The sequence below is a fragment of the Acidobacteriota bacterium genome (assembly GCA_026393755.1).
GTDB lineage: Bacteria > Acidobacteriota > Vicinamibacteria > Vicinamibacterales > JAKQTR01 > JBAXOX01.
Map to the genome: position 1 here is coordinate 1 of JAPKZO010000010.1, position 52,493 is coordinate 52,493.

Below are 52,493 nucleotides of genomic sequence, written 5' to 3' on the forward strand. Positions count from 1 at the left end.
ACAGACTCCCATAAAGTCAAGCCCTTTCTTCCGAATGCGACAATAGCGCCGCCCGGGCCAGCTGCCCCGTCAGCGCACCGGCGTCGACCCCGCCTGCTGTTTCTCAGGGATCACTTACTATGGGTTCCGAAACGGCTGCCCCCGGGGAGGGGATCTTGACGGATTGTGCTATGATTATCTGGTCAGGTGGAAGCCCGCACTCTGCAGTGACACGCGATAGAGACGAATCGAGTCGCCTTCGACTCGCTCCTGCGCGACGTTCTCGCCGAAGTCACGAGCTGCCATCGAAGGACGATCCGTGGTGGATCGCCGGTATTAGTCAGGTGACCTTCCTGCGGGCGGGTCACATCGGTCTCGTGGATGAGACGAGGAGCAGATGCAATGGGTAGAAAACTGTATGTCGGCAACCTTCCGTACACGACGGGCGAACAGGACCTTCAGGAACTGTTCGGCAAGGCCGGCCAGGTCGATTCCGTCAGCGTAATGCGCGACATGGCCACGGGCCGGGCTCGCGGGTTCGCTTTCGTGGAAATGGCCACTGACGCCGATGCGCAGAAGGCCATCGCGGAGTTGCACGACCATCCATTCGGCGGTCGCAATCTGACCGTCAACGAGGCGCGTCCCCGCACCGAGCGGTCCGGCGGCTTCGGCAGCGGCGGCGGCAACAACCGCGGCGGCGGCGGTGGCGGCGGGCGTCGCGAGTCGCGCTGGTAGTCTCGCGCTTCAATTGACCATGTTTCCGGGGTCGGTGCTTCCTGCACCGGCCCCGTTTTTATGCTCGCCTGATGGCGCCCTCACCTTCTCCGGCCGATCGTGGTCAGGAAGCAGGAAGAGGTTCGCTATTTCAGTCCCCTCTTCTTCAGCAGCGGCTCCACGCTCGGCTCGCGGCCGCGGAAGGCGATGTACAGCGCCATCGGCTCCTCGGTCCCGCCCTTCTCGAGGATGGTCCGGAATCCCTTCGCCGTGGCCTGGTCGAACAGGCCCTTCTCCCTGAACGCCTGGAACGCGTCCTGGTCGAGCACCTCGCTCCAGATGTAGGCGTAGTACCCCGAAGCATAGCCGCCGCCCGGCCCGAAGATGTGGTTGAAGTACGGGCTGCGATAGCGCGACACGATGTCGGGCGGCAGCTGAATCCTCGCGAGCGACGCATTCTCGAACGCCGTCGCGTCTTTCGGTGGCCCCGGCGGCAGCGTGTGCCAGTCCATGTCAAGGAACGAGGCCGCGAGATACTCCACGGTGATGAACCCCTGGTCGAACTGCGCCGACTTCTTGATCTTCTCAACCAGCGCCGCCGGGATCACCTCGCCCGTCTTGAAGTGCTTCGCATACACCTGCAGCACCTCGGGCTCGAGCGACCAGTTTTCCATGATCTGTGACGGCACTTCGACGAAGTCGCGCGGGAAGCCGCCGAGTCCGCGATACGGCACCTTCGACAGCAGCGAGTTGAGGCCGTGACCGAACTCGTGGAACAGCGTCTCGACCTCCTCGAGGCTCAGCAGCGCCGGTTGGTCGCCCGTCGGTTTCGAGAAGTTGCAGACGTTGACGACGACCGGTGTCACACGCTTGCCGTCCTTGAGGCGCGTGCCGCGGAACGAGCTGCTCCAGGCACCGACGCGCTTGCCCGCGCGCGGATGGTAATCGGAGTAGTAGATGCCAAGGTGCGAGCCGTCCCTGTCCTTGACCTCGAACGCCTTCACGTCGGGATGGTAGACGGGCAGATCGGGCCGCGGCGTGAACGTCAGGCCGTAGAGCTTGTTGGCCACGTAGAAGGCGCCCTGCTGCACATTGTCAATCTTGAAGTAGGGCCGCAGCGCCTGCTCGTCGAGGTCGTACCGGGCCTTCTTGACCTTCTCCTGGTAGTAACGCCAATCCCAGGGTTCGAGTGTGAAGTTCGCGCCGAGCGACTTGATCAAGGTCTGCTGGTCGGCGGCCTCCCTCAGCGCCATCTCGCGGGCGGGTTTCCATAACTGATTGAGCAGGGCGTAGACCTTGTCTGGCGTCTTCGCCATGTTCTCTTCGAGCACGAAGTCGGCGTGGCTCTTGTAGCCGAGCAGTTGCGCCCGTTCCGCGCGCAGGGCGGCGGTCTGCGCAACGTTCACCTTGGTGTCGTACTGGTCGTTGTGATCGCAGCGCGTGATGTACGCCGTGAGGATCTGCCTGCGAAGCTCGCGATTGTCGGCGTACTGCAGGAACGGCCAGATGCTGGGCGCTGCCAGCGTGTAGACCCACTTGCCGGGCTTCCCCGCTTCCCTGGCCGTCTCGGCCCCGGCCGCGACCACGCTTGGCGGCAGCCCGGCGAGATCTTCCACCTTGTCGATCACCAGTTGGTAGCTGTTGGTCTCCTTGAGCAGGTTGTCGCCGAACTTGATGCCGAGCGTCGATAGTTCGGCATTGATCGCGCGGAACCGCTCCTTCTGCGCGGAAGTGAGATTCGCGCCACCGCGCACGAAGCTCTTGTAGTTCTCCTCGAGCAACTTGGCCTGCACGGGCGGCAGCTTCAACGCGGCCCGCGCGTCCCACACGGTCTTGATCCGGGCCCACACATTCGGGTTCAGCCGGATGTCGTCGCGAAGAGCCGACAGCAGCGGCGCAATCTCGCGATTGACCGCCTGCAGTTCGGCAGTCGTGTTAGACGACTGGAGGTTTGAGAACACGGGAGTCACCTTGCCAAGCAGATCGCCGGCGTTCTCGAGTGCCTCAATCGTGTTGGCGAAGGTGGGCCGCTGCGGGTTGTTCGCGATCGCGTCAATTTCCTTACGCTGCTGCGCAATCGCTTCCTTGATCGCCGGCACGAAGTGCTCAGCCTTGATCTCCGAGAACGGCGGCACGCCGAACGGGGTCGTCCAATCCTTGAGCAGCGGGTTGTCGGCCAGCGGGGCCGCGGCCGGTTTCGCCGGCTGCTGCGCCACCACGGGCACGAACGGGACGGCGAGCAGGAGCATAAGCAGGATGATGCGTTTCGACATTGGAATCAGGCCTTCCGGGGGACTCGTACAAGAGAGGGACATCAGGGGGCCGGGCCGAAACAGGCGGCGGCTTCGCCGCCGGGACGAGCCGTCAATGTACTCGCCCCGGACACCAGACTGCAAGAGGCCGCTCTGGTAACACTTACTTATGGCTCGACAGGCGGGCATGGCTGGAACGTCCAGTTCGTGGCACGCGGTGATGACGTCGGGCCGGAAGATTGGCCCGGCCACGAATCGCGGACCGGCCTCGATCTCCCGCACAATCTGTTCACGCCCGATGGATGTCATCTCGCGTTCCTTTCGCTGGCAGGCCATGGTAACCCGTCCCGGATTCAATCGGACCCAGCAGATGGATTCGAGGCGACATTTCTGGCACAATCGCGCCGTTATGACTCAGACGGATCCATCGCGCCGCCGTTTTCTGAAACTGGTGGGAGCCGCAGGCCTCGTCGCCGCGTCTCCACTCTCGGCGTTCGGCTTCACCGACGCCGCATGGTCGACCATCTTCCCCTCCATCGGCGCCGACGACGCGTGGAAGGAAGCGGCGGCGATTGTGGCCCGTGTCGTCGCGCCGAAGTTCCCCAATCGGGATTTCGATATCACGAGGTACGGCGCGATCGGCGACGCCACGACGGACTGCACGGAGCCCATCGCGCAAGCCATCGCGGCGTGCGGGCGGGCGGGCGGCGGACGCGTCGTCGTGCCGAAGGGTGAGTTCCTCACCGGCGCGGTTCACTTGAAGAGCCGTGTCAACCTTCACGTGGCGGCGGGCGCGGTGCTGCGATTCCAGCGCGATCCACGGCACTACCTGCCGCTCGTGTTCACGCGCTTCGAGGGCGTCGAGTGCATGAACTACTCGCCGCTCATCTACGCCTTCGAGCAGCAAGACGTTGCCGTCACGGGGACCGGGACGCTCGACGGCAACGCCGGCGACGCGCACTGGTGGCCGTGGAAGGGACGGGACCCCAAGGAGAAGGCCAGCATGGCCAATCAACTGGCGGCCCGAGCGAAGCTGATCGACATGGCGGTCAAAGGGGTGCCGGTCGCTGAGCGCGTGTTCGGCGACGGCTCATATCTCAGGCCGAATTTCGTCCAGCCGTACCGCTGCAAGAACGTGCTCATCGAGGGCGTGACGATCATCAACTCGCCGATGTGGGAACTGCACCCGGTGCTCTGCACGAACGTGACCGTGCGACAGGTCAACATCAAGAGCCACGGACCCAACAATGACGGCTGCGATCCGGAGTCGTGTCGCGACGTGCTCATCGAAGGCTGCACGTTCGACACGGGCGACGACTGCATCGCGCTCAAGTCGGGCCGCAACGATGATGGGCGAAGGGTCAACGTCCCGATCGAGAACGTCGTCATCCGCGATTGCGTGATGAAGGCCGGACACGGCGGCGTCGTGGTGGGCAGCGAGATTTCCGGTGGCGCCCGCAACATCTTCGCCGAGCGGTGCCGGATGGACAGCCCGAACCTGGACCGCGGGCTCCGGATCAAGACCAACTCGGTGCGCGGAGGCACGACCGAACACATCTACATGCGCGACTGCACAATCGGGTCGGTCACCGAGGCGGTCGTGACGGTGAATCTGTTCTACGAAGAAGGCGACACGGGCAAGTTCCCGCCGACGGTCCGCGATATTGAAGTGCGAAACGTCACCAGCAGGAAAGGCCAGTACGCGTTGCTGCTCCGGGGCTACACACGCACCCCCATCAGCGACATCAGGATCATTGACTGCACGTTTGACGGAACGGAGAAACCGGATCTGATCGAGGGCGTCAAGGGCCTGGTGCTCACCAACACACGGATTAACCGCCGGTTGAGGAACGAGACGATCAACAAGTAGAGCGCACGCGTCAGTGACGGGCGGGCGGGACGTCTTCCTGCGCGGCCCAGCCCCTCAGCGATTCTGTCTCGCTCTCCAGGCCGGGCATTCGCGGTCGAGCAACTCGGTCGCCCAAGGTCCGAGCCAGCTGTACCCGGCACGGCGTTCGACTTCGATCTCGCTCAAGCTGAACTTGATAATCCCGTCGCGTCCGGAGTAGATGGGGCGGTTCGTCCCAATCTGGTAGAACCGCGCCCAGAGCGGCGGCGCCGCCGGGTCGGCCGCGGCGACGACGTCCCGACCGTGCGGACGCGCACCCGCGTCGCGTCGTCTACGAAGCCGAACGGGGCGCGCGACTCCCCGATCTCACGCAGCAGCCGCATGACGCCGATCATCGCATTGTCGTTGAACGTGATGCAGCGGGAGTAGTTGGTCCGAAGCGGATAGTACTGCGGCCAGCCGCCGTTCTTGTACTGCGCCGCGACGAGGTACGCGAGCCCCGAGTCGAATGCATCGCGGAAGCGCGCCTGCTTCGTCTGGTCGAACACTCGAGCGAGGTACCGCAGTTGAGTGTGGGTGGACCCGTTGTCGATCGTCGAATCGTTCAGCTCGCGCTCGTCGCGGCGTGTTACCTGGCCTGCGGACCCAGCCTCGCGCACGACGAACCCGGCCTGCCGATCTATGGTTGCGGTCCCTCTTCCGGCGGCCGTTTACCGCCGACGAGCTATTTCAAGTACGGCGCGAGCGCCGGCACCAGACGCATAAGTTCGTCGGCGACGATGGCGCCGAAGGCCGTGCTCGCTGACGTCGAGAGATGCGTGGTGTCCGGCGTGCCGTCCGCCTTCTCGATATTGAACGCCTCGGCTGCTGCCTCACCCATCCGGTCGAGCAGTTCGACGCTCCTGGCGTGCAAGTCGATCACGGCAACACCCTTCTCAGCCGCGACCGCCCTGGCGGCGGCGGCGTAGTCGCCAAGATCCGAGTGGATCTTTCCGTCCGGGCCGAACAGCCGTCGAGTGAGCGGGGTCACGATGATCGGAGTGACACCGGCGGCTATGGCCTCATCGACGTACTGCCCGAGATACGCCCGGTACGTCGTCGTCGGATCGGTCTCGCGGTCCGGCCCCTTACCTGGCATGTCGTTGTGTCCAAACTGGATCAGCGCGTAGTCGGCACGAGCCTTGAGCGCCTCGGTCCAATGCCCCTCAGCGATAAAGCTCTTCGAACTGCGGCCGTTGCGCGCCAGGTTGATGCAGTCGGCGCGATCCCCGAGCCGCTTCTTGAAGCCGGATCCCCATCCGGCTTTGTCTGTCACGGTCGAGTCGCCGACCAGGACGATGCGGACGCGCCAGGTGGGCGACTTCGCCGCGGATGGCGGCACAGGGCGCTCGGGTCGCGCAGGAGACGTCGTTTGAGACGCGCCGGCAACGGCGAGTGGCGTACGCCCGGTGCGAAACGACCAGTCGGGCCCCACGATGATCCCGGACGCCGCGACCGAGTCCACGCGCCAGAAGTAGATCGTGCCTGGTGTGAGGGGACCCACCGGAAACCGGGTGGCACTGACGTCTCCGCGGACGGGCGGCGGGTTCGCCGTCCCGAACGACACCCTGTACCGCTCCGCGTCTCGCGAACCGACCCATCGCAACGCGGCAAGATTCACGGGCACGTCGCGGTCGCCGTCCTCGGGCCGCGGCGTCGAGGTGAACGGCAGCACCGAAGGCATGGTCTCCTCCGGATCCCACCGCCCCTGAAACGTCCAGACCGGCGTAATGTCGCCCGCGCGAGGCGCGCCGTCGGCGCTCTCCAGGTTGTCAGCGAACCACGCGAAGTTCCCGCTCTCGCGCTGGTTGTTCCAGAAGTAGCTGCGGGTCGGCCACTGATACGCGCTCTCTGCTGACGGCCGGTAGATCGGCCGGTTTGCCATGTTGGCCGAAAATCGATTGTCGAGGAGAAAGAACTGTCCATCGCGGTTGTTGCGGCCGAGCGGGAAGCCCGGCACGCCATCGAACGACGATCGGCGGATGACGAACCTCTGGTCCTTGTCCCTGCTGCCGTCGTGCCAGATGCTCGCCGTCAGGTTTCGCCCGAAGAACCGGCTGTTCGTGATGTAGCACCAGCCGCGCGGGCACACGTAGTCGACCCATCCTTCGAAATCGCAGTCGGCGTGGTAGTACATCCCGTTGCCGGTGTTCCAGAGGCTCAACGTGTCACCGCCGTCGGCGATGATCTTCGCGTGCACGATGACGATCCGCGTCGCGATGCCGCCGCTTCGAACGGCAAACTGGTGGTCGTGGTCGCCGTGGAGGCGGCCGTAGTTGTTGTGGACGGTCAGGTTGCCCAAGAAGATGTCGCTCGATGTGTCGCCAATATTGACCACCGCGGCGCCCCAGTCGTCGGGATGATCGACGCGCCAGTTCTTCCGGAGTTCGGCATACTGGACGACCGTCTTGTCGCGATCCTCACCGACGACCGCGACATGGCTCGACTTGATGAAGATCTTCTCGCGATAGGTGCCGTTCCTGATCAGGATCGTCTTCGGCGTCCGGTTGTCCTGCGAGATCGCATCGAGCGCCGACTGGATCGTGCGGAACTGGCCGCTGCCATCCTGCGCGACCACCAATATCTGGCTCCGCGCCGCCGTCTCCTCCTGGCGTCCGGCCCGGGGAATCGGGCCTGACCCGATTTCAGGAAGGGACGACACCTGCACAGTCAACGCCGCGGCCGCAACGACGCCCGCACACACACTCGCCGCGGCGGCGAGCGGCCGGCATCGCCGGACAGGCCTGTCATCCGTCGACATGGCCGCAAGACTACACGCTGGTCATACCACTTTGCAACACTCCGAAGTTCGGCTATCATCCTGCCGGTCTTGCTTCGGCGGGCGCCGGTGCCTGATAACTGGCTCAATATCTGAGTATTTCGAGAAGTCGTGATGGGTGAGCCCCCGCTCATTCCGTGCCGGCGAGGCACAAATGTCGAAGAAAGAAACCATGAGAGGAACGGCTGAGCTCGGCGAATTGGACAGCCCAATTGCCGTTCGACGTGTGCCGTAGTCGGAAGACGCGGTGGCGTCGCAGCCGTGGGTCAGGCAGTCCGGGTTTCGTCGGTGCTCGCAACCCACGTCAGTTCAGGGCTCAGTCGACGCCAGCGGCCGACGGTGCATGTGGCCAGGGAGAAACCGACCATGACTCATGAACGCGTGAGACAGGTGATTGCAGCCGGGATCGGCGCGCTGATTGTGGCTGGCGTGGTCGCGGGGCCAGCGGCCCGGCAGCAATCGCCCAAGCCCGCCGCACCGGCCGTCTCGATTGAAATGACCGGACGGTCGGACCCGTCGTTTGCGCAGCCATCGCTGGCCCCTGGCGTGGATTACACGGTGCCGGCCGAAGCCGACATCAAGCAGGTGCTCGATCGCGTGCGCGACTACTTCGTGACGAACACCCCGTACCGGATCATCGACGCGGTCACCAACCAGCCCATCACCGATTTTTCCAAACCTGTGAAGACGGCGGGTATCGACTCCCGCATCAACGAATTCAACGACTGGACCTACTCGATGGGCGTGGTCCTGGCCGCGATGAACCACATCACCGACGTCACGGGCGATCAGCGCTATCAGAATTTCAGCATCAGAAACTTCGACTTCATCTTCGACCACATCGACTACTTCAAACGTCAGGCGGCGGCGTTCGGCTCGCAACGGCTCGGCTATCGCCGCCTGATCGAGATGCGGGAGCTCGACGACGGCGGCGCGATGGGGGCGGCGCTCATCGAGACGTACGCGAAGAAGCCGGACCCGCGCTATCGGGCGGCCATCGACGCGGTGGATGCCCACATCTCGACCAGGCAGCTTCGCCTCGCGGACGGAACACTTGCCAGGCCTCGTCCCCAGAAGGTGGCCCTGTGGATTGATGACGCCTACATGAGCATCCCGTTCCTCGCCCAGATGGGCAAGCTCACCGGCCAGCGCAAGTACTTCGACGACGGCGCCCGGCAGGTGATCGGAATGGCCGAGCGGTTACTGGACCGGACCACGGGCCTGTATGACCACTCCTGGTTCGAGAACAACGCGGCGGATCCGCGCTTCTACTGGGGCCGGGGCGCAGGATGGAGCCTGATGACCACGGCGGAACTCCTGAGCGTGATGCCGGACGACCACCCGGACCGTGCGAAGGTGCTGGCGATCTTCCAGCGCGCGGTGCAGGGCGTGACGCAGGTGCAAGGCAGCACGGGCCTCTGGCACCAGCTGCTCGACAGGACCGACAGTTACCTCGAGACGTCGGCCTCCGCGATGTTCACGTTCGCGATTGCCCGTGGCGTCAACCGCGGCTGGCTGGCGCCTACCTACGCGCCGGTCGCCCAGACGGGATGGCAGGCTGTCGCGCGGCGCGTCCGTCAGGACGGCCAGATCGAAGGCATCTGCGTATCGACCACCGCCGCCTACGATGCGGTCTATTACTACAATCGGCCAACCGATCTGAAGGCCATGCAGGGATATGGCCCGGTGCTGATGGCGGGCGCGGAAGTCATCGCGATGCTTCGCGCGTTCGACATCGAGAAGTCCGTGAATACGTTCCACTATCGAGCGCGGGCCACCAAGTAGCCCGCTTCGTGCTGAGCGGACGTTCTGACCGGGCTGTCCAATGAAATCACGTCGCCGTAATCATCAGTCGAAGCACGAAGGAGCCAGCATATGACGCGTCTGACCACTGCCCTGATCATCGCTGTCGGCGTGCTGCTCGCGGCGGCCGCGTTACCCGCAGCAGCGCCGGACGGCCTGGTCACGGTGCGCAATCCGATTGATCTGGCCCGCGCGAACGAGACCGTCGTGCTGCCGGCGACGGAACTGATGACGCTCCTCGCCGTCGACGATGTTCGGAAGGTGCATGTGCTCGACGGGGAGATGGAGGTGCTCGCTCAGGCGGTCGATCTGAATGACGACGGGAAGTTCGAGCAGCTGATTTTTCAGACCGACATCGGCCCGAACGCCACGAGGACCTTCAAGCTGGCGGCTGGCGCGCAACTGACGCCGAAGGTGTCGGACTTTAAGGCGTACGGCCGGTTTGTCCGCGAGCGCCGCGACGATTTCGCATGGGAGAACGACCGCATCGCGCATCGGATGTACGGAGCCGCACTCGAAACGTGGGCCCAGGAGCCGCTGACCAGCAGCGCGGTCGACGTCTGGACCAAACGCGTCCGGCGGCTGATCATCAATGACTGGTACATGGTTGACGACTATCACCACGACAACGGCACGGGGGGCGACTTCTACTCGGCCGGAAAGAGTCGGGGCGGCGGCGGAAGCGGACTCTGGATCGACGGCACGCTCTACCCGTCCGCGAACTTTCGTGCCTCGCGTGTGCTGGCCAACGGCCCCATTCGCGTCCTGTTCGAGCTGACCTACCAGAACTGGGACGCCGCAGGCGCGAAGGTGTCGGAAGTGAAGCGCATCACGCTCGATGCCGGGCAGAATCTGGACCGCTTCGAGAGCGCGTACCTTGTCGAAGGCGCGTCACGCGACCTGGCCGTCGCTGCCGGCATCAAGAAGCAGCCGGGTTCGGAGATTGCGACGTCGAAGGAAACGGGAATCATGAGGGTGTGGGAACCGGTCCAGGTGAAGGGCAACGGCAATCTCGGCCTCGGGGTCATCTTTGATCCGTCACAGACGTTGACGTTCACCGAGGGCGACGGCAACTACCTCGTAATCGCACCCCTGCGTCCCGGCCGGACCGTCTCGTACTACGCCGGGTTCGCCTGGGACCGGAGCGGTGATGTGGCGAACGCCGCCGAGTGGGATGCGTACCTGAGCCAGTTCGCGCGGCGCCTGAAGTCCCCGCTGGAGGTGACGCTGGGTGCGCGGCCGCGGTGAGACGGATTGAGATAATTGGACTTACCTCAGCTACATCGATACCAACACCACGGGCGACATCCAGCTCGGGGTTAAACTGACGTTCTAGAGAGACGAACCCATCGGGAGCGGCCCCCCCTTCCTGGAGGGTGGGCCCGGCTGCCAATCTCGGAGCACATCGATGAATTCCGCAGGTACGATCCTCACCGTGCCGAATCTCCATGTCCGGCCACAGTCGGTGGTGGCGGGCGACGACGGCGAGTGGGCACTCGCTCTGACGAATGACGATGTCCGGCTGTTGGTCTGTCCGGCGGCTGGTCACGAGGATGTCTTGCGGAGCTATGAGGGCGAATCCGGCGAGCATGACGGACACCGTCTCCTGATCGGACCGACCAGCGCCAGAAACGCCGCGGGGCTCCGCGCACACCTGTCCTGGCTGGCGCCACAGCCACTCGGCCTTTGCACGTCGTTTGGCTTCGGCGATCGTCTCGGTCTGGCGACTCCCGGGCACGTGAGGGCGCTGAAAGCGGCCGGCGGTCCCATCATCCCTGTGTTTGCGCAGCAGTCTGCCCGCGAGTTGACGCGAACCGGCCGCACGGCGCAAGACGTGCTGGACGCCGCGACGTGGGGAGCGTTCGCCGAGGGCTGGAAAGGCCGGCAGGGCGCCGACGCGGATCACCTGAAGACCACAGCCGACATTGACGACTACCTTGCCGCTGGCTTCACGATGTTCACGATCGATCCCGGCGAACATGTCGGACAGATCGAACCGGATGCGACGTCAAGTGATCTCCGGCTGGGATTTGACGCCCTCCCCTGGTCACTGATCGAGGAGACTCCCGCGGCGCTGCTGGCCCGATACGCAGGCCGGGTATTCGACATCGAAGGTCACCCGATCCGTCTCGGCGAGGAGACGCTGGTTCGCGCAGCCATCAAGTACGCGCGCGCCGTCGTCCACGTAGCGGTGATGTACAGGCACCTGCTCGCGGTTGCCGGGGCCCGATCGGTCGAACTCGAAGTCTCGGTCGACGAAACCGACTCGCCGACATCTCCGGCTGAGCACGTGTTCGTCGCGAGCGAACTGCGGAGGCTGGGCGTCACCTGGACGAGTCTTGCGCCGCGGCTGGTCGGACGGTTCGAAAAAGGCGTGGACTACATCGGCGACGCCGCCGCATTCGAGGTCGATTGGAAGATCCACTCGGCCATCGCGCGCGTCCTGGGCCCGTACAAGTTGAGCCTTCACTCTGGGTCCGACAAGTTCAGCATCTATGCGGCCGTCGCCACCCACACGCGCGGCATCGTACACGTCAAGACAGCGGGCACCAGCTGGCTCGAAGCGCTTCGGACACTCGCCGCCACCGACCCACCCCTCTTCCGTGAGCTTTACCGGTTCGCCAGAGGGCGCTACGACGACGATCGCGCCAGTTATCACGTCTCGGCCCGGCTGGACGCGATGCCGGATCCCGACAAGGGGACCCTCTCAGATGAGCAACTGCCTGCCCTGCTCGACCATTTCCACGCACGCCAGGTGCTCCACGTTACGTTCGGGTCGATCCTGACCGCGACCGCTCCAGCGGGAACTGGCCGATTCTCTGACCGCATCATGGCAGGCCTGCGTGCCCACTCCGAAGCATACGCCGGCAATCTAGAGAGGCATTTCCTCCGTCATCTGGCGCCGTTCGCCGCATCGCACGATCGCCGGCTACTTCCCGAACGATAGCGCCGCGCCGCGTCGGTCGTTCGCGGCCTACATCGACGCGTCCTGCACGAGGCGCCACCCAGCGGGCGTGCGGTGCCACACGATGAGGGTCAGCCCCGAGACTGGGGGTTTGATGGCGTACGTGAGGTGCCACCGTGCCGCCACAGTGACGGCAGACCCGCCGGGAGCCACGCGCGCTTCCAGCACGTCGAACGACAGGGTACCCATGGCAGTCGTTCCGGGGTAGCGTTGCTTGTACCTCTCCAGAACAGCCTGACGCCCTCGCGTGATCCCACTCGGCGAGATGAACAGCGCGTCGACGGCGTAGACGGCACAGAACGCGTCGATGTCGCCGCGCGACCAGTCGCGGGCGCTCTGCTCAAAGAGAGCGAGCACCTCGGCGCGCGGGTTGGAGGCGGGAGGCGCCTGCGCGGTCACAGAAATCCCAGGCGCCATCACGGCGATCGTCACGACCGCCACGACCGTCATGACGCAGGATCGAATTGGCAGCGTGATTATGCTCATACCGCGGAGTATACCCGCGGGAACGGGCGGCGCCACCAGTCCGGCTGGTCCTGCCGTCGGTTCTTCCGCCCGTCTTCCCGCCCGTCTTCCCGTCCGTCTTCCCGCCGGTCTTCGGGCCGGTCCTTGACGCCCGCCCGGCCCAGTCCGATACTGGCCAGAACCGGTTTCACTATTCGTTCTGACGGTTGAGAGAGGTGCCGCCTCCGCAGGTAGTGAAGCCGTCTCCAGAAAGACCCTTGAACCCGCGAGGACACCGATGGCGCAGATCTATCGCGACTCCGAGGTACCCGGACCCGACGTGTCGTACCGGGTTGCCCGAACTGACGCGACGCCGAAGGCGCTGCTCCCCGGCCATCATCAAGACTGGGCCAGGGCTCAAGCGGTGTCGTGGGGACCGCATCAGTACCGAACGACCTTCAGGGCGGTGTGGAACGATGCGGGGATGGCCGTCCGCTTCGATGCCATTGACGATCGTCCGTGGCACACGATGCTCCGACGCGACGACGCGCTCTGGGAGGAAGAAGTCGTCGAGATCTTCCTCGACCCGACGCGCTCAGGGGCCCATTACGCCGAGGTGGAGATCAGTCCCATCAACATCGTCACCGACCTGCACGTCGTTACGCCGTGGCCCCATCTGGAGAACGTGCGAGGGTGGGACTGGGCCGGCTTCGAATCAACGGTCATTCCGGGGGCGGCGTTCGGGCTGCCGGGAGGCAGCTGGACGGCGCTGGCCTGGCTGCCGTGGAGCGGGCTCGCGTCGATGACGCCGGCCGTGTCTCCACTCGTGCCGCCGACACGCCGGGACACGTGGCGCTTCAACGTGTTCCGGATCAAGCGTCCGCACGGTCCGGCCGAGCCGGAGCGTGATGCAATCTATGCAGCGTGGTCCCCGCCTGATGGCCCGAGCTTCCACGCGCCGGCGTTCTTCCGAGATCTCGTCTTCGAGTAGCCGCTCCGCCCCCGCGCGGCAAGCCGCTTCGACGCACCGTCGTCCTCGACATGGCCGCGTTGCTTGACAGCGTTGGCCGTCAACGAGATGATCCCGCCACGCGCTGACGGCCCCGTCTGCGCACGTGCCCCGGTCGACCAGAATGAGAGGGTGAGTCATGATCGTACGCAACGTGACGCTGCGGATGCTGGCAAGGTTTATGGCGGCTGGTGTCCTGGCGTCGCTGGCCATCGTCCCCGCCGTTGCTCAACAGGCCATCACCAGCCCGAAAGACCAGCTGGGCTTCGCGATCGGCGACGACTATCAACTCGCCAATTACACACGGCTTGCGGCGTATTGGCACACCCTGGACGAACAATCCGATCGGGTCTCGGTGGTCGAGTACGGGAAGACGTCCGAAGGCCGTCCGATGTTGATGGCCGTGGTCACGTCGCCGGCCAATCACGCCAGGCTGGAGCATTTCAAGTCCATGGCGCGGCGCCTTGCGCTCGCTGACGGTCTGACCGACGCAGACGCAAAGCAGCTGGCGGCCGAAGGCAAGGCCGTCGTGTGGATCGACGCCGGCCTGCACGCGACCGAAGTCGCCAACGTGCCGGCCCTCACCGAGCTGGTGTACGAACTGGCCAGCCGCAATGATCCCGAAACGCTGAAGATTCTGGACAACGTCATCCTCCTTGCGGCGTTCTCCAACCCCGATGGCCTCGAGCTGGTGGCCGATTGGTACATGCGCGAGGCGGACCCGCTCAAGCGATCGATGGCGAACCTGCCCGTCCTTTATCAGAAGTTCATCGGCCACGACAACAATCGCGAGTTCCTGCTGATGAACATGCCGGAATCGGAGGCCGTTGGCCGCGTGCTCTACCGTGAATGGTTCCCGCAGATCATGTACAACCAGCACCAGACCGGCCCCGCCGGCGCGGTGCTGTACGTCGGCCAGATGCGCGACCCATCCAATCCGTACCTCGATCCGCTGATGGCGCCGAGCATGGAGCTGGTGAGCGCGGCGATTCACACGCGCTTTATCGCGGAAGGCAAGCCGGGCGCCACCAACCGATCGATGGCGAGCTACCAGAACTGGTGGAACGGGGGCATCCGCAGCACGGCCTGCTTCCACAACCAGATAGCGATCCTCTCCGAGATTTCGGGCAGCCCGACGCCGATCACAATCGACTTCGTGCCGAAGAACCTGGTCGCGACCAATGACAACCCGTTTCCGGTCCAGCCCCAGACGTGGCACTTCCGCCAGACCATTGACTACCTGCTGACCGCCGATCGCGCCGTGCTCAGTGTCGCCGCCGAGCACCGTGAGGCGTTCCTCTTCAACATCTACCGGATGGGGAAGAACGCGATCGACAAGGGCACCCGGGATACCTGGACCGTGTCCGCAAAGACTGTGGCGACCGTCGAAGCCGCCGCTGTCAAGGACGGGGTGAGGAGTCAGGGCCGGGGCGGCACGCCCCTGAAGTACTACGAGGCGATGCGCAGTCCCGCGGCACGGGATCCTCGGGGCTACATCATCCCCGCCGATCAGGCCGACTTCCTGACGGCGACAAAGTTCGTCAACGCGCTCATCAAGAATGGCGTCGCGGTCGATCGCGCAACGCGGGCATTTGAGATTGGCGGCCGAACGTATCCCGCCGGCTCCTTCGTCGTCAAGACGGCGCAGGCATTCCGGCCGCACATCCTCGACAATTTCGAGCCGCAGGACTACCCCGACGATTTCGCCTACCCCGGCGGACCGCCGATCAGGCCGTACGATGTCACCGGTTATACGCTCGCGTACCAGATGGGCGTCCAGTTCGACCGCATGCTCGAGGCGTTCGACGGCCCGTTCGAGCGGATCGAGGGCTGGGCCATCCCGCCTGCCGGCAAGGTGACCGGACAGAAGGCTTCGGGATTCTTGCTCAGCCACCAGGTCAACGACAGCGTGGCCGCGGTGAACCGACTGCTCGCCGGCGGCGAGTCCGTGTATTGGCTCAAGCAGCCGTTCACGGTGGGTGGCAAGACCTATCCTGTGGGGACGATCTACGTGCCGGCCGCCAAGTCCACCGCCGCGCTCGTCGACAAGCTGGCCAGGGACATCAGCCTGACCATCGAGGGCATCAACGTGCGGCCCTCGGGAGACGCGCTTCGGCTGAAGCCCGTGCGCGTCGGCGTCGTTGACGTGTACGGCGGCTCGATGCCATCGGGCTGGACGCAGTGGCTGCTGGGCCGCTTCCAATTCTCGTACGAGGTGATCTACCCGCCCGCTCTGGATGCGGGCGGCCTCGGGGCCAGATTCGATGTGCTCGTCGTCGACGCGGGGCTCGTGTCAGAACCGGGCCGCGGCGAGGGACGACAACCGCGTCTCGATCCGGCCGCGGCGCTGCCCGAGTATCGCGACCGCATCGGTGCCATCACCGAAGCGCGGACGATTCCCCAGCTCAAGCGATTCGTCGAGGAGGGCGGCACGATTATCGCCGTCGGCAGTTCAACGTCACTCGCTACGGCGTTCGGCCTGCCGCTCGCCAACGCGCTCGTCGACCCGAACCAGTCGCGGCCGCTGCCGCCAGAGAAGTTCTACATCCCCGGGTCAATCCTGCGGGCTCACGTGAACACGATCGATCCCCTGGCCTACGGACTGCCGGAGATTCTGGACGTCTTCTACAGCAACAACCCGCTGTTCCGCGTGCCGGCCGGCGGCCCGGTCCGTTCGGTCGCCTGGTTCGGCCCCGACACCGTCGTCCGGAGCGGATGGGCGTGGGGGCTCGATGCCGTCAAGGGTGCGACCACTGTGGCCGAAGCCGATCTGGGCAAAGGCAGGTTGTTGCTGTTCGGACCGCCCGTGGCGTTCCGTGCTCACCCGCACGCCACGTTCAAGTTCCTGTTCAACGGATTGCACTATGCCAAGGCGGAGCCGGTGACGCTCCGTCACTGATCGAGCGTGTCGAGCACGGTGCGCCAGGAGAACTTCTTGCCGCTGCCGCGCACGTAGTAATCCATCCACGCCATTTCGCTCATCGACTTGGCGAACTGATTGCGTGCGTCTGGGATGCCGTGTGTCTCGCCCGGGTACACGAACAACTCGGTCGGCACACCGAGCCGCTTGAGTGCCATGTGCAGTTCGATCGACTGCGGGCTCGGCACCCGCGGGTCGCCCAGGACCACATGGATCATGGTCGGTGTCTTCGCGTTCTTGATGTACTTCAGCGGAGACTGGCTCCAGTACGCCTCGAAATCGTCGTACGGGAGCTTGTTGCCCAGGTAGAACTGCCGGCTGCGCTGCGTGTCGCTCTCCGCGTACATCGAGATCCAGTTCGATGTCCCCGCGCCCGAACTGATGGCCTTGAAACGGTCGGTATGCGTGAGAATCCAGTTCGACCAGTGACCTCCCGCGCTCCAGCCGAGCGCGCCCATGCGCGATCCGTCCACAATCCCCTGCGCGATCAGGAAGTCCACGCCCGTCATGATGTCGTCGAAGCCTGGCGGGAAGTAGTTGTTGACGATGCCGTTCCTGTGCTGTTCGCCGTAATTGGTGGATCCGCGGTAGTTGGGCCTCAAGACCACGTACCCGGCTCCGGCGTACACCTGCGATCCGTACCCGCCGTTGAAGCTGAGCACGTCGGCCGACGCGGGCCCGCCGTGGATGGCGACAATCAGCGGATACCGCTGGCCGGGCTGGTACCCGACCGGCTTGACCAAGACGCCGCCGACCATGCGCCCGTCCTTTGACTTCCAGGAGATCTCCTCCTGCTCGCCGAGGGCGAACTGGCGCACCTGGGGGTTCGCGTCGGTCAATGCCTTCCACGCGGACCGGGTCGCCACCTGATCGATGGCCGGCACCGTGAAGAGCGTTGAAGACGTGGTCCCGTCCGCATACGTGATGAGGAGCACGCCGCTCTCTTCGTCAAGCCGAACCGTTAGCGACGCCTTCTCGTCGGTCAACTGGCGAACGGCGTCCTTCGTCACGTCAAGCGCCAGCAGTTGATCGGTCGCGCGGACGCCCTCGTTGAAGTAGATCGTGTTGCCGTCCTTCGACCAGAACCCCACGGTGATGTCGCCGTCGAACGAGGCGCCGATCTTGCGCCACTTTCCACCGCGATCGGTCACGGCGCGGATGTACACGCGCCGGTTCTTCATGCTGAACTTCTCGAGATCGGCAGGCGCCGAGAACGCGATCCATCGCCCGTCGGGAGAGAAGCTCAAGGCGCTCTCACCCACTTCGGCATTGGTCACCAGCCGTTCGACCTGACCAGTGGCCGCCTCGAGCAGGTACGGATCGCTGTTGATGTTCTGTTCGTTGATGTTGCGGTCGTACCGGCCGGCAGAGATCCCGCGGAATCCAACCCACTTGCCGTCATCGGAGATCGAGACGTCCGATACGGTGATCGACGGGTCCTTGGTCAACTGCGTCGTCTTCAGGGGATCGATGTCGACGGCCCAGAGGCTGGCCAACGGCGTTTCCGGGTTGCGGATGTCGACCGTGAACTTCTTCTCCCTGCGCTGTTTCTCGTCCGGGTCCGGTGTGTCCGGGCCGACAAAGTAGATGCGACGGCTGTCGGGCGCCCACTCCCACGCGCTGACGCCCGCAGCCTGTTTGGTCAACTGCTCTGGTTTGGCGGTGTCAATGCCAGCGACCGGCAAGCGGTACAGCTGTTCCTCGGCCGACTTGCCGCTCCGATACGCCAGCCAGCGGCCGTCGCGGCTGAACGCAAACGTGGAAACGCCATCCTTGGCGTCCGTAATCCGCCTGGCTTCGCCACCGTCTGGCCGCATCAGATACAGCTGGTTCTGAGTCGCCGCCGTGGTGGGCGCTTCGCGGTTCGAGGCGAACACAAAGAAACTGCCGTCGCGCGCCCAACGCGGCTCGGTTTCGTTCTTGTCCTTGGTAAACGTCATCTGCCTGGTTGACGACACTCCCTGCTGCAGCGAGACGAGGTAAATGTCCGACTGCCGCTTGGCTTCCTTCCAATCTGGCGTCGTGATCGTGTAGAGCATCCATCGGCCGTCGGGGCTCGGGGCCACCGCTCCGACCTGCCTCATCTTCTGCATGTCGAGAAAGGTCATGGGCCGCTTCGCGGCCACGGTCTGGGATGACCCCGCCTGGGCCGCCGGTGCCTGCGACAAGAACAACGGCGCCGAGCCAATGGCGAGCAGCGCGATAATCAAGGTGAGGACGGTGCGCGCGGCGGTCGAACGAGAAGTGATCATGGCTGCCTCGTCTGTCGTGTGATGGACCGTTGTCCTATGCCGGCGGCCTGGCCGGTGTCGATTGCCTATCATCGTCAATGCGGGAGGACTGTCAAGTGGGGCGACGGACTCCACCCCGGCCACGCTGGAGCGTGGCGATCCCAGGCTCGCGACGGATAGGACAGGTGAGCGGCCTGACACCCGGCAGTTGGTCAGCGTAACACCCCTGGGATCACCGTAAGGGCACGGCATGCCGTGCCCCTACCTTCGACGGGGCAGCACGAGCCAGGAAAACGACGGGGTGGTGCCGGCACGCCTGCGGCACCACCCCTTTGGAGGCAGCTCACGAGAACACTCGAAGCTGACGACCGGGCGCGGCCCCTGGCGAGGGTCGCGCAAGGTCCCTTCCTCTCCTTACAGTCCTTTCACGTGTACGCCGATTGTGAAGCTCCGGCCGCGAGCCGGCGCAAACTGGAACTGCTCCCGATAGAAGCGGTCCGCCAGGTTCTCGACGGCGAACACGAGCGACACCCGCCCGGTCTTCGGACTCAGGTTGACCCCGGCCGACAGGCGGTGCACCGTGAAGCCGCCCAGCCCTAACAGATCCTGGGCAATGAGGTACGGCGAGTCCAGCAGCGTCGGCGCGACGCGTGTGACCTTCGCCTGCACGCGGCCGTCGTACCCGATCCACCACCGATCGTGTGCGTCATTGAACCGCGCGCCGAACGTCACCTTGGCCGGCGAGATATTGTCTTGCGGCGTTCCCGCCAGTGAGACGCCAGTCAGCGGATTGGCGCCGGCGAGGACGGTCCCGCGCGTGAACGCGCCCGTGCCGAACAGCGTCACGACGCCGGCCCTCAGGACGATGGGCACATTCACGTCTCCTTCGACGCCCTGAATGCGGACATCGGAGAAGTTGATGGCCTGCGACAAAGGTCCCGAAGGTGTCTGAGACACGATCTCGGTCGAGATGAACCCGTGGTAGGTGTTGGTGAAGTATCCCGCTGACGCCGCGTACCGGCCGCGGCGAATCTTCAGACCGACATCGACGTTGTCGCCGGTCTCGGGCCGGACGGTGACGTTCGGGGCGATGGCACCGACGGTGGCGGGGCCCGCAAACAGCAGTTCCTCGAGATTTGGATGACGGTAGCTCCGCCCGTAGCGAGCCAGCATCGTCACGCCCTCAGCCAGCTTGACAACGACGCCCAGGTCGCCGGTCAGCGCGCGGCGTGAGATGCGATCGCCGCCTGGGCTCGGCAGCGTCGCCGGGTCTATCGCCGGAACGGCGCCGGCGACGAGCGAGTCGACCGTGTACCCCGACGTGGCCTTCGTCGCCACACTGTACTGGTCCGCGCGAATGCCGGCGACGACACGGACGAATCGCGACAAATCCCATTCATCCTGCGCGTACGCACCGAGGTCGCGGAACGACGCGTTGGGCACGCGAACCGGATGAGTGATCGACGGCGCGCCCACCAGCGTCGGAGTGTCGAACACGTTCGCCTGTGGTCCGCGCGCGCCGAGCGCGACGTTCCCGATGATGGTGGATTGCGTCGAACTGGTGCGGCTGTCCTCGCTCCGGTCGTCGTAGGCCATGACGCCAGCCGTCACAACGTGGTGGCGGGCCGGCACGAACGTGGCCTGCACATCGACACCCGGGGTTCGCACGTGCTGCTGCGTATCGCTCACGATCTGGAGTTGATAGACGTTGATCGGGAAGAACGCGGGCGACGGCACGGGATATTGCACGGGGAACTGGTTGCGGAGTAGACGATTCTGATCCTGAAAATAACCCGACACCTTGAGGTTGGTGAACCAGGGCGTAATCGCACGAACCTCGTACTTCATCGACAGGCGGTCGAGGTTGTTGAACGGCAACGACACCTGCTGGAAGAACGTCGGCTGCTGGAAATCCGGGAATCCGGCATTCTCAATCCGCCGGCGGATGTACTTGACCTGCAACGTCTGCTTGGCGCTGATGGCCAGCAGCCCGCCGATGTTCATGTTGTCGCTCGTCGCACCCGAAGTCGGGATGACGGCGGTCGTACGGGTATACGCCTGATTGAACGGGTCCGGAAACGCCTTGAACGCGAACCCGAAATACGTGTCGATGGTGTCGACGTTCTTGATCTGACCGGAGGCGAAATACGCGTTTGTGTTTTCGTTCTTCCCGGCGGCGCCTGCCGTGTAGTTGTCGAACGTGTCTTTCGAACCCGAGATCTGGAAGGCGAATCGAGGTCCGCTGGCGCCGAACGATACCGTGCCCCGGCGGCCGTTCTCGTTCGAGCTGTACAATCCGTCGAAGCCGTACGTCAGCCTGAGCGCGTCGCTGAACCGCGGCTGGTTGGTGATGATGTTGACGGTCCCGGCCAGCGCATCGGTTCCGTACAGCACCGAGCCCGACCCCCCAACCACTTCGATGTTGTCCACCGAGTTCACGTCGACCAGGCCGACCTCGGTGCCCGATCGATCCGTCGCCGTGCGGGCGTTGTTGAGGCGTTCGCCATCAACCAGCACCAGCAGCCTCGTCGAATCGAGACCTCGCACTCGGGGCCGCACCTCGACCGGACCGCTCCCGACCGGCGTCACGCCGGCGGCCAGCATCAGCGCGTCACCGGTGGAGGCCGGCGCGCGCGACTCGAGGACATCCCGTGACAGGCTGTCGGTCCGGAGCGGCACCTGATTGCCATCGCGCTCGTTGCGCATGGCCGTCACGGTGACCCCGACCTGCACCGAGCCTGGCACCAGCGTGGCCGCCACCTTCTGCACCGACGAACTGTCGCCGACGTCGACGGTTCGCGCATCGGGCGAAAAGCCCTCGCGCTCCACGATGACGAGGTACGAGCCCGCCACCAGATTGCTCACGCGGAAGGCGCCGGTCGCATCCGTCCTGGTCACCGACTCCTCGTTGGTCGCGAGGTTCCGAACAACCACCCGCGCCGCCTGGAGCACGCCACCCGAGGCGTCTTTCGCCGTCCCGACAATATCGCCGGCCCATGCACAGGGGGCCAACGCCAGCATCACCACCACACTCCACCACACCGTCTGTCGTCTCAACATGATTGCATCCACTGATTAGCGATCGGCACACGCAGCGCCGATCAGAAGTTGTCCATGAAGCCGTGCGGCTTCGACTGACGTTCGGCGGTCCTGCCTCGTGCGCAGACGCGCACGCGGCGCCAGACAGCCACACGCGAATTGAATTGGAAATCCGAGGAACGGCGAAGCCGTTAGACGAGCGGAGGCGGGCGCGGAGAGAAGCTGAAGACGTAGCCTGATGCGGGCAATCCCGCCATGCGAACAGGCTGTTCGCACGGCTGAGAGGCAGCGGTCCAGCACGCGAGGAGCGTCGCGAAGAGCCCGAGAAAAAAGAGACCGAGCACCGATGCAGCCGGCGCCGTCACCTGCGCGAGCATCGTGATGGTCTCGGGAACGCCGAGTTCGACCGTAATCGGCTCACCGCTCCACACGGCATGACAGTGGATGACGACGACAAGCAGCCACAGCACGACCGCCCGCTTGCCCCAGAACAGCGACAGCCCGTGCCGCTGGAGCGCCCGGAACCCCACAAGGACCACGGCGGCCACGATCCAGCGCACGGCGATCTGCGGTTCGAGCGCCCGGCCACCGACGACATGCGTCCACAGCAACCAGGCGTGGAACGCCACCAGAACGGTGAACGCCAATTGGGCAGCCGCCCGCATCGACATCCGGGCCAGGTCTCCCGACCTGGTGACGGTTCGACGGTGGTGGGTGGCGTGAGAGGTCATCTATCTATCATTCGACATTACGCTATGAAGGCTCTCGAGGGCAACCCGCAGCCGGCGGATTCCCGGCAGTTGGGACGGGCGCGTCTAAGAATAAAGCAATCTTCGTACCACTGCGCGTGGTTACAATTTTGTAATATTCGGAACGCCCTATAAATAATTCGTCCCGACCCCTTATTCTTACACGATGGACGTGAATGTCCCGGTCGATTCCAGACTGCCCGATGTCGGCGTCAGCATCTTTGCGGTGATGACGCGCCTGGCCAACGAGCACGGGGCCATCAATCTGTCACAGGGCTTCCCCGACTTCGATTGCGACCCCGAGCTGATTGCGACGGTGCACCGGTACATGCTGGCCGGCCACAACCAGTATGCCCCGATGCCCGGGGTGCTGGCGCTGCGCGAGGCGCTCGCCGCCAAGATCGAGCGCGCCTGCGGGGCACGCTACGACCCGGTTTCCGAAATCACGATCACGTCCGGCGCCACCGAAGCGCTGTTTGACGTCGTGTCCGCGTGTGTGAGGCCCGGCGACGAGGTGGTACTGTTCGAACCGTGCTACGACGCGTACGTGCCCGTGGTCCGCTTGAACGGCGGCACACCCCGCTTCGTCACGCTTCGCCCGCCGGACTATCGGATCGACTGGTCGGAGGTGCGCCGCGCCGTGTCGCCACGCACCCGTCTGCTCATCATCAACTCGCCTCACAACCCGACCGGCGCAGTCATCGACGCCGACGATCTTCGCCAGTTGGCTGAGGTCGTGGACGGGACACCCGTCATCGTGCTGAGCGACGAGGTGTACGAGCACATCATCTTCGACGGCCGCGTCCACGAGAGCATCGCCAGCCATCCGGCTCTCCGAGGGCGGAGCTGCGTCGTGAGCTCGTTCGGCAAGAGTTACCACACGACCGGCTGGAAGGTGGGGTACGTGGCGGCACCCCAGGCGCTCGCCGCCGAGATCCAGCGCGTCCATCAGTTCGTCACGTTCGCCACCAACACGCCTATCCAGCTGGCCTACGCCGACTTTACGCGCAGGCGCACGACGTACGACGATCTGGCGACGTTCTATCAGGCCAAGCGGGACCGGTTCCTTCATCTGCTCGAAGGCTCGCGATTCCTGCCCGTGCCGTGCCATGGCACGTACTTCCAGATTCTCGACTACTCGGCGATCAGTGACGAGCCGGACCACGCGTTCGCCACGAGGCTGCTGAAGGAACACGGCGTCGCCTCGATTCCGACGTCCGCATTTCTGTACACGAGTGACGCGCCGCGCGTACTCAGATTCTGTTTTGCCAAAAAGGACGAGACGCTGGCCGGCGCGGCGGAACGCCTGTTGAAGGTCTGACCTGGTTTCCCGGGAGCGCACCATGTCCACACGATCGGTCGTCATCGGCGTCGCGGGCGGATCGGGCTCAGGCAAGACGACGGTGGTACGCCGCATTGTCGAGAGCCTGGGCAACGATCAGGTCACCCTGCTCGAACATGATCGGTACTACCGCGATCGAAGCGAACTTCGCCTCGAGGAACGGGCGGCGCTCAACTACGATCATCCGGACTCGCTCGAAACCGATCTGATGGTGCGCCACCTTCACGAACTGCGTGAGGGCCGCAGCGTTGAGGTGCCGACGTACGACTTCGCGCGCTACGCCCGGATGGCGACCACCGAGACGGCGCAGCCGCGGCGGGTCATTATCGTGGAGGGCATCCTGATCTTTGCCGACCCGGCCCTGCGCGCCCTGCTGGACGTCAAGGTCTTCGTGGACGCCGACGACGACATCCGTTTTATCCGGCGCCTCACCAGGGACGTCGCTGAACGCGGGCGGACGATGGAGTCGGTGGTCGAGCAGTATCAGTCAACGGTCAAGCCGATGCATCTGGAATTTGTCGAGCCGAGCAAGCGGTACGCCGACGTGATCGTGCCGCAGGGCGGGCACAACACCGTGGCGATCAACATGCTGCTCACGCTCATCCGAAGCCTGGCGGGACGCTAGCCGAAGGTCACCACCAGCCCGTCGTGGGCTGTTTCGTCGTCGAGCCCATCGGCGCGGCGCAACATGTCCTCGCCCATGTGCGTGAGCAACAGTCGGCGACACGTGAGTTCGGCCCGGTGCGCCTGGAGCGTCTGGTAGGTCAGATGGCCCGGCGGCGCCCAGTCGTAGCCGAAGCACTCGCACAGGAACAGATCGGCGTCGCGGGAGACACCCGGGAGTGTGTCGGCCCACTCTGTGTCGCCTGAGAACGCCAGTACGCGGCCGGCGAACTCGATCCGCAGCCCGAAGCACTGCATGCTGGGCGAGTGGCGCACCAGAGAGGGCGTGACCTGGCACACGCCGAGGTCGTGGCGGCTTCCGGCCTCCCATTCGACGAAGCGCAGGCCGAACCGGAACGACATCGGCCCGGTGCCGGGAAACAGCACGTCGTACGCGAGTTTGATCTGCCCTTCCAGGCCAGGCGGTCCCGCGATGCAGAGATCGCGCGTCCGCCCCGACGCGAAGTGCGCATCCATAAGGAAGTACGGCACGCCGCCGAAGTGATCGCCGTGCAGATGGGTCAACACGATGGTGTCCACGAGTCCGGGATCGAGTTGCTGGCCGCGCAACAGAGCGAGTGCCGACGGGCCGCAATCGACGAGGACGCTCTGATCAGCCGTCCTCAACAGTGTCGACGTGTGAAGGCGACCGCCGCTGCCGAACGCGTCACCGGTGCCGAGAAATCGTGCTTCAAGCGTACTCATGACCGCTCACCCGCCTGCGCCACGAGGCGCTCGATGGCGCCAACCGCCACCCTGACGGCGTTGGCTTCGCCCGCCTTGAGACCGTCCATCGATACCACCTCACTGTGTGCGCGATTGACCACCACCCCGGAGACGCAACCGCCACGCAGACCCATCGCGGCGCAGAGCGTCAACACCGTAGACGACTCCATCTCGTAGTTGAGGACGTGCAGCCTGCGCCATTCCTCCGTAATGCCCTGAAACCGCCTCGGAACGTATCCCGAGTAGGAGTCGTACCGCTCCTGCCCCGGGTAGAACGTATCGCACGAGGCACTGATGCCGGTCCGATGGGGCACGCCGAGGGCGCGCGCCGCGGCAATCGCCGCCTCCACAACCTCGTGGTCGGCCACCGCCGGGTACTCAATCGGCGCGTAGTGCGTGGACGCGCCGTCGAGCCGAACGGCTCCCGTGGTAACGATGACCGTGCCGACGTCGACATCGGGCTGGATGGCCCCGGTGGTGCCGACCCGCAGAAACGTCCGAATACCGAGTTGCGCCAGCTCGTCGATGGCGATCGAGGCCGACGGCCCGCCAATCCCTGTCGAGGTCACCAGCACTGGTGTGACACCCAGATAGGCGATCCAGGTCCGGTACTCACGCTTGAAGGCGAGTTCGCGGCTGCGCGCGAAGGGCGCCGTCCTGGCAAGTGCCTCGACGCGTCCCGGGGCACCCGGCAGCAGCGCGACCGTCGCCCGCTCGATGTCGTCCGAGTTGATATTCAGGTGGTAGACGGTACGCGGCGGCATCTGTTCCTCCTCACGTTCGCTCGTCGAACCGGCAATCGAGCTGCATGGAGGCCTGGAGCTCGGTCAGGTAGAGGTCACGCGGAATCTCCACCGCGCCCATTGTGGCCAGAAACGGCGTCAGCCACTGGACGTCGAGCAGACGATAGCCGCACGCCCTCAGGATACCGCACAGGCGCCACAGCGCCACCTTCGATCCGTCGGTCACGCGGTGAAACATCGACTCGCCAAAGAACGCGCCGCGCAAGCTGACTCCGTAGAGGCCGCCAGCGAGCGCGCCCTCGTGCCAGGCTTCGATCGAGTGCGCGAGGCCGCGTGCGTGCAGCGCGCAGTAGCTGTCGACAATCTCGCCGTTGATCCAGGTGCCGTCATCGCGGTCGGCGGCGCAGGCCAGCATGACGTCCCGGAAGGCGTGGTCCACCGTCACGTCGAACCGACCGGACCGGACCACTCTCAGCAGCCGCCGCGACGGATGAAATGCCTCGATCGGGAGGATGCCGCGGGGGTCGGGCGAGTACCAGTGGATCTCGCCGCTATCCTGCGCCATCGGGAAGTAGCCGGCCTCGTAGGCGGCGACCAGCAACGACGCCTGCAGCATATCGATTCTGACTCTGGGGCCACGGGGCTGCCGGTGTCAAGCCGCCCGCTGGAAGCTGCCGGTTGGAAGCCGGATCCCGAATGCCGGGTCTTCAGAGCCGGCGCCACAACAATACTGACCCGGTTGCGGTGGTTGGCGGTAGACTGACAGGATCGGTTGTCTTTGCAGTAAAGGACCAGCATTTATGGTAACCGCTACGCTCCGTACTCACGTCACGACGACTGCCCTGCTGACATTCGCGCTGGTCACCGGACTGCCCGGATGCGGTGGAGCCGCCGGGGAGAGCGGCCGTCCCGCCGCGCCTCCCGTCACCCAGGAACCGGCGCCGAAACCGACCGTGGCCTATGATCACGGCCTGACCGATCAGGCTCGGGTCATTGCCGGGATGGATCCCGAGGATGTGCAGCGGTTCGCACCTGTCATCGCCCGTGCAAGCTGGAAGGCACACAAGAAGGAATTCGACGCGAACTGGGCACAGGTCGAGCAGCAGAGATTCGGGCTGATGCGCGAGTGGCGCAACAAGGAATTCAAGGCGATCGCCGACGGATGCGACACGCTCTTCTACCCGTTCGGGGGCCCCGACTTCCTCAACGCGTATCTGATCTATCCGTCGTGCAAGACCTACCTGCTATTCGGCCTTGAGTCGGTTGGATCGATTCCGGCCATCGAGAAGATGAAGGACGACAAGATTGATGCCGAGCTGGCGCAGTTGTTCGAGGCGCTCTCCGACATCTTCAAGCGCGATTACTTCATTACCAAGACGATGCAGTCGGAATTGCGCACGGCGGAAGTGGACGGCACCCTGCCCGTGATTCTCACGTTCCTCGCGCGGCTCGACGCGAAGATCGTGCGCATCGAGACCGATGGCCCGTGGAACCGGCCGGCCGCAGCCGCGCCGGCCGCAGCAGCGGGGACCGACCCGGCGGGGACAATCCGGCCGCGCAGCGGGAGGCTGCCATCGGTGACGGTGTCGTTTGTCGGGCCGAACTCGGATCGGATCCAGCAGGTCACGTACATCCGCGTCGACATGATGAATCCGGCGTACTCGACACGCACCCAGTTGCTGAACTATCTGAAGGGCCTGGGGCCCCTCACGACGTTCGTGAAGTCGGCCTCGTACCTGATGCACGACGACCGGTTCTCCCTGGTCCGGAGCACGGTGCTGGAGCAGTCATCATCGCTGCTGCAGGACGACACCGGCGTGCCGTACAGATTCTTCGATGCCGCCAAGTGGAACTTGACCTTCTACGGGAAGTACTCGGCCCCAATCAAGGATTTCAACTACGGATTCCAGAAGGACCTGGACGCGGTCTATCAACGGCCGGGAGTCGCACGCGAACTGCCCTTCTCCTTCGGTTACCACTGGCACGAGGGCACGTCGAGCGTGATGCTGGCTGTCAGGAAGACGGGATCTCTGTAGCGATCGCTGCCAGGGCGCTCCACGTTTCCGGGTCCTGGCCGGCCAGCGTTCGAAGGTAGAGCCGCACCGCGCCGGCGGGGAATTCCGTGGCCAGCGCCGTCGCGGCGTCTCGTAACGCGGCCGGATCGGGTGGGGTCACGTGAGTGTCCGTGATCATGCCGTTTTCGTGATTGATGCCGAGGCGGGTCAGAAACGCTTCGAGCATGGGCCGTTGGCTGGTGAGATGGTAGACCACGAGCGCCCGGTCGGCCACGCTCTCTGACACGGTGTGCAGACTCGCCAGCTGGCGGGTGCGCTTCTCAACGGGCTCCGCGAGCACGCTCTGAGGCCGGAATCTCAGCTGACGGGCAATCAACTGCACAGCGTCCATCTGCTGAGGCACGGACTCCTGATCCGCCCAGAGCGCCGCCGAGAGCGCCAGCCGTTGATCGATCGTCAGGTCGCGCCAGAGTCGGGCGGGGCCGAGCGGAGCGGCCTCGTTGGTCACGGATGCCTCCTGGATTGCGTCGCACGCCTCTCGCGCCGACACCCTATTCTATCCCGGCGTGGGACGGCTGCCACGTTGCTTACGGGAGCACGGACGCATAAGATGCGCAAGCAGTCCGTGATGCCCGTCGGCCGTGGCGCCGCGAGCCGTGAGCCGTGCGGAGATCGGTGGACAAGGCGCAGGCGCCCGAAACCTCCGACCAGAGGTGGATCATGAGTCTGTCCCGTTGGTGGCGCGAGCGTCGGTTCGAACGCTCCTATCGCATGGGCATCCGACGCGATCTTGAACGCATCGGCGCGACCTTCAAGCCGACGTTCAAGACCGCGTCAACCGGCAACGACTTCGACGCCGCGATGACCTCGTATCTTGCGCAGTGCCGTCTTCCCGATCTGCGTCTCGAGACCATCGTGAGCCGCCGGCTCCGCCGCAGGGCCGAGCGATTCGGCATCGACCCGCCGCGCGACTGGTGGATTCACGACGAGGAATTCGACCTCTGGTACCTCACGCCCGATGGCAAGCGCCAGCTGAAGCGGCGCGTGACGCAGGAGCGGATCTGGACGTTCAAGCAGTGGGTCCACGCGCTCACGCCGGTCGTGGCTCTTCTGGCCGGGCTGATTGGCGTCATCATCGGCCTGATCGGCATCTGGCGCTGGAGATAGCCTGGAGGGATTGTGATGAAGGGCATCGCGGCAGGGGTTGTCGCTGTGATTCTTGCGGTGGCGGCCATGGACCTCGCCGCGCAACCAGCCCGGCCACGGGCCCGGGACCTCGGCATCGCGCCTGGCGTGCTGGCGCCGGGACCGCTCAATGCCATCACCGATGTTGCGGGCGTCCGCGTCGGTCATACGACGCTCCTGCAGGGCGACTCGGTTCGGACGGGTGTGACGGCCGTTCTGCCGCACGCCGGAAATCTGTTCCAGGACAAGGTGGCCGGCGCGGTATTCGTCGGCAACGCGTTTGGCAAGCTCGCCGGATCGACGCAGGTCGATGAACTGGGCACGATCGAAACACCCATCGTGCTGACCAACACCCTCGCGGTCGGTGTGGCGGTCGACGCGGTGGTCGCGTGGACCCTTGCTCAGCCTGGCAATGCCGATGTGGGCTCGGTGAATGCGCTGGTCGGCGAAACCAATGACGGCGGCCTGAACGACATCCGCGGCCGTCACGTCACGCGGGAGCACGTCACGGCGGCGATTGCATCGGCCCGCGGGGGCGCTGTCGACGAGGGATCCGTGGGCGCCGGTACCGGGACTCAGTGTTTCGGGTGGAAAGGCGGCATTGGCTCGTCGTCTCGGCTCGTGCCCGCGCCAGCCGGCCCTGGCGCGCAGCCCGCCAGCGCCTACACGGTGGGCGTGCTCGTACAGACGAATTTCGGCGGCGTGCTGATGATGGATGGGCTGCCTGTCGGCAAGGCCCTCGGCCGCCATGCCTTCGCGCCAGCCCGGCCCGGCGCGGCCGCGTCCGATCCGGCCGACGGTTCCTGCATGATCGTGGTCGCCACCGACGCGCCGCTCGACGCGCGCGATCTCAAGCGGCTCGCCGCCCGCGCCGCTTTCGGCCTCGCGCGCACAGGCTCGTCCTACAGCAACGGCAGCGGTGATTTTGCGATTGCGTTCACGACCGCGCCGGCCTTACGGAGCCGATTCGGCGCCCGTCTGCCGGTGGCCCGGACCATTCTGCCGACCGACGGCGTCTCCGGATTGTTCGAGGCCGCCCTCGAGGCCACCGAAGAGGCGGTGTATAACTCGCTGCTGCGCGCGACGACGGTAACGGCGGGCACGCGGACGGTCGAAGCCCTTCCAATCGACCGGGTCCGCGAGCTGCTGGCGACCTACCGGCATTCGCCGAAATAGTGATCCTGTCGGAAACCCGACTCCGCCTTCTCGCTACAGTTCCGGCACCAATGGGGTGGGGATGAGCGGTTCGGTGTCGGCGGTCTGCGGGCCGGCTTCCGTGCACACGGCGTACTTCGAGGGGTACATGGAGACGCCCGCGAATTCGCCTTTCGCATTCAGAATGTAGAAGTTGATCGCGAAGTTCGGGTTGCCGCTCCTGGTCAGCAATCGCTTCTCTATCGTGTTCGCCTTGATGCGCTTGAGCGCGACCATCCCCGCGTCCTTGGGCGCGAGACCCCGGCGCATTTCCTCGACGATCAGGAACGAGCACAGGTTATAGAGGTTGGCCTCGCCGCGTCCGGTTGATCCGGCCGCCCCGACCTCGCCATCGACGTACAACCCCGCGCCGAGGATCGGCGAGTCGCCCACGCGGCCGGGGATCTTCCACGCCAGTCCGCTCGTGGTCGTCACGCCGCAGATCTCACCCTTCGGGCTCAAGCCGTCGCAGTTGATGGTGCCCCAGAAATGGTCCAGTTCGATCAGCCCGTCCTTCACCATCTGGAGCCCGCTCCGGTAGTACGCCTCCGACCGCTTGATCGGGTCGAGATAGTGGTCCGGATCAGTCCGTCGTTTCCATTCCAGCCACAGGCCGCGTGACTTCTCGGTGTTCAGGTCGTCCTCGATGGTGAACCCCAGCGACCGCGCAAAATCCTGTGCGCCCTTGCCGGCGATCAAGTGATGGTCGGTCATTTCGGCGACAGCCTTGGCCACCAGCGATGGCGTTCGCACGCCCTCGATGCAGGCGACCGCGCCGGCGCGCTCTTTCGGGCCGTGCATCACCGACGAGTCCAGCTGGACGATGCCATTCGCGTTCGGCAGGCCGCCGTATCCCACGCTGGTGTCGGTCGGATCGAGTTCGCAGAGGTTGACACCCGCGATGAGGGCGTCCAGCACGTCCGATCCGCCGGTGATCAGCTTGAACGCCTTCTCGACGCCGGTCACGTCCCCGCCATTCTTGAAGCGATTCCCGTTGGCCGACGAGACGACCACCGGCTTGACGGTCTTCTTCACGATCATCGTCGGGGCCTGCCCCATCACGACATCCGGCGTCACGGTGGCAACTGCCGCGACCGCCGCGGCTCCCGACAGCACGAATTCACGACGATTGACTTTCCGGATCATGGTTTGGCTCCTGAATCCGTTCGGGCACGGCATGCCGCCGTGCCCCTGCTTGAGGTATAGATAACGCGCCGATTCTACCGCGCGGGGGAGTCGCCGACAACCGGTTTGACGGCCGGCGCCGGCGCCGGTACGATACACACCTTCGCGCCTGCACACGAATGACACGGGGTTTTCAGGAATGACGTCTTCGCTTCCGCCTGTTCCCGACCGAATCAAGGACATCGGCGATCTGGCCTCCGACATCTGGTGGAGCTGGAACGACCAGGCACGAGAGCTGTTCAGGCGACTCGACTACCAGTTGTGGCGTTCGACGGCCCACAACCCGGTGAAGATTCTGCGCCTGATCACGCCGGAGCGTCTCGAGGAGGTCTCGCGCGACCGCACGTTTCTCGCCATCTACGACGACATGATCCGCGGGTTGCGCGAGGCGCGTGCCGCCAAGGAGACGTGGTGGGCGCACACGAAGAACGGGCATCCGGTCGGCGCCATCGCGTACTTCTCTGCCGAGTTCGCGCTCCACAAGTCGCTGCCGATCTATGCCGGCGGGCTCGGTGTGCTGGCCGGTGACATCTGCAAGGAAGCCAGCGACCTCGGGCTGCCGTTTGTCGGCGTGGGCTTCATGTATCCCCAGGGGTACTTCCATCAGAAGGTGACGGCGGACGGCTGGCAACTCGAGGCCTCCGAGAAGCTCGACTGGAACGACGCCCCGATCGAGCCGGCCCTTCGACCCGACGGCGAGCCGTGCATCGTGGAGGTGCCGCTCGCCGATCGCACGCTGAAGGTGGCGGCCTGGCACGTTCGCGCGGGCCACGTGTCGCTCTACCTGCTCGACACCGATATCGAGGGAAATCCCGCCTGGGATCGCGAGCTGTCGGCGCGTCTGTACAGCGGGAACCAGGAAACGCGCATCCAGCAGGAAATCGTGCTTGGCCTCGGCGGCGTCCGCGTGCTCAAGGCCATGGGGCTCGCGCCGTCGCTCTACCACCTGAACGAGGGGCACGCGGCATTCGTCGTGCTCCAGCGACTCTGGGACCTGGAGGAGCGAGGGGCCTCGTTCGACGAGGCGCTGGCCGAGGTCCGCAGAACGACCGTCTTCACGACGCACACACCCCTGCCGGCCGGCCACGACGCGTTCCCGTTTCATCTCATCGAGACCTTCATCGGGCCGGCCCGTCCCGACCTGCGGGGATGGCGCGAGCGTTTCCTGGCGCTTGGCACCTTCGACAACGGACTTGGGCCGATGTTCAACATGACGGCCCTGGCCATGCGCTCGGCGTCTGCCATTAACGCCGTGAGCAAGACCCACGGCGAGGTCACCAGGAACATGTGGACGGGCCTCTGGCCTGGCATGCCAACCGATCAGATTCCGATCCGGCACGTCACCAACGGCGTCCACGTCGGCACGTGGCTGGCCACGCACATGGCGCAGTTGTTCGACCGCACGCTCGGATCCCGCTGGCGCGATCGGATCGACGAGCCGGAGTTCTGGGACCGCGTGCTCGACATCCCGGACGAGGAACTGATGGCCGTCCGGTTCCAGCTCCGCGCCGATCTGTTTCAGTTCATCAGGGATCGGGCCCGATCGCGCTGGGGCGCGCAGCACGACAGCGCCGCCCAGGTCGTGGCTGCCGGGACCCTGCTCGATCCGCGAGCGCTGACGATCGGCTTTGCCAGGCGGTTCACCGCGTACAAACGGCCCGAGCTCATCTTCCACGATCCGAAGCGTCTGGCGGCGATCGTGAACGGCTTCCGGCGGCCGGTGCAATTGGTCTTCGCCGGCAAGGCCCACCCGGCCGACGAGACCGGCAAGCACCACCTGCAGCAGGTCTACACGAAAGCCACCGATCCGGCATTCGGCGGCCGCGTCGCGTTTGTCGACGACTACAACCTGCACGTCGCCCATTACCTCGTCCACGGCTGCGATGTCTGGCTCAACAACCCCCGAAAGCCGCTCGAGGCCAGCGGCACCAGCGGCATGAAGGCGGCGATCAACGGGGTCCCTCACCTGAGCATCGGCGACGGATGGTGGGCCGAAGGCTTCCACGGGTCGAACGGGTGGCTCATCGACGGCCACGCGACCGGGACGGATCCGGCGGCACAGGATGCGGCCGACGCCGATGCCCTCTACGATCTGCTCGAGACGCGGATCGTTCCGGCCTTCTACGATCGCGATGCGAACGATCTGCCGCGCGCGTGGGTCCAGGTGGTCAAGCAGTCCATCCGGTCGGCGATGCCGGCGTTCACGACCCGGCGGATGGTGAAACAGTACGTAGAAGAGATGTACGGCCCGATGATGGGGCTCGGGAAGCGCGACGGCCAGCCGCCCGTCTGAAACTGGGATAAGATTTCGTCAATGGCGAAGAAGTCGGCGGAAAAAGTCCGGTGTGCGCTCTGCGGCGCGAAAGACGTCTCGGAACCGCGCGGCGACGAGCGCTACTGCTCCGATTGCTGGGACAAGAAGATCGCCGTCGAGGAAATCGTCGCGAAGGAATTCGCGGTCAAGCGCTATATCAGGGCACAGAGCGCCGAGAAGTACCTGGTCTATCACTCCACGCTCAAGCGGCCGTGCGGGCAGTTGATCGTGATTGACGACGGGTTCGACCTGTTTCTCACGCTCGTGCTGTATCCAACCTTCCTCTGGGACGACCCGGCGTACCATCTTGAAGGCGACCCGGAAACGCGGACGTTTTCTGAGATTGTGGTGGACGCGGTCGTCTCGGAAGTCGTCGAACCCTGGGGCGGAGGGAAGTGGCACCTCGAAGTGTATCGGTCTGCCAACCCTGAGCCCGAAGACTGGAACGGCGAGATGTAACCGGCTCCGCTGTCGTGCCGCCTATTTGAGCTTTCGGCCGCGGCGTCTTATAATTCGGGGGGCTGGTTTGGTTGCCCGAGGCCTCATTGTTGCCCCCTGGAGGGAATATGATCCGTGTCGTTTACGCCGCCGCTGCGGTGCTCGTCATCCTCGCCCTGTCGGTCGGACCTGTTGTCGCCCAGACAAAGTACGTGGCGCCGCTCAAGGGAGAGGCCGAGATTCAGCTCATCCTGCCCGTCGCGGTGCCCGACTTCAAGGCCAACGTCATCCGCACCGTCATCAAGCTGAAGAACAACTCCCCGACCGGGTCGATCGCCGGCCTCAAGGTCACCCAGTACTGGTGGGACAAGGCGAACAGCCCCCAGCCCGTGTCCGCCGTGACCCAGCGGGTCAGGAAGCCGATTCAGCCTGGCGAAGAGGTGACGATCACCCTGGAATGCCCGCGTGATCCCAAGATGTTCAGGGATAGCTACCAGTTCGATCACGCCAACGGGAAGATCAAGATCAAGACGGTCAAGAAATTCTAGGACGGCACGATCCGGAACTGGACTTCGCGGGCGACGCTCATGGGTTTGCCCAAGCTCGCCCGCGCCTCCACTTTCAGCACGTACAGTCCAGGCACCAGGTCGGTCAACGGCACCGTCGACGTATAACCGTAGCCGCCCCGCGCCCCCGCCAATTCTGAGTTCTGTCGTCGCTCCGTGTGGCTGAAGACGGTCCTTCCACCGTCAGATCGCAGCGTGGTCGTGATCTCGACCGCATGCGACTGCGCGCCGAGATTGTCGTAGACCTCGGCCAGGACGGCGAGCTGATCGCTCGACGCAAACTCCCGCGCCGTGGTGGGCGGCGCCGGCAAGAGGTTGCGCAAGTCCGACGTCCCGGCGGTCGGGACCTGCCCCGCGGTTGCCGACGTCACGACCAGCCCGCTCATCGTCAGCGGCTCCTTCGAGAAGTCTGGCACCACCAGGTCGTCAAACACCGAACCGACGCGCCCGCCGCTCTCGTGCACGGCGAGCCTCAGCGAGTAGCGCCCGGGCGGCACGTCCACCTTTGACTGAAACCGGAAGCCCACTCGCCTGACCTGCCGGTAGGTCTCAGGCTTGAGGCCCATGGTGATGCTGTCCTTGTTCCCGGCGACGACCTTTCCCTGCGGGTCGACCAGGATGTAGGACAGATCGACGAGGTTGGTGAACTTGCCGTCCTTCTCGGTGAAGGCGAGATCCTGGCCGCTGAACTGCGCGACGATCGTCAGCGTGGCGTTGGGCGACGGCCCCCTGAACGGCGCGGCGAACATCGACAGGGTCAATCCCGTTGTCTGGAGCGGGCTGTTCAGCGCGTCCCGCACGGCGGGAGACGTCGTGTTGGTTGCGTCGGCTTTCCTGGCGGACGGCGCTTTTCCCGAGGGCGCGACATAGCCCTTGCGGGCATGCACGATCAGGCCGGGACGCGTCAACCGGACATCGAGCTTTCTGTACCGGCCGTCGCGCCGTTCGTTGGTCGGGTAGTACCCGAGCACGTAGTAGGCACTGTTGTCATCAACGATCTTCTGCAGCTGGCCGGCGGTGTCGTTCGTGGCCGTCACGGCAAAGCCGCCAGTCTCATCGGCCAGGGTTCTGAGGCTGTCCTGCGACAGGCGAATCTCGCCGTAGAGCGAGGTCATCCCGAGGGTATTCGCGTTGGGATCGTCGGACGGCAGGCCGATCAGGTTGATGTCATCACCACCTGCATAGGTCAGGCCTCGCGGATCGAGCGCGTAGATGTTGATATTGGCCCGGGTCGCGGCGCCAATCGCATCGGCGGTCTCCTGCCTGATCGTGGACGCCTCGGACATTTCTATCGGACGGTTGATGTCGTAGTCGATGCCTTCGCTCAGCAGCACGATGGCTTTGCGCCGGCCGTGGATCGCGGACATGTACTCGGCCAGGTTGGCCATCGTCGAAAGCAGCGAGCGCGCATTGTACGCGCGTTCCTGTTCCTCCGGGTCGGCCGGCGCGCTGCTCCCCGCCATTGGCGTATTTCTCTTCATCAGGACGTCGTCGATCTTGTTGAGCGTGGCAGAGCGGAGCTTGCGCCCGGAGAACTGGTCAATCGCCCGATCGAGCAGACGCTTGTTGTTGGTGAAGTCCTGACCGGCGTCGGCGCGGCCGCTGGCATGAACCACCGCCGCGAGATCGTTGGCGCCAAGAAACCTGTCCACGAACTGCTTCGCGGTCCGCCGCACCTGACCTGTTCGACGGAAGTCGGTGTGGATGTCGTCGAGGAGCAGGACGTACATCCGGCCGTCGGGTGCTTTCGCGTTCGAGCGAACGTCGGGTTCCACGGCGCGGCCGAGAAACGCCGGTTGCTCGGTGCGTTCGACCGGGATGTCCACCAGCGAGAACGCCGACACCTTCTGCGGCTTGCCGTCCTCGAAGACCTGGAAATCACCCTGGCCGAGCGTCCGGACGAAGTTCCCCCGCGCGTCAACCACGACCGCGTCGACTTCGACGTAGCTGACTTCCGATCGGAACGTGATGGGCGGAACCTGCTGCAATGGCTGGGTGGCTGGCGGCGGCGGCTGGCCGGCCAGCGTTGCGGAAACGAGACAAATCGTGACGGCCGTTGTCGCGGTTCTGAACACAGTCTCTCTTTTCAGCGGCCCCCGGCACGACAAGGAGTCGTCGCCGCTGATGGCCGCAGGATCTCATAATTATAGACGCCTCCGACCTGCCGATGGTTTCGGAAGCCAAACTTCCCGAGCCAGGCTGGCGTCAGAACTGGAAACGTCATCAAGATCTGCGTGAGCAGCCCGTTCCAAGGACGCCAGAACGGGTTTTGAGACCGGTTCCAGGGACGGTCGGCGTATACTTTTGGTGGCCCCCTCGCTGGTCCGACGCGGTTGTTCGGGCAGGGCAGAGGTCGGATCGCCGGGACCTGATCGATATTGGAGGGTTGGTATGTCCAGTCGCAAGACCACGTTCTTCTACACCGGACTCATCGCCGTCGCGTCGGTGGCAGTGGGAATGGTGGTTGCTTCGCGCCTTGATTTGTCGCCGCGCTCGGACGCCCAGACACTCGTGCCCCAGGTGGGCGCGAGCACGCCGACCGCGGGTCCGGTGGACGCGCAGACATTCCGGAATATTGCCAAGGCCGTGACACCCACCGTGGTCAATGTCCGGACCACGTCCAAGCGGGCGGCTCAGGATCTGACCGACCTGTTCGGCGGTAATGAGGATCAGCTCCGCCGGTTCTTTCCGCAGCCGCGCAACCGTCAGCCGCGTGAGGAAGTGACGCAGGCCGCCGGCACGGGGTTCATCATCAGCAAGGACGGGTACATCCTCACCAACAATCACGTGGTTGAGGGCGCGACCAAGATCGAGGTCGGCCTGTACGGCGAGGAGGACCAGGTCTACCAGGCCAAGGTCATCGGGCACGATCAGCTGACCGACTCGGCGCTCATTCAGTTGACCGACAAGGTCGGCCATCCGCTGCCTGAGGCCAGGCTTGGCGATTCCACCCAGATGCAGCCGGGCGACTGGGTGATGGCGATCGGCAACCCGTTCAACTTGAGCCACACGGTGAGCGTGGGCGTCATCAGCGCGCTCGGGCGACCGATGTCGGTTGCAGACGGCCGTTACGAGGACATGCTGCAGACCGATGCCGCCATCAATCCGGGCAATTCGGGAGGGCCGCTGCTCAATCTGCGCGGCGAAGTGATCGGCATCAACAGCGCGATCTACACCGACAGCGCGCGTGGCGCCAACATCGGGATCGGATTCGCCGTTCCGATCAACACGGTCAGGGACATCCTGCCTCAGCTCGAGAAGGGTAAGGTCGTGCGAGGCCGGATTGGCGTCACGGTGGCGGACCTGCAGCGGGGCGAATTGGCCGAGTTCGACCTGAAGGAGCGCAAGGGCGCGCTGGTGTCGGAGGTACTGGCGGGGCCGGCCGCCAAGGCCGGCATCGATCCGGGCGATCTGATCCTCGAGTTCAACGGAAAGCCGATCCCCAATCGCCAGGCGCTCATCAGTCTCGTGATGGCCACGAAACCCGGTGCCACGGTGCCGATGAAGGTACTGCGAGACAAGGTCGAGAAGAGCATGTCGGTCACCGTCGAGGAACTGGACCTCGACGCCGAGGCAAACCGTACTGCCACTGCGACAGCGAGCGACGCGGAAGTTGGCAGCGGCTTCGGCATCACGCTCGGCCCGCTCGGCGCGAATGCGGCGCGCCAACTTCAGGTGCCGCCCGGCACACAGGGCGTGCTCGTGACCGATGTCGATCCGACCAGCAACGCGGCGCGCAAGGGAATTCGCCCCGGGGATGTGATCCTGAGGATCAACCGGAACCCGGTCACCACCGTCGCGGAGGCCAGCAAGGCGATGGCGGCGGTGCGGGCGGGCGGCGCGGTTCAGCTCCTGCTCTTCAGCCAGGGGTCACAGCGATTCGTGGTCATCACGAAGGAATAGCCTCAGCTGACGGCTACGGTGATGGAGCCAGACTGCCGCGCGTTGCTGGTTGATCGCATCCGGCACGCGGGCCCGATCACGGTGGCCGAGTTTATGGAAGTGGCGCTCTATGCGCCGGGCGCCGGCTACTACGCCCGCGCGGTCCAACGATCGGGCCGCGCGGGCGATTTTGTCACCAGCGTCGACGTGGGTCCCCTTTTCGGCGAGTTGCTGGCGCTCCAGATCGCCGACTTCTCGCACCGCCTGCAAGCCGGCAGCAGCGCCCGACTCGAACACGTCCACGTTGTAGAAGCAGGCGCCGGAAACGGGCGACTGGCTCGGGACGTCCTCGACGCGCTTCGGCGACGGGAGCCCGCACTCTACGACACAATTCGCCTTCACCTGGTCGAACGAAGTGAGGCCGCCCGCGCCGCGCAGCTCGGCACGCTTGGCCCGCACGCATCGAGGATGGCCTCGTCGTCGCGAGACCTGCCAGACGTCGATGCCGGCGTACTGGTCGCCAACGAGTTGCTCGACGCATTTCCCGTGCATCTGGTCGTGATGACGCCTGCCGGATTGGGCGAGATCTATGTCGACGCCGATGGCGATTCGCTGGTGGAACGTCTGGGACCGCCCTCGACGGAACGGCTGGCCCAGTACTTCGAGGATCTCGGCATCGCCTTGCACGCCGGCGCCGCCGTCGACGTCAATCTCGCCGCGATCGACTGGATTCGCGACGTCTCACGCCATCTGGCACGTGGCTTCGTGATCCTCATCGACTACGGCTACGAGGCCCAGACGATGTACGCCGGCCCGAACGCCGTCGGGACCTTGACCGCATTCTCGCGTCACATGGCCGATCCGCCGGCGGCGCCGGACCATCGGATGACGTCGCCGGCGTCAGTCCATCACGCCGCGCCGTCATGGCTCGTGGCGCCTGGCACGCGCGATCTGACGACGCACGTCGATTTCACGACGCTTCGGCGCGAAGCGGCCCGGGTTGGCCTCGCGACGCTGTCGCTTTCCAGTCAGTCTCGATTCCTGCTCAATCTGGTGGAGCGCGGCGGACTGATTGGTGACTTGGAGCGCCCGGATCGGCTGCGCGATCGCCTCGCGCTCAAGTCGCTTCTCGTACCCGGGGCCTTGGGCAGCAGCCACAGCGTGCTCGTGCTCGGCAAGTCCGGCGAGGGAGGCGTCCTCCCGCCAGCGGCCGGCATTGTCACCGCGCACTGAAACCGCGTACATTGATCAGGCATGCTCGAACGGGAAGTGAAACTCCGATTCGATACCCCCGCCGAGGCCCGCGCCGCCGTTGTCGCCGCCGGAGCCACGCCGATCCATGCCCGGCGGCTGCAGCAGGACAGCCTGTTGGACACCGATGCCGAATCGCTTCGGCGCGAGCGGAACATGCTCCGCATCCGGCGAGACGGGCCGGCCAGCATCCTGACGTTCAAGGGACCGGTTCAGCCGGGGCCGATGAAGTTGCGCGAGGAGCTCGAAACGGCCGTGGCCGACGGCGACAGGCTTCGAGAGATTCTCGATCGTCTAGGCTTGCGCGCCTGGTTCCACTACGAGAAGTACCGCGAGGAGTTCACGGCCGATGGCGTCATCATCGCCGTCGACGAAACGCCCGTGGGCACGTTCGTCGAAATCGAGGGTACCTCCGATGGCATCACGCGGATGGCCGCCGCGATGGGCAAGGGCACGAGCGACTACATTCTCGATTCGTACTACCGGCTCTTCATGAAGACGCGTGAGGCGCTCGGGTTCAAGGGCCAGGACATGGTCTTCGACGACCCGGGCCGTTCCTGATGACCGAGGCGAGCGGCGCGCGATCGGCGGGCGGCGCCACGTGGCCCTCGATGGTGCTGACAGCAGGAGTCGGTACCCGGCTGCGTCCGCTGTCCCTGCTCTGCGCCAAGCCGGCTCTACCGGTCGCCGGCGTGCCGCTCGTCGGCCGCATCCTCCGGTGGCTATCGGCGTCGGGTGTCCGCTCGACCGTCCTCAATCTGCATCATCTGCCGGCGACGATTACGGCCGCCGTCGGAGACGGCACCGGGTTTGGGGTTCAGGTGCGCTACTCATGGGAACGCCGTCTCCTCGGAAGTGCGGGCGGCCCGGCGCGCGCCCTGCCGCTGTTGGCGGCCGACCAGTTCTATGTCGTCAACGGCGACACGTTGACAGACGTCAACCTCGCCGAGCTCGCTGCCGACCACGAGCAGTCGAGCGCCCAGGTGACGCTGGCGCTGGTTGCCAATCCGGACCCGCTTCATTACGGCGGCGTCACGGTTGACGGGACTGGACGAGTCACCGGGTTCACGCCACCCGGGTCGGCCAACACGGGTCTTCATTTCGTCGGCGTGCAGGCCGTGAACGCGAATGTGTTCGTCCCGCTCAAGAAGGACGTTCCGGCCGAGACGATCACCGGCATCTACCGAGAGATGATGGCTCGACGGCCGGGCTGTGTGCGCGCGTTTGTCAGCGAGGCGTCTTTTCGCGACATCGGTACCGCGGCAGACTATCTCGATACGTGTCTCGACATCGCGCGGATCGAGGGCGCGGGCGACCGCCTGTTCGGGAGCGGCGTGGCCGTCGCTGACGACGCCCGCATCGCCAACTGCGTCCTGTGGGATGATGTGCGGGTGGGACGGGGCGCGCTGCTCGATTGGTCGGTCGTGGCGGGTGGCGTCTCGATCCCGGACGGCGCGCGCTACCGGCGATCGGTCATCCGGCCTTCGGATGGCCGCCCGACAGAACCCGGTGAGCGCGTGGTCGGAGATCTGCTGGTGTCGCCGATTGACGGATTCGGTCGGCGGGCGCGATGAATCGCGCCCCTACGAACTCCCGTTGGTGTGATACCCCTGGGATCGCCGGGCTCCAGCCCGGCACGCGGTCCTGGCGGCGTGACGCCGTTGGGACCCGAAGAACAATCACTCCGGAGTGTTTGTGACCATGGCGACGCTCAAGGGTGCCCCGGATGTCCCGCTGCCCGACCCGATCAACGCCTACCTCGCTCGCGCCGGCCTGACCGAGGCGGGCGCCCGGGTGCTGCTGCTGACCGGCGACGCGTCGGACCGGCGGTACTTCCGGGTGATTCTGCGGGACGGCCAGACGTTCGTGCTGGCGCTGAACGCGACGCCCTTCAGTTACGATGCCCTTCCCTTCGTCAACGTCGCATCGCTGCTCGGCCAGGTCCCCGTTCCGATCCCGGGCATTCTCGGGCACGCCGAGGATCTCGGCATCCTCGTCCAGCAGGACCTGGGCGACGTCACGCTTCAGGCCCACGTGGGCGCGGCGGCCGAGGCGGCCCACGCGGCGCTCTACCGCCAGGCCATTCAGTTCATCGCGGCCATCCAGCAGCGGGGCCAGGAACTGGCATCCGACCGGTACATTCCGTACTCGGTCGCCTTTGACGTCGACAAGCTGATGTGGGAGTTCGACTTCTTCGTCAAGCACTTCGTCGTCGGATACCGCGGCGCGACGATCACGCCTGCCGCCCGTGACGCGATCAGCACCGAGTGCCGCGACATGGCGCAGGAACTCGCCGGAGAGGCGCGCGTGCTCTGCCACCGCGACTATCACAGCCGCAATCTGATGCTCCGCGGAGACCAGCTCTTCATCATCGACTTCCAGGACGCCAGGATGGGCCCTGACACCTACGACCTGGTGTCCCTGTTGCGCGATTCGTACGTGGACATCGGCGAGGAAGACGTCCAGCAGTTCATCGCGTACTTCCTCGCATTGAAGGGTTGCCCGGCGTCGCAGACCGATCTCGATGAATTCAGGCGACGATTCGACCTGATGGCGCTGCAGCGCAATCTGAAGGCGCTCGGCACGTTCGGCTACCAAACCGCGACGCGCCGGAACCCCGTGTACATCCAGTACATGCCGCGCACGCTTCGCCACGCGCGCACCAATATTTGCAGATACGCCAGATTCGCGCGTCTGCGCGAACTGCTGGCCCCTCACATCGAGGAGTTGCGTTAGCCCGCCTGCGAGGTTCACACGGAGTCACGGTGGGCCGTTCCCCTCGACAGGGTCTGGCGGGGGGTGTATATTGCCGCCGATCTGCGGTCCTGTTGCGAGCCATCGAGCGCACCAGGCCCAGACCATCATCTTCGTCCTGACGAATTGCCCTTGCCCCCCCCAGTTACGAGCGAATCGCCAGGGCCGCCGGCGCGCGGGAGTTCCTTAACAAGGCGAAGGAGTTTGGCAGGTTGGCGGGCTTGATCCGGTCGTTCGAATTGGCGCCGCCTCGGAAGATGTCACAGGACAGTCGTGGGACTCAGTTCAACGGGTCGGACTATGCCGACTGAACCCAAGAACTCTCCATCGGTGTCATCGGAGTTCGTGGCGCGGCTCGCGGGCGTGGTGGCGTTTGTTGTCGGCGGACTGGTGCTCGTTGGCTGGACGCTGGATATCGCCACGCTGAAAAGCGTCGTGTCCGGCTCGGTTTCGGTGAAACCGAACACTGCCGTGGGCTTTGTCCTGATTGGTGTGGCGCTACTGCTATCCACGCTCCCGCGATCACCCATCACCCGGCAACCATCCACGATCTTCACGCGCCTCGCCCGACTCTGCGCGCTGCTGGCCGGCCTGATCGGTGTGCTGACCCTGGCCGAATACGCCACTGACCTCAGCTTCGGCGTGGATCAATGGCTCTTCCACGAGACGGCCGAGACGGTGGGCACGTCGCAACCGGGCCGCATGTCACCCGAAGGGGCGCTATGCTTCGGGCTGCTGGCGGCAGCGATGTGGTTGGCCACTGCCTCCCGCAAACCACGCTGGACGCTGGTGGTGTCCGCGATGCTCGGTGTGGTGGTCGTGAGCATCGCGCTGTCGGCGTGTCTTTCGTATTCCGCGCTGAATCCCGGCGCCTATGGCTGGTGGAGCTTCACCATCATGGCGATGCCCGCTGCGGTCGTCTTCGCGGTGGTGGGGACGGTCGTCGTCTGGATCGCCTGGCAGGGTACGTGTTCGAGATGGTCACTGACGGGCAAGGCCACCGCCGCGTTCCTCTCTGGCGTGATGCTGTTCCTGATTATCGGCCTCAACACCAACCGGAATCTGATTCGGATGGGCGAATCAAACGTGTGGGTCTCGCACACGGAACAGGTGCTGTATACGGTCTCGCGCATCCAGGCCGAGATAGCCCAAGCCCAGGCCAGCGCCCGCGGCTATGTCATTACCAACGATGAACGGTACGCCACATCGTATGTTGCGACCGCCATCTCCTGCCGCGAAGGACTGGCGGGCCTGCGCCGCCTGACCGCCGACAACTCCGACCAGCAGGAGCGGACTGCCCGGCTTGAAGCACAGGTGACCGAAGCGCTCCAGTGGTGGCAGCAGACCATTGAGATCAGCCGCACGCGCAACGCCGCCGCCGTTCAACGCGTGGCATCCAGCGAGGGCCAGAGCTTGAAGGACAACGTCGACGCAACGATCGCGCAAGCGAACAGGGAAGAGCGCCGGTTGCTCCGGCAGCGCGAGCGGGAATCGGCCGACGCGACCCGGCTCTTGGTACTGGTCTTCTCCATCGGCACAGTCGCCAGCCTGATGATTCTTCTGACGGCGCTGGCGGGCCTCAACAGCGCCGTGACCGAGCGCATACGGACCGATGAGACACTGCGGCAGACCAGTGAGTACCTGGAGAACCTCTTCAACTACGCGAATGCGCCGATCATCGTCTGGGACCCGCAATTCATGATCACGCGCTTCAACCACGCCTGTGAGGCAATGACGGGAAGAGACAGCGCCGAGGTCATCGGTAAGTCGCTGGAGATTCTCTTCCCACCCGCTCTGGTGGAAGCCTCGATGGATCTCATCAGAAAGACGCTGACGGGCGAACGGTGGGAGACGGTCGAAATCCCCATCCTGCATCGCGACGGGTCAGTCCGGATCGCACTATGGAACTCTGCCACTCTGGTTGGCTCCGACGGCAAGACGCCCATCGCCACCATCGCGCAAGGCCAGGACATCACCAAACGCAAGAACGCAGAGGACACCCTGCGCGCAAGCGAGGCGCGTTATCGGTCGTACGTTGACGTGACAGGTCAACTCGCATGGGTGACCAGTCCTGCCGGAGAGATTGTGGAGGATGTGCCGTCGTTGAGGAGGTTTAGCGGTCAGACCTATGAAGAGGCCCAGGGTTCAGGCTGGGCGACGACCATTCATCCGGATGACCTTGAACGCACACTGCAGGTGTGGAACAACGCTGTGACCACAAGAAGCAACTATGAGATCGAATACCGCATGCGGAGGCATGACGGAGTCTATCGGCACCTTCTGGCCCGTGGTTTCCCTGTGTTTGGAGAAGACGGAAGTACTCGGGAATGGGTCGGTACATGTATTGACATCACCGAACGGAAGAATGCGGAGGGGGCGTTGCGCGAGAGCGAGAAGCGTCTCCGCGAATTGACGGAGTCGTTGCCTCAACTGGTCTGGACGTGCCGTGCTGACGGTCCGTGCGATTACCTCAGCCCTCAGTGGACGGCATATACCGGGATACCCGAGCAAGACCAATTGGGATCTGGCTGGCTCGAGCAGTTGCACCCGGAAGACCGCGCGCTCACGATCGCTCGCTGGAACGCCGCGGTCGGGGCTGGGTCGTATTTCGATCTCGAGTTCCGCATTCGGCGAAACGATGGCGTTTACCGGTGGTTCAAGACCCGCGCGCTGCCTCTTCGCGACAGCGAAGGACGAGTGGTCAGGTGGTTTGGCACAAACTACGACATTGACGATCAAAAGCGTGCCGAGGAGCAACTCCGGCGATCGCTGGCGGACCTGCGGCGCTCTAACCAGGAGTTGGAGCAGTTCGCCTATGTGGCTTCCCACGACTTGCAGGAGCCTCTCCGGATGGTCGCCGCCTTCACGCAGCTGTTGGCCGAAAAGTACAAGGGACAGCTCGACGACAAGGCGAATAAGTACATCGACTACGCCGTCGACGGCGCGGTGCGCATGCAGCGGCTCATCAACGACCTGCTGACCTACTCACGCATCAGCACGAAGGGGAACCCGCCGGAGGCCACCGACTCGCACGCGGTTCTCGGGGAGGCCCTGCGGAACCTGCAGGCCGCCATCCAGGAAAGCCGGGCGATGGTCACCAATAATGATCTGCCCGTCGTTCGGGCCGACGCGACCCAACTTGCGCAGCTGTTCCAGAACCTCATTGGTAATGCCATCAAGTTTCGAAGGGCGGACCCACCGCGGGTCCATGTGTCTGCCCGCGATGTGGGCCACGAATGGGAGTTCTCGGTCAACGACAATGGCATCGGCATCGACGCGCAGTACGCGGACCGGGTGTTCGTGATCTTTCAGCGTCTGCACACGCGGCCGGAGTACCCGGGCACAGGCATCGGTCTCGCCGTGTGCAAACGGATCGTGGAACGCCACGGCGGAAGGATCTGGTTCGAATCCGAGCCCGGGAAGGGCTCGACCTTCTATTTTACGGTTCCCCAATAGCGACTGACACGGGAGGTCACGATGTCATCATTGTCGCCAGGTAGGCCAATCGAGATTCTGTTGATCGAGGACAATCCCGGGGACGTGGATCTGACCCGTGAGGGCTTGGCGGGGTTCAAAGTCCTCAACACACTGCACGTGGCCGCAGATGGTATCGAGGCCATGGATTTCCTGCGCCGGACGGGACAATACGCAGACGTCCCGCGCCCCGACTTGATCCTGCTGGACCTGAACCTGCCCAGGAAGAACGGGCGTGAGGTCCTGGCGGAGGTCAAGTCGGACGACGAACTGCGACGCATCCCGATTGTGATCCTGACTACGTCGAAGGAGGAGGAGGACATTCTCAGAAGCTACAACCTCCACGCCAACTGCTACATTACCAAGCCGATCGATCTGACCCAGTTCATCAATGTCGTGCATTCAATCGAGGACTTCTGGCTGACCGTCGTGAAACTGCCGCCGAACGGGGCCGGGCAATGAAGCAGACCCTTTCGCTGCTGCTCGTCGAGGACAATCCGGCCGACGTGGATATGATTCGGGATCTGCTGTCCGAGCCCGGCCCGACTCACTTCGAGCTGGAGGTGATCGACCGGCTGGCCGGGGCGATCGAGCGAACGCAACGCGGAGACATCAACCTGGTGCTCCTGGATCTCGGACTGCCTGACTCCAATGGACTCGAGACCTTTGTCTCCTTCCACCGTGCGGCGCCCGAAGTCGCGACGATCGTGCTCACGGGCAACAACGACCAGGACGTGGCGGTCGCGGCGGTTGCGGCGGGCGCGCAGGATTTCTTCGTCAAGGGCGAGGTTCGCGGGAATCTGCTCGTGCGCGCGGCACGTTACGCGGTGGAGCGCAAACAGGCGGAAGAGTCGCGCAAGAAACTCCAGGCGCAGTTGCTCCAGGCCCAGAAAATGGAGAGTGTTGGACGGCTCGCCGGGGGAATCGCCCACGACTTCAACAACCTGCTCACCGTCATCAACGGCACGGCCGCGCTCGCCTCAATGGGTTTGGCGGGCGACGATCCGCTGCGGCTGGACCTGCAGGAAATCGGTCGAGCCGGCGAACGGGCCGCGGCGCTGACCCGGCAACTGCTGGCCTTCAGCCACATGCAGGTGATGCAGCCAATAGTGATGAACCTGGGCGCCGCCGTCGCGGACCTGCGCAGGATGCTCCAACGTCTGATCGGTGAAGACGTCGATCTCATTCTGAAGCCGGGGCCTGGGATGGGCTGTGTCCGGGCGGATCCCGGGCAGATCGAGCAGGTGATCATGAACCTGGTCGTCAATGCCCGGGCTGCCATGCCCACCGGCGGCTCGCTGACGATTGAGACGCGGAGCGTTGACCTTGACGAAGCCTTCGCGGCGAACCATCCGCCGATCCAACCGGGACCGCACGTACTGTTGGCGGTCAGCGACACCGGCGTTGGAATGGACGAGGCAACGCGCGACCGGATTTTCGAGCCGTTCTTCACGACCAAGCCGCTGGGCCAGGGCACGGGGCTCGGCCTGGCCACGGTGCGCGGCATCGTCACACAGAGCCGCGGCAGCATCTGGGTGGACACCGAACTCGGCAGGGGAACACGTTTCGAGATCTATCTGCCGCGGATCGACGAGGCGCCATCCGTGGTTCGCCCGGCGCGAACGCGCGTCGTCGCTGGAGGCACGGAGACCATCCTGATCGTCGAGGACGATCTGGCGCTTCGCCATCTGGCCACGCGCATGATTCAGGCGGCCGGGTACACGGTGCTGACAGCGAGTAACGGCGAGGAAGCCCTGCTGCGGATGGAGCGTCACCGTGAACCCGTGCATCTGATGCTGACTGACATGGTAATGCCGGGAATTCACGGCTCGGAACTCGCAACGCGCCTGGCTGAGACGCGTCCCGAGATCAAGGTCCTCTATATGTCCGGGTACACCGACGACGCCGTCGCGCGCCATGGTGCGCTCGGCAGTGCCATCCACTTCATCGCCAAGCCGTTCACGGCCGGGAATCTGACACTCAAGATGCGGGAAATGCTTGACGGATAGGGCACGCGACCTCCGGCCTTGTCCGGGCGGGCCAGTATGGCTGCCGCCCCTACTTCGGCACGGCCAGGTCGATTGGCGTGAGGCGCGGGTTCGAATAGGTCGCGCGACAATCGAAGGACATGCGGGAGTTGAAACCTCCCGCGCCCATATTCTGGAGGCCTGCGGTGCGTTCAGTCATCTCGTAGGTGTCGCTCATCGACGCGGGCAGCCAGAGATCGAGCGCGGGATTGAAAGCGTAGGTCACCGCGATGCGCGCGGATTCGGACGGCGACTGCAGGGACAGTTCAGTCTGGTGAATCCTGCCCGTCAACGGGTCAATCCAGAGACGGCCGGACGCCTCGGCGTTCCCAGGCGTCTTGATGATGTACGACGGGTTCTTCGTCTTGGGCTCCTGGAACCGCAGGCCGACGACCTCCACGCCGTCCAGTCGCTTCCGGCCATCAATCTTGTAGCTCACGCGTGACTGGTTCTCGGGGGCAATAAGCTGCAGTGCGAGTGTCGGTTCATTCGCGCTGAGGATGAGTTCCGCCTGAAGGTGGCGGAAAGACTCGGCGGCGTACGCCTGGGCCTGCCCCCACGCGGCGGAGGTCGGCTTGGCCAGCAGCGCTGTGATACGTGGCTCCCTCTTGCGCAACGGGTTGCTGTCGATCGCGAATGCGTCTCTCAGCGCGATGACCTTGCCAGCCAGGTTAAGGAGAACGACATCTGAGGTGATCCGGCGCGTGTTCGCCAGCCGGCCGCCCGGCACCTCGAGCATCGTGTACTCTTCTTCGAGGGACACCCCCGAGATCCGCGGTGCGTACGCGGCAAGGTACTCGGCGGCGGCGCGGACGACGTCGGCAGACGCCGAGCCTTTCTGCGCGGCGACTGGCGGGCCCAGTACCGCGATACCGACGAGCAGCGTGGCGGCGGAACGGACGATCGTCATTGAGCACCTCACATCGCATCGAAACCGGCGATCTCAGGCGGGCCTGATTCTACCTCACCTGCCGCCTGAGACGGTGGGAGGCGGACGCCTGGTGAGTTCGGCGGCTGCGCACGCGTCAGCCGCGACGCCTGAGGCGTAACGGCAGCCCGCTCGAATCCGCTACAATTAGGAATTCACGCTCGTGGGGAGTTTGTCATGAAGCACGAAGGCACCGTTGCGTACATCGAGGACATCGCCCGGCACGACGGGCAGCAGGTCGTCATCCGCGGCTGGCTGCACAACCGCCGCTCGAGCGGCAAGATCCACTTCCTCACGATCCGCGACGGGAGCGGCTTCATCCAGGGCGTGATGTCGAAGGCGTCGGTCGACGAGGCGACGTTCCTGGCTGCCGATCACCTGACCCAGGAGACCTCGCTGATCGTCTCGGGCACGGTTCGAGCCGACAGGCGCGCGCCAGGCGGCTATGAACTCGACGTGTCGTCGCTGGAGATTGTCGGCGCCTCGGTCGACTATCCCATCACGCCGAAAGAGCATGGCGTCGACTTCCTGCTGGACCGGCGCCATCTGTGGATCCGCGCCGAGCGGCAACACGCGATCCTGCGTGTGCGCGCGGAGGTGATTGCGGCGGTGCGGAGCTTCTTCGACGACCGTGGATTCATTCTGGCCGACACGCCGATTTTTACGCCGGCGGCCTGCGAGGGGACGACGACGCTCTTTCCGGTCCAGTACTTCGACGATGTCACGGCGTATCTGACGCAAAGCGGACAGCTCTACAACGAAGCCAACGCCATGGCGCTCGGCCGCGTGTACTGTTTCGGCCCCACGTTCCGCGCCGAGAAATCCAAGACCCGCCGGCACCTCACAGAGTTCTGGATGGTCGAGCCCGAGGTGGCCTTCGCCACGCTCGACGACGTCATCGAACTGGCCGAAGACCTCGTCGTCTACGTGGTGGGCCGGGTGCTGGATCGCCGGCGACTCGAGTTGACGAAGCTCGAGCGCGACATCTCGAAACTGGAGCGGGTCGGCAAGCCGTTCCCGCGTATTAGTTATGACGAAGCGGTCAAGATGCTGAACGACAAAGGCCAGCCGTTCGAGTGGGGCGGCGATTTCGGAGCGCCAGACGAGACGATCCTGGCCAACAGTTTCGATCGGCCCGTGGCGGTGCATCGGTACCCCTCACAGGTGAAGGCGTTCTACATGGAGCCCGATCCGCAGCGGCCCGACGTCGCCCTCTGCGTGGACGTGCTCGCGCCGGAAGGGTACGGCGAGATCATTGGCGGGAGCCAGCGTGTCGCCGATTACGACCTGCTGCTCAAGCGCATCCACGATCACAAGCTGCCGCCCGAAGCGTTCGAGTGGTACCTCGATCTGCGCCGCTTCGGCACGGTGCCGCATGGCGGTTTCGGTATGGGCATCGAGCGGGTCGTCAGCTGGATCTGCGGGCTCGATCACCTGCGCGAAGCCATCCCGTACGCCCGGATGATCCATCGGCTGTACCCTTGAAAATTGGTTTCGTATCGCTCGGCTGTCCGAAGAACCTCGTCGACTCCGAGGTGATGATCGGCCTGCTCCAGCAGGCCGGGCACGAGGTCACGCCGAATGCCGAGAGCGCGGACGTGCTGGTGGTCAACACCTGCGCGTTTATCGACTCGGCCAAGCAGGAATCGGTCGATGCCATTCTGGAGATGGCCGAACTGAAGCGGACGGGCCGCTGTCGGCGGCTCGTCGTCACCGGGTGCCTGGCAGAACGCTACCGCGCCGATCTGCGGTCCCAGATCGGCGAAATCGATGCCGTGCTCGGCACGGGAGAAATCCCGGCAATCGTGGGGGCGATTTCCTCCACGGCGCCAGCGCGGCCGGCGGCGATGCCGGTCACGCTGTACCGCGGTGCCTCCACACGGAGTGGGCGCACGAGGGACTCGAGTCTGGGATCGCCACGCTCCAGCGTGGCTCTCGCCGGGGCCGGGCTGGAACCCGGCTGCCTCTATGACGCCGACACGCCCCGCACACTGGTGACGCCGCATCACTTCGCGTACGTGAAAGTGGCCGAAGGGTGCGATTACGCGTGCTCGTTCTGCATCATTCCGACGCTGCGCGGCGCGTACCGGAGCCGAACCGTCGAGTCGATCGTGACGGAGGCCCGCCTGCTCGCCGAACGCGGCGTGCGCGAACTCATCCTGATTTCGCAGGACACCACCTGCTTCGGCGTCGACCGCGGTGAGCGCGGTGCGCTCGCCACGCTCCTCCGCCAGTTGAATCAGGTGGAGGGCATCGAGTGGATTCGCCTCCTGTACCTCTATCCCACCACGATCCGTAACGATGTGCTCGACGCCATGGTGGATTGCGAAAAGATCTGCCGGTATGTCGACCTGCCGCTGCAGCACGCTTCCGCCGGCGTGCTGAAGCGCATGAAACGTCCGGGCACCGGCTCGTCGTACCGGCGGCTTCTCGACCGGATCCGGACCCGCGTGCCCGATGTCGCGCTCCGAACCACGCTGATCGTCGGCTTTCCTGGCGAGACCCGGGCCGATTTCAACGAACTGAAGGCGTTTGTCGCCGACGTCCAGTTCGATCATCTCGGGGTGTTCACCTACTCTCACGAGGAGGGGACGGCGGCCTTCGGGCTGAAAGACGACGTGCCGGCGAGCCTCAAAGCGAAGCGCCGAGACACGCTGATGTCCCTCCAGAAGCGGCTGGTCCAGAAGGCCCAGCGGCGCCGGATCGGCCAGCGGGTCAGGGTCATGGTGGATGGCCCGGCTCCCGAGCACGGGCTGGTCGTGCGGGGACGGCTGGCCAGCCAGGCCCCAGACATCGATTCGTGCGTCTACCTCACCGATATCGACCCCGACGACTACTGTCCCGGGCAGGTGATCGAGGGCGTCGTGGTCGGGGCGCGCCAGTACGACCTGGTGGCAGCCGTTTCGGAACCCATAGTAAGTGATCCCTGAGAAACAGCAGGCGGGGTCGACGCCGGTGCGCTGACGGGGCAGCTGGCCCGGGCGGCGCTATTGTCGCATTCGGAAGAAAGGGCTTGACTTTATGGGAGTCTGTG

The 52,493-nt window shown here is 64.8% G+C and carries 39 protein-coding genes; 25 read left to right on the forward strand and 14 right to left on the reverse strand.

Annotation, left to right across the window (positions count from 1 at the left end; genetic code table 11):
* Positions 1 to 381 precede the first annotated feature (381 nt).
* Positions 382 to 714: an RNA-binding protein gene (locus NTV05_04530; GenBank protein MCX6543663.1), complete on the forward strand. Its 333-nt coding sequence runs from the start codon at positions 382 to 384 to the stop codon at positions 712 to 714.
* Between the two features lie 125 nt (positions 715 to 839).
* Here NTV05_04530 and NTV05_04535 read toward each other — a convergent pair whose 3' ends face one another.
* Entirely contained in the window at positions 840 to 2,966 is a 2,127-nt protein-coding gene (locus tag NTV05_04535; GenBank protein ID MCX6543664.1) for a M3 family metallopeptidase, read from the reverse strand.
* A 388-nt stretch (positions 2,967 to 3,354) separates the two neighbouring features.
* Between NTV05_04535 and NTV05_04540 the strand changes: the two genes are divergently transcribed.
* Positions 3,355 to 4,815: a glycoside hydrolase family 28 protein gene (locus NTV05_04540; GenBank protein ID MCX6543665.1), complete on the forward strand. Its 1,461-nt coding sequence runs from the start codon at positions 3,355 to 3,357 to the stop codon at positions 4,813 to 4,815.
* A gap of 161 nt (positions 4,816 to 4,976) precedes the next feature.
* Here the strand turns inward: NTV05_04540 and NTV05_04545 are convergent, their stop codons facing one another.
* Both NTV05_04545 and NTV05_04550 read right to left on the reverse strand, forming a co-directional pair.
* Positions 4,977 to 5,453 (reverse strand): hypothetical protein, encoded by a 477-nt coding sequence (locus tag NTV05_04545; protein ID MCX6543666.1) that lies wholly within the window; start codon positions 5,451 to 5,453, stop codon positions 4,977 to 4,979.
* Between the two features lie 65 nt (positions 5,454 to 5,518).
* A complete protein-coding gene (locus tag NTV05_04550) occupies positions 5,519 to 7,594 on the reverse strand; it encodes a pectinesterase family protein (protein MCX6543667.1) in 2,076 nt (691 codons plus the stop codon).
* Positions 7,595 to 7,978: 384 nt separating this feature from the next.
* Here NTV05_04550 and NTV05_04555 point away from each other — a divergent pair, with 384 nt between their 5' ends.
* From NTV05_04555 to NTV05_04565, 3 genes are all read left to right on the forward strand, one after another.
* Positions 7,979 to 9,397, forward strand: a complete 1,419-nt coding sequence (locus NTV05_04555) for a glycoside hydrolase family 88 protein (protein ID MCX6543668.1) — start codon at positions 7,979 to 7,981, stop codon at positions 9,395 to 9,397.
* Between the two features lie 90 nt (positions 9,398 to 9,487).
* Positions 9,488 to 10,663 (forward strand): DUF4861 family protein, encoded by a 1,176-nt coding sequence (locus tag NTV05_04560; GenBank protein MCX6543669.1) that lies wholly within the window; start codon positions 9,488 to 9,490, stop codon positions 10,661 to 10,663.
* 160 nt (positions 10,664 to 10,823) lie between these two features.
* Positions 10,824 to 12,362, forward strand: a complete 1,539-nt coding sequence (locus NTV05_04565; GenBank protein ID MCX6543670.1) for a tagaturonate epimerase family protein — start codon at positions 10,824 to 10,826, stop codon at positions 12,360 to 12,362.
* Positions 12,363 to 12,389: 27 nt separating this feature from the next.
* Here the strand turns inward: NTV05_04565 and NTV05_04570 are convergent, their stop codons facing one another.
* Positions 12,390 to 12,866, reverse strand: coding sequence for a nuclear transport factor 2 family protein (locus tag NTV05_04570; GenBank protein MCX6543671.1), 477 nt, complete (start codon positions 12,864 to 12,866; stop codon positions 12,390 to 12,392).
* Positions 12,867 to 13,122: 256 nt separating this feature from the next.
* Between NTV05_04570 and NTV05_04575 the strand changes: the two genes are divergently transcribed.
* Positions 13,123 to 13,815, forward strand: coding sequence for a carbohydrate-binding family 9-like protein (locus NTV05_04575; protein MCX6543672.1), 693 nt, complete (start codon positions 13,123 to 13,125; stop codon positions 13,813 to 13,815).
* A 157-nt stretch (positions 13,816 to 13,972) separates the two neighbouring features.
* On the forward strand, positions 13,973 to 16,732 hold the full coding sequence (locus NTV05_04580; GenBank protein ID MCX6543673.1) for a M14 family metallopeptidase: 2,760 nt from the start codon (positions 13,973 to 13,975) through the stop codon (positions 16,730 to 16,732).
* Here the strand turns inward: NTV05_04580 and NTV05_04585 are convergent.
* From NTV05_04585 to NTV05_04595, 3 genes are all read right to left on the reverse strand, one after another.
* On the reverse strand, positions 16,726 to 19,005 hold the full coding sequence (locus tag NTV05_04585; GenBank protein MCX6543674.1) for a S9 family peptidase: 2,280 nt from the start codon (positions 19,003 to 19,005) through the stop codon (positions 16,726 to 16,728). The two genes, NTV05_04580 and NTV05_04585, sit on opposite strands and share 7 nt — an antisense overlap.
* A 393-nt stretch (positions 19,006 to 19,398) precedes the next feature.
* Positions 19,399 to 22,044 carry a TonB-dependent receptor gene (locus tag NTV05_04590; GenBank protein ID MCX6543675.1) on the reverse strand — a complete coding sequence of 882 codons (2,646 nt, stop codon included), beginning with the start codon at positions 22,042 to 22,044 and terminating at the stop codon, positions 19,399 to 19,401.
* A 170-nt stretch (positions 22,045 to 22,214) separates the two neighbouring features.
* Positions 22,215 to 22,754, reverse strand: coding sequence for a hypothetical protein (locus NTV05_04595; GenBank protein MCX6543676.1), 540 nt, complete (start codon positions 22,752 to 22,754; stop codon positions 22,215 to 22,217).
* Between the two features lie 184 nt (positions 22,755 to 22,938).
* Between NTV05_04595 and NTV05_04600 the strand changes: the two genes are divergently transcribed.
* Both NTV05_04600 and udk read left to right on the forward strand, forming a co-directional pair.
* The gene (locus NTV05_04600; GenBank protein ID MCX6543677.1) at positions 22,939 to 24,093 is read left to right on the forward strand and encodes a methionine aminotransferase; all 1,155 of its coding nucleotides are present in this window, start codon (positions 22,939 to 22,941) and stop codon (positions 24,091 to 24,093) included.
* Positions 24,094 to 24,115: 22 nt separating this feature from the next.
* On the forward strand, positions 24,116 to 24,739 hold the full coding sequence (udk, locus tag NTV05_04605) for a uridine kinase (GenBank protein MCX6543678.1): 624 nt from the start codon (positions 24,116 to 24,118) through the stop codon (positions 24,737 to 24,739).
* On the opposite strand, the gene NTV05_04610 is transcribed toward udk, so the two are convergent.
* From NTV05_04610 to aat, 3 genes are read right to left on the reverse strand one after another with little or no spacing between them, the layout of a single operon-like run.
* Positions 24,736 to 25,482 carry an MBL fold metallo-hydrolase gene (locus NTV05_04610; GenBank protein MCX6543679.1) on the reverse strand — a complete coding sequence of 249 codons (747 nt, stop codon included), beginning with the start codon at positions 25,480 to 25,482 and terminating at the stop codon, positions 24,736 to 24,738. The two genes, udk and NTV05_04610, sit on opposite strands and share 4 nt — an antisense overlap.
* Complete coding sequence (gene udp / locus NTV05_04615) at positions 25,479 to 26,267, reverse strand: uridine phosphorylase (GenBank protein MCX6543680.1); 789 nt, start codon at positions 26,265 to 26,267, stop codon at positions 25,479 to 25,481. Before udp ends, NTV05_04610 begins: the two co-directional genes overlap by 4 nt.
* A gap of 10 nt (positions 26,268 to 26,277) precedes the next feature.
* Positions 26,278 to 26,862 carry a leucyl/phenylalanyl-tRNA--protein transferase gene (aat, locus tag NTV05_04620; protein ID MCX6543681.1) on the reverse strand — a complete coding sequence of 195 codons (585 nt, stop codon included), beginning with the start codon at positions 26,860 to 26,862 and terminating at the stop codon, positions 26,278 to 26,280.
* A 184-nt stretch (positions 26,863 to 27,046) separates the two neighbouring features.
* Here aat and NTV05_04625 point away from each other — a divergent pair, with 184 nt between their 5' ends.
* Positions 27,047 to 28,282, forward strand: coding sequence for a hypothetical protein (locus NTV05_04625; GenBank protein ID MCX6543682.1), 1,236 nt, complete (start codon positions 27,047 to 27,049; stop codon positions 28,280 to 28,282).
* Here NTV05_04625 and NTV05_04630 read toward each other — a convergent pair.
* The gene (locus tag NTV05_04630) at positions 28,260 to 28,769 is read right to left on the reverse strand and encodes a hypothetical protein (GenBank protein ID MCX6543683.1); all 510 of its coding nucleotides are present in this window, start codon (positions 28,767 to 28,769) and stop codon (positions 28,260 to 28,262) included. The two genes, NTV05_04625 and NTV05_04630, sit on opposite strands and share 23 nt — an antisense overlap.
* Before the next feature lie 212 nt (positions 28,770 to 28,981).
* Here NTV05_04630 and NTV05_04635 point away from each other — a divergent pair, with 212 nt between their 5' ends.
* Both NTV05_04635 and NTV05_04640 read left to right on the forward strand, forming a co-directional pair.
* A complete protein-coding gene (locus NTV05_04635; GenBank protein MCX6543684.1) occupies positions 28,982 to 29,428 on the forward strand; it encodes a hypothetical protein in 447 nt (148 codons plus the stop codon).
* 66 nt (positions 29,429 to 29,494) lie between these two features.
* A complete protein-coding gene (locus NTV05_04640; GenBank protein ID MCX6543685.1) occupies positions 29,495 to 30,622 on the forward strand; it encodes a P1 family peptidase in 1,128 nt (375 codons plus the stop codon).
* Between the two features lie 33 nt (positions 30,623 to 30,655).
* On the opposite strand, the gene NTV05_04645 is transcribed toward NTV05_04640, so the two are convergent.
* On the reverse strand, positions 30,656 to 31,786 hold the full coding sequence (locus NTV05_04645) for a N(4)-(beta-N-acetylglucosaminyl)-L-asparaginase (protein MCX6543686.1): 1,131 nt from the start codon (positions 31,784 to 31,786) through the stop codon (positions 30,656 to 30,658).
* Positions 31,787 to 31,964: 178 nt separating this feature from the next.
* Here NTV05_04645 and glgP point away from each other — a divergent pair, with 178 nt between their 5' ends.
* The 3 genes from glgP to NTV05_04660 all read left to right on the forward strand — a co-directional run bounded on the left by glgP (position 31,965) and on the right by NTV05_04660 (position 35,125).
* A complete protein-coding gene (glgP, locus tag NTV05_04650) occupies positions 31,965 to 34,118 on the forward strand; it encodes an alpha-glucan family phosphorylase (protein ID MCX6543687.1) in 2,154 nt (717 codons plus the stop codon).
* A 21-nt stretch (positions 34,119 to 34,139) separates the two neighbouring features.
* Positions 34,140 to 34,598: a hypothetical protein gene (locus NTV05_04655; GenBank protein MCX6543688.1), complete on the forward strand. Its 459-nt coding sequence runs from the start codon at positions 34,140 to 34,142 to the stop codon at positions 34,596 to 34,598.
* A gap of 107 nt (positions 34,599 to 34,705) precedes the next feature.
* Entirely contained in the window at positions 34,706 to 35,125 is a 420-nt protein-coding gene (locus NTV05_04660) for a hypothetical protein (protein MCX6543689.1), read from the forward strand.
* Here NTV05_04660 and NTV05_04665 read toward each other — a convergent pair.
* Positions 35,122 to 37,218 (reverse strand): VWA domain-containing protein, encoded by a 2,097-nt coding sequence (locus NTV05_04665; protein ID MCX6543690.1) that lies wholly within the window; start codon positions 37,216 to 37,218, stop codon positions 35,122 to 35,124. The two genes, NTV05_04660 and NTV05_04665, sit on opposite strands and share 4 nt — an antisense overlap.
* A 316-nt stretch (positions 37,219 to 37,534) precedes the next feature.
* Here NTV05_04665 and NTV05_04670 point away from each other — a divergent pair, with 316 nt between their 5' ends.
* From NTV05_04670 to NTV05_04705, 8 genes are all read left to right on the forward strand, one after another.
* Positions 37,535 to 39,046 carry a Do family serine endopeptidase gene (locus NTV05_04670; GenBank protein ID MCX6543691.1) on the forward strand — a complete coding sequence of 504 codons (1,512 nt, stop codon included), beginning with the start codon at positions 37,535 to 37,537 and terminating at the stop codon, positions 39,044 to 39,046.
* Positions 39,047 to 39,067: 21 nt separating this feature from the next.
* A complete protein-coding gene (locus NTV05_04675; GenBank protein MCX6543692.1) occupies positions 39,068 to 40,258 on the forward strand; it encodes an SAM-dependent methyltransferase in 1,191 nt (396 codons plus the stop codon).
* A 21-nt stretch (positions 40,259 to 40,279) separates the two neighbouring features.
* Entirely contained in the window at positions 40,280 to 40,837 is a 558-nt protein-coding gene (cyaB, locus tag NTV05_04680) for a class IV adenylate cyclase (GenBank protein MCX6543693.1), read from the forward strand.
* Entirely contained in the window at positions 40,837 to 41,850 is a 1,014-nt protein-coding gene (locus NTV05_04685; protein ID MCX6543694.1) for an NDP-sugar synthase, read from the forward strand. Before cyaB ends, NTV05_04685 begins: the two co-directional genes overlap by 1 nt.
* Positions 41,851 to 41,977: 127 nt before the next feature.
* Positions 41,978 to 43,012 (forward strand): phosphotransferase, encoded by a 1,035-nt coding sequence (locus NTV05_04690; GenBank protein ID MCX6543695.1) that lies wholly within the window; start codon positions 41,978 to 41,980, stop codon positions 43,010 to 43,012.
* Positions 43,013 to 43,330: 318 nt separating this feature from the next.
* The gene (locus NTV05_04695; protein MCX6543696.1) at positions 43,331 to 46,486 is read left to right on the forward strand and encodes a PAS domain S-box protein; all 3,156 of its coding nucleotides are present in this window, start codon (positions 43,331 to 43,333) and stop codon (positions 46,484 to 46,486) included.
* Between the two features lie 21 nt (positions 46,487 to 46,507).
* The gene (locus tag NTV05_04700) at positions 46,508 to 46,966 is read left to right on the forward strand and encodes a response regulator (protein ID MCX6543697.1); all 459 of its coding nucleotides are present in this window, start codon (positions 46,508 to 46,510) and stop codon (positions 46,964 to 46,966) included.
* Complete coding sequence (locus NTV05_04705) at positions 46,963 to 48,513, forward strand: response regulator (protein MCX6543698.1); 1,551 nt, start codon at positions 46,963 to 46,965, stop codon at positions 48,511 to 48,513. Before NTV05_04700 ends, NTV05_04705 begins: the two co-directional genes overlap by 4 nt.
* Before the next feature lie 49 nt (positions 48,514 to 48,562).
* On the opposite strand, the gene NTV05_04710 is transcribed toward NTV05_04705, so the two are convergent.
* Entirely contained in the window at positions 48,563 to 49,441 is an 879-nt protein-coding gene (locus tag NTV05_04710; GenBank protein MCX6543699.1) for a hypothetical protein, read from the reverse strand.
* 195 nt (positions 49,442 to 49,636) lie between these two features.
* Between NTV05_04710 and asnS the strand changes: the two genes are divergently transcribed.
* Both asnS and rimO read left to right on the forward strand, forming a co-directional pair.
* Positions 49,637 to 50,944 carry an asparagine--tRNA ligase gene (asnS, locus tag NTV05_04715; protein MCX6543700.1) on the forward strand — a complete coding sequence of 436 codons (1,308 nt, stop codon included), beginning with the start codon at positions 49,637 to 49,639 and terminating at the stop codon, positions 50,942 to 50,944.
* The gene (gene rimO, locus NTV05_04720; GenBank protein ID MCX6543701.1) at positions 50,941 to 52,389 is read left to right on the forward strand and encodes a 30S ribosomal protein S12 methylthiotransferase RimO; all 1,449 of its coding nucleotides are present in this window, start codon (positions 50,941 to 50,943) and stop codon (positions 52,387 to 52,389) included. The genes asnS and rimO overlap by 4 nt, the downstream gene beginning before the upstream one ends.
* Positions 52,390 to 52,493: the final 104 nt, after the last annotated feature.

Bases quoted from the DNA above. Each gene is read 5' to 3' on its own strand.
- cyaB (MCX6543693.1), top strand. From the start codon at position 40,280: ATGCTCGAACGGGAAGTGAAACTCCGATTCGATACCCCCGCCGAGGCC.
- NTV05_04625 (MCX6543682.1), top strand. From the start codon at position 27,047: ATGGTAACCGCTACGCTCCGTACTCACGTCACGACGACTGCCCTGCTG.
- NTV05_04690 (MCX6543695.1), top strand. From the start codon at position 41,978: ATGGCGACGCTCAAGGGTGCCCCGGATGTCCCGCTGCCCGACCCGATC.
- NTV05_04555 (MCX6543668.1), top strand. From the start codon at position 7,979: ATGACTCATGAACGCGTGAGACAGGTGATTGCAGCCGGGATCGGCGCG.
- udp (MCX6543680.1), bottom strand. From the start codon at position 26,267: ATGCCGCCGCGTACCGTCTACCACCTGAATATCAACTCGGACGACATC.
- NTV05_04590 (MCX6543675.1), bottom strand. From the start codon at position 22,044: ATGTTGAGACGACAGACGGTGTGGTGGAGTGTGGTGGTGATGCTGGCG.
- aat (MCX6543681.1), bottom strand. From the start codon at position 26,862: ATGCTGCAGGCGTCGTTGCTGGTCGCCGCCTACGAGGCCGGCTACTTC.
- NTV05_04600 (MCX6543677.1), top strand. From the start codon at position 22,939: ATGGACGTGAATGTCCCGGTCGATTCCAGACTGCCCGATGTCGGCGTC.
- NTV05_04610 (MCX6543679.1), bottom strand. From the start codon at position 25,482: ATGAGTACGCTTGAAGCACGATTTCTCGGCACCGGTGACGCGTTCGGC.
- NTV05_04530 (MCX6543663.1), top strand. From the start codon at position 382: ATGGGTAGAAAACTGTATGTCGGCAACCTTCCGTACACGACGGGCGAA.
- NTV05_04580 (MCX6543673.1), top strand. From the start codon at position 13,973: ATGATCGTACGCAACGTGACGCTGCGGATGCTGGCAAGGTTTATGGCG.
- NTV05_04660 (MCX6543689.1), top strand. From the start codon at position 34,706: ATGATCCGTGTCGTTTACGCCGCCGCTGCGGTGCTCGTCATCCTCGCC.
- NTV05_04595 (MCX6543676.1), bottom strand. From the start codon at position 22,754: ATGACCTCTCACGCCACCCACCACCGTCGAACCGTCACCAGGTCGGGA.
- NTV05_04635 (MCX6543684.1), top strand. From the start codon at position 28,982: ATGAGTCTGTCCCGTTGGTGGCGCGAGCGTCGGTTCGAACGCTCCTAT.
- NTV05_04645 (MCX6543686.1), bottom strand. From the start codon at position 31,786: ATGATCCGGAAAGTCAATCGTCGTGAATTCGTGCTGTCGGGAGCCGCG.
- NTV05_04675 (MCX6543692.1), top strand. From the start codon at position 39,068: ATGGAGCCAGACTGCCGCGCGTTGCTGGTTGATCGCATCCGGCACGCG.
- NTV05_04540 (MCX6543665.1), top strand. From the start codon at position 3,355: ATGACTCAGACGGATCCATCGCGCCGCCGTTTTCTGAAACTGGTGGGA.
- NTV05_04685 (MCX6543694.1), top strand. From the start codon at position 40,837: ATGACCGAGGCGAGCGGCGCGCGATCGGCGGGCGGCGCCACGTGGCCC.
- NTV05_04570 (MCX6543671.1), bottom strand. From the start codon at position 12,866: ATGAGCATAATCACGCTGCCAATTCGATCCTGCGTCATGACGGTCGTG.
- NTV05_04640 (MCX6543685.1), top strand. From the start codon at position 29,495: ATGGACCTCGCCGCGCAACCAGCCCGGCCACGGGCCCGGGACCTCGGC.
- glgP (MCX6543687.1), top strand. From the start codon at position 31,965: ATGACGTCTTCGCTTCCGCCTGTTCCCGACCGAATCAAGGACATCGGC.
- NTV05_04585 (MCX6543674.1), bottom strand. From the start codon at position 19,005: ATGATCACTTCTCGTTCGACCGCCGCGCGCACCGTCCTCACCTTGATT.
- NTV05_04710 (MCX6543699.1), bottom strand. From the start codon at position 49,441: ATGACGATCGTCCGTTCCGCCGCCACGCTGCTCGTCGGTATCGCGGTA.
- NTV05_04535 (MCX6543664.1), bottom strand. From the start codon at position 2,966: ATGTCGAAACGCATCATCCTGCTTATGCTCCTGCTCGCCGTCCCGTTC.
- NTV05_04700 (MCX6543697.1), top strand. From the start codon at position 46,508: ATGTCATCATTGTCGCCAGGTAGGCCAATCGAGATTCTGTTGATCGAG.
- NTV05_04575 (MCX6543672.1), top strand. From the start codon at position 13,123: ATGGCGCAGATCTATCGCGACTCCGAGGTACCCGGACCCGACGTGTCG.
- NTV05_04565 (MCX6543670.1), top strand. From the start codon at position 10,824: ATGAATTCCGCAGGTACGATCCTCACCGTGCCGAATCTCCATGTCCGG.
- udk (MCX6543678.1), top strand. From the start codon at position 24,116: ATGTCCACACGATCGGTCGTCATCGGCGTCGCGGGCGGATCGGGCTCA.
- NTV05_04695 (MCX6543696.1), top strand. From the start codon at position 43,331: ATGCCGACTGAACCCAAGAACTCTCCATCGGTGTCATCGGAGTTCGTG.
- asnS (MCX6543700.1), top strand. From the start codon at position 49,637: ATGAAGCACGAAGGCACCGTTGCGTACATCGAGGACATCGCCCGGCAC.
- NTV05_04655 (MCX6543688.1), top strand. From the start codon at position 34,140: ATGGCGAAGAAGTCGGCGGAAAAAGTCCGGTGTGCGCTCTGCGGCGCG.
- NTV05_04560 (MCX6543669.1), top strand. From the start codon at position 9,488: ATGACGCGTCTGACCACTGCCCTGATCATCGCTGTCGGCGTGCTGCTC.
- NTV05_04670 (MCX6543691.1), top strand. From the start codon at position 37,535: ATGTCCAGTCGCAAGACCACGTTCTTCTACACCGGACTCATCGCCGTC.
- NTV05_04550 (MCX6543667.1), bottom strand. From the start codon at position 7,594: ATGTCGACGGATGACAGGCCTGTCCGGCGATGCCGGCCGCTCGCCGCC.
- NTV05_04705 (MCX6543698.1), top strand. From the start codon at position 46,963: ATGAAGCAGACCCTTTCGCTGCTGCTCGTCGAGGACAATCCGGCCGAC.